Below are 57671 nucleotides of genomic sequence, written 5' to 3'. Positions count from 1 at the left end.
CCGGAGAATTTCCAATCCGTCGAGACGCTGGAGCGGATGATCGCGATCCAGCTGCAGCCGGCGACAGCGGCTTGAGCCAGGAGCGCGATCTTCGCTCGGGGTCGTCCTGGCGAAAGCCAAGACCCCCGCGCGAGCGCCTGCGCTCGTCGCGATTGCCCCAGGAGTAGTTTGGCGAAGACTGGTCGTTCGGGACTACGACCATCCACAATCGATAGCTCGCGGTATGGGTCCTGACTTTCGCCAGGACGACATCGAATTTATGGCGCGCGTGTCGTCTTCCTGACGGCACTCCCCCAACCCCCGTTCCAAAACCGCCGCAAAGCTGGCATAGCTTCTCCACGGGATTGCATATCGCGAACGGGGTGGAGCAGGCATGACGCAGGCGGTATTGGGCATCATCGGCGGCTCCGGCATCTACGACCTGCCGGGTCTCGAAGGTGCACACGAAGAGGTGATCAAGAGCCCCTGGGGCGAGCCGTCGGCGCCGTTGCGGCGCGGGACCATCGCGGGCCTGCCGATCGTGTTCCTGCCGCGCCATGACAAGGGCCACCGGCTGTCGCCCTCCGACATCAACTACCGCGCCAATATCGACGTGCTGAAGCGCGCCGGCGTCACGGATCTGGTGTCGCTGTCGGCCTGCGGCTCGTTCAAGGAGGAACTGCCGCCCGGCACCTTCGTTCTCGTCGACCAGTTCGTCGATCGCACCTACAAGCGCGAGAGCTCGTTCTTCGGCAGGGGCTGCGTCGCGCATGTGTCGATGGCGCACCCGGTCTCGCCGCGCCTGCGCATTCATCTGGCCGCCGCGGCCGAAGCCGAGGGCATCGCGATCGCCCGCAGTGGTACCTATGTCTGCATGGAGGGGCCGCAATTCTCGACCCTTGCGGAAAGCATGACCTACAAGACGCTCGGTTACTCCGTGATCGGCATGACAAACATGCCCGAGGCGAAGCTCGCCCGCGAGGCGGAGATTTGCTACGCCACGGTTGCGATGGTGACGGATTTCGATTGCTGGCATCCCGACCATGATGCCGTCACCGTGCAGGACATCATCCGCATGCTGACCTCGAACGCCGACAAGGCCAAGGCGCTGGTGGCGCGGTTGGCCAAGGAGTTTCCGCGCGAGCATGAGCCGTGCCCGATCGGCTCGGACCGCGCACTCGACACCGCGCTGATCACGGCGCCCGAGGCCCGCGATCCGGAGCTGCTCCGGAAGCTCGATGCGGTGGCGGGGCGCGTGCTGCGGGGCTGAGACGAAAGGCAGAATGCCATGAAGGTCGACGGTAAGCATTTTCGCAGCATCTGGCGCGAGCGCGACGGCTGGTCTGTCGGCGCGATCGACCAGCGCAGGCTGCCGCATGAATTCGTCATCGCACGGCTGACGTCGTGCGAGGATGCGGCGGTCGCCATCCGCGACATGCTGGTGCGCGGCGCGCCCTTGATCGGCGCCACCGCGGCCTACGGCATGGCTCTCGCCATGCGCGAGGACAGCTCCGATGCCGGCCTGAAGCGCGCCTACGAGACGCTGATCGTGGCGCGGCCGACTGCGATCAATCTGAAATGGGCGCTGGACGAGATGCGCGCGACGCTTGCGCCGATCGATCCTCTGGAACGGGCCGAGGCCGCCTATGCGCGTGCCGACGAGATCGTCGAACAGGACGTCGAGATCAACCGCGGCATCGCCGCCAACGGCCTGCAGCTGATCGAGGCGATCGCGGCGAAGAAGCCGGGCGAGACGGTCAACGTGCTGACCCATTGCAATGCCGGCTGGCTCGCGACCGTCGACTGGGGCACGGCGACCGCGCCGATCTACCTCGCGCATGAGCGCGGCATCAAGATCCATGTCTGGGTCGACGAGACCCGCCCGCGCAACCAGGGTGCCTCGCTCACCGCCTGGGAACTCGGTCATCACGGCGTGCCGCACACCGTGATCCCCGACAACACCGGTGGCCATCTGATGCAACACCGCATGGTCGACCTTGCCATCGTCGGCACCGATCGTGTCGCCGCCAATGGCGATGTCTGCAACAAGATCGGCACGTACCTCAAGGCGCTCGCCGCCCACGACAACGGCGTGCCGTTCTATGTCGCACTGCCGTCGCCGACGATCGACTTCGCCGTCAATGACGGTATCAAGGACATTCCGATCGAGCAGCGCAGCGGGGTGGAGGTCACCGACATGACCGGTCGCACCGCCGATGGCCGGCTGGAGACTGTGCGCATCGTGCCGGAGGGTTCGCCGGTTGCGAACTACGCCTTCGACGTCACGCCGGCGCGGCTCGTCACCGGTCTCATCACCGAGCGCGGCGTGCTGAAGCCGGATCGCGCCTCGCTCGCAGCCGCATTCCCGGAACGGATCGCGGCTGCGGTGGAATAGTTAATTCGTCAAAGCGATATCGCGCCACACCGTCATTGCGAGCGCAGCGAAGCAATCCAGAATCCCTCCGCCGAGACGGTCTGGATTGCTTCGCTGCGTTCGCAATGACGAGTTTTGGTGAAGCAGCGCGTGACCATCTACATCCCTCACCCTGAGGAGCCGCGCTTGCGCGGCGTCTCGAAGGGTGAGGGGTACGAGCGGGCCTTATCCTTTAGAGACGCGCGCAAGAGCGCGCTCCTCAGGATGAGGGACTGGCGGTGTCGCGCTTGTCCTGACTAGCGAAGGCTAAGCCCCGTCGCCGCCTCGAGCTCGGCGATGGCCTGCGCGCCGCTGGTGACCTTGATCGTGGTCATGCCCATCTCGCGCGCGGGCTTGAGGTTGACGCCGAGATCGTCGAGATAGACGCAAGTTTTCGGATCCACCTTCAGCGTCTCGACCATCATCCGGTAGATACGCGGGTCGGGCTTGCGCAGACCAGTCTTGGCGGACTCGATCACGTGATCGAACAGCGCCATCACCTCGGCGACATAGAGCGTGCGCCCGGTGAGGCTGCCGATCGCGTTGGCGGGCAAATTGTTGGTGATGCAGCCGGTCTTGAACGTCGCCTTGATGCGCTTCAAGGCCTCGACCATCTCGGGGCGCAGATCGCCCTGGAGCAGCGGCAGCACGTCGCGGCCGCGCACCTCGGCGCCGAGCGCGAGCGATTCCGCGGCGAACAGCTTATCGAAGGTCTCGACATCGACCTCGGCGCGCTCGAACCTGGCCCAGGCATTTTCCAGATGATTGGCGGCATTGGTGCGCCGGATGATGTCGGCGGGCAGACCCCGTTCGGTCTCGAAACGCGTGAACGCCTCGAATGGCGAGCTCGTCAACACGCCGCCAAAATCAAAGATCACCGCCCCGATCGCCACTGTCCCACCCTCGTTAATTCGTGCCAAGATAGCTGACAAGACGGCTAGCACGCGCTATCGGCAAGGGCCAGACCGAAGCCATGTCGGGCCTTCGCCGATCGACCGCCCAAATGCCATCCCACAAGACGTGTTCCCATGACAAAGTTCGCGACGTTCATTGCAGGTGCACTGCTGCTCACGACGCCCGCCCACGCCATCGTCGGCGGCGGCACACCGCAGGCCGAAGGCGTGGCGCGTGCCGTCGTCACCATCGTCGGCTCGCGCGGTAATTTCTGCACCGGCAGCCTGATCGCACCAAAACTGGTGCTGACGGTGGCGCACTGCGTGCAGCCCGGTGCCGACTACAAGGTCGTCGACTACGGCGCCGACGGTAAGCCGCAACTGATGAACGTCCGCATCGTCGCGATCCATCCGAACTTCAACATGCAGGCGATGCAGGCACATCGCGCCACCGCGGACGTTGCGTTGCTGCAACTGGAAATTCCACTCAAGGGAAAATCGACGGTGCCGGTCGGCACGCCGCAAATTCCGATCCAGGTCGGCAGCCGCTTCACGATCGCCGGTATGGGTGTCACCACGCGCGGTGACGGCAAGAGCGGCGGTGTCACGCGGGTGGCGGGCCTCGTTGCAACAGGGCAGCCGGGAACGCTCCAGATCCGGCTGGTCGATCCCGTAACCAACGGTGTTCGCGACGGAATCGGCGCTTGCACCGGTGATTCCGGCGGCCCCGTATTCGAAGACAAGCCGAACGGGCCCGTGATTGTCGGCGTCGTTAGCTGGTCGACCGGGCCGAATGGCGCCGCCGGCTGCGGTGGACTGACCGGCGTCACACCGCTCACGCTCTATCGCGACTGGCTCTTGCAGACCGCGCGGAGCTGGGGTGCGATGCTGTGATTTGATCGCGACTTGATCTATGCCATTTTGAAGCGGAAGCGCGATCGGCGACCATGCCGATCGCGGAGGAAACGCGCCGTCCGGTCAAGGACGACCCAAGAACAAAGCAAGGCATAGAAGCAACAATGAATGTCGCTGTTCGCAGTCACGCCACCACCAAACAGGCCTCAGAACATTTCGACGTGCTGATCGTCGGCGCCGGCATCTCCGGCATCGGCAGCGCCTATCACCTCACCAAGCAGCTTCCCGGCACCAGCTTCGTCATCCTGGAGACTCAGGCGACGTTCGGCGGCACCTGGACCACGCATCGCTATCCCGGCATCCGCTCCGACAGCGACCTTCACACCTTCGGCTATCGCTTCAAGCCCTGGGTCGGCCCGCCGATCGCGACCGCCGAAGAGATACTCGCCTACATGAACGAGGTGATCGAGGACAACGATCTCGCAAGACATATCCGCTACAAGCATAAGATCAATTCCGCGAGCTGGTCGAGCGAGCAAAATCTCTGGACCATCGAGGCGGTAACGACCGATACCGGCGAGCCAAGGACCTTCACTGCCAACTTCCTCTGGATGTGCCAGGGCTATTATCGCCATTCCGAAGGCTACACGCCGGAATGGAAGGGCATGGATCGCTTCAAGGGTCGCATCGTCCATCCGCAGACCTGGCCGGACGACATCGATCTCAAGGGCAAGAAAGTGGTCGTGATCGGCTCGGGTGCGACCGCGGCGACGCTGGTGCCGAACATCGCCGACGCCTGCGCGCATGTCACCATGCTGCAGCGCTCGCCGACCTATTTCCGGCTCGGCCGCAACGCCATCGAGATCGCCGAGGAGCTGCGCAGGCTTCAGGTGGACGAAGAGTGGATCCACGAGATCGTCCGCCGCAAAATCTTGTTCGAGCAGGATGCCTTTACGAAACTCTGCGTGGCCAAGCCCGATCATGTGAAGAAGGAGCTGATCGATCAGATCCGCGCGGTGCTCGGTCCCGACTACGACGTCGAGACGCACTTCACGCCATCGTATCGGCCGTGGCGGCAGCGGATCGCCTTCGTGCCCGATGCCGATCTGTTCAAGGGCATTGCCAGCGGCAAGGCATCGGTCGTCACCGATGAGATCGAATGCTTCGTCGAGAACGGCATCCAGCTCAAGTCGGGCAAGCTGCTCGAGGCCGACGTCATCGTCACCGCGACCGGCTTCAACCTTGCCGCCCTCGGCGACATCGCCTTCGAGATCGACGGCGAGCCGCTCGCCTTCGGCGACACCGTCACCTATCGCGGCATGCTGTTCACGGGCGTGCCGAACATGGTCTGGGTGTTCGGTTATTTCCGCGCGAGCTGGACGTTGCGTGTCGATCTCGTTGCCGACTTCGTCTGCCGTCTGCTCGGCCATATGAAGGACAAGGGCGCGAAGAAGGTCGAGGTTCAACTGCGGCCTGAGGATCACAACATGCCGATCCTGCCGTGGATCGATCCGGAAAATTTCAACCCCGGCTACATGATGCGCAACATGGCCCTGTTGCCCAAGCGCGGTGATAAGCCGGAATGGCAGCACAGCCAGGACTACTTGACCGAAAAGGACGAGATCCCGAAGACGGATCTGGATGACAAGGCGTTTGTCTACGGGTGAGGTGCGGTAGAGATCGCCGGGGCGACACTGGGCTATTGGGCAATCGGCTCGCGGCTCGCTCGCTGTTGTTGTAGCGCGAGCCGGCAGCCGTGCGGCTTTGAATGTCAGGCCATTCATGTGAACCCCCGTCCACATTGATGGATCTGCATATCGCGTTGCGTGCGCAGAATGGGAATTCAGCGGTGCAAGGCCGTGGCGTGGTTGCAACATGGTCATTTGAATCTGACTCGGTTGTGAGCCAAATGGAGGCATCGGATGCGGTCGGAGTTTCACACGCAGGCCTCATGACTTAAGTTCCGCCGCGAAAGCGTGGGAATGGGGAAGTCGTGTGAACGGCGGGTGGCTATCGAAGTGGCAGGGCCAGCTACGCCGATATGGCGCCGTGTCCTTCGCCGCCGCGTCCTCGGTCCTCGCAATCATGATCGGCCTCACCCTGTCGACGACGGCGGCGCAGGCTCAATGCGTCCCCGATCCGGCGTCGAGCGGTCAGACCGCCACCTGCAGCGGCACCGACGCCAACGGCTTTCAGGCCGGAGTCGGCGTCGATAGCCTCACCGTCAACGTGCTCTCCGGCGCCACCGTGCTCGACAACGGCACCGCGTCGATCGGCCTCAACGATTCCAACACTGTCACCAACAACGGGACGTTGTCGGCCGGCTCCGGCCTGATCGGCATCAGTGTGGGGAATTCCAACACCGTGACCAACAACAGCGCCATCACGGTGCTTGGCAACGGTGCGGGCATCTCCGCGCAGGATCACAACATCATCGCCAATGCCGGGACGATCACCACGGGTGATGGCGGCGCAGCGATCTCGGTCCATAACAACAACGCCGTCAGCAACGGCGGCGCGCTGTCGGTCGGAGCATCGGGCGCAGGCATCTTCACGGGCCAGAACAACACGGTGACCAACGCCGCGGGTGGCACGATCACCGGTCTCAACGACTCCAGGGGTATCTGGGTTTTTGGCAGCTCGACCGTGACGAATGCCGGCGCGATCACAGTCGGCGCCTCCTCTTCCGGGTTCACCGGCGGCATTCTCGCGATCAGCGACAATAACGCCGTCACCAATACGGCCACGGGCGATATTTCGGTCGGCCAGAACGCCACCGGCATCCTCATGCAGGGTAATCTCGAAACCGTCAGCAATTTCGGCGCTATCACAGGCAGCGATTTTGCAACGGGCATTTCAGCTCAGGGAAGCCATGCCACGATCAGCAACAACGGCACGATATCCGTTGGCGGCTCCGGCATCGCTTTTTCCGGCTCGTCGAGCACCATCACGAACAACGGCCGGATTACGGGGGGCGATGGCGCGCAAGGCATCACCGCGTTGGGCGACGACGTCGTCGTGATCAACAACGGAACGATTTCCGTCGGCGCCTCCAGCAACGGTATCTCCGCGTCCACGATTTCGACGAGCAACCAGATCGTCAATACCGGCACTATCAATGTCGGGGCCGGAAGCGTAGGCATCAGCACTCTCGGCAGCGTCAGCGTCTTCAATTCCGGAACCATCAACGCCGCCGCGGCGGGTGCGCTGGCGATCGATTTGTGCGGCTGCAGCACCAACGTGCTTACACTCGGCCCCGGCAGCGTGATCAACGGCCAGGTGCTCGCCTCCGGCACCGACACGTTCCAGCTCGGCGGTACCGGCAAGGATACGTTCAATCTCAGCCTGATAGGCGGCCAGTACACCGGCTTCTCGACCTTCAACAAGGTCGACAATTCGACCTGGACGGTGACGGGCATCGGCAACCAGGGCTGGAGCGTGCTGCGCGGAACGCTTCTGCTCGCCGGCACCATCAACGGCATTGTGAGCGTCGCCGCGGGTGGCACGTTCGGCGGTGTCGGCACGGTCGGCACGACCACCGTCAATGGTGGCGTATTGGCGCCCGGCAATCCGACGGGAACGCTGACCATCTCCGGCAATCTCTCGCTCGCGAGTGCGTCGCGCTACATGGTGCAGGTCTCCGGCGCGAGCAACGGCCTTGCGGTCGTGACCGGAACGGCGACGCTCGGCGGCGCGACCGTCGTCGTCGTTCCGACCGGCTCGATCGCGAAGCACTACGCGATCCTGAATGCGGCGACGCTTCCCGACATGTTCAACCCGGTCGTCACCGGGCTCTCGTCAAACCTGAAGGCCACTCTCAGCTACGATCCCAACAACGTCTTTCTCGATCTCGCGCTGAGCTACGGCAGAGGCCTCAACGTCAATCAGCGGAACGTCGCAAACGCGCTGACGGCCGTTTTCAACAGCACCGGCAGCCTGCCCGTCGCGCTCGCGAGCCTCACGCCCGCCGGCCTGACGCAAGCCTCGGGCGAGCCTGCGACGGGATCGCAGCAGACCACGTTCAACGCGATGAACCAGTTCCTCGGCCTGCTGACCGACGTGTTCGGCTCGGGGCGCGGCGGCCCGTCCGGCGCGACGCCGTTCGCCGAGGAGACGAGCGCGAACGCCTATGCCGCGACCGGCAGGAGCGCGCGCGATGCCCTTGCTTCGATCACTCGCAAGGCGCCGCCGGCAAATTTCGTGCAGCGCTGGGATGTGTGGGCGGCCGGCTACGGGGGCTCGCAGACCACCGACGGCAACGCGGCGCTCGGCTCGAACAACACCACCAGCAGCATCTACGGCACCGCCGTCGGCCTCGACTATCGCATCTCGCCGTCGACGCTCGCCGGCTTTGCGCTTGCCGGCGGCGGCACCGGCTTTGCCGCGAACGGGCTCGGCTGGGGACGCTCCGACCTGTTCCAGGCCGGCGCCTTCGTGCGTCACACGACCGGACCGGCTTATCTCTCGGCAGCATTGGCCTACGGCTGGCAGGACGTGACGACCAATCGCACGCTCACCGATGCCGGCTTCAACCAGCTCCGTGCGCAGTTCAATGCCAACGCCGTCTCGGGCCGCATCGAGGGCGGCTATCGCCATGCGACACAGTGGATCGGCCTCACGCCCTATGCCGCGCTTCAGGCCACCATGTTCAGCCTGCCGAACTATGCCGAGACTGCCGTGATCGGCAGCAACGCCTTTGCGCTCAACTACGCCGCCAAGAGCGTGACCGACACTCGCACCGAGCTGGGCTTTCGCGCCGACAGATCGTTCGCGGCCGCCGGCGGCCTGCTCACGCTGCGCGGCCGTGCCGCCTGGGCGCATGATTTCAATCCGGACCGCAGCGTCAGTGCAGTGTTCCAGACGCTGCCCGGATCGGCCTTCGTCGTGAACGGCGCCGCACAGGCGCGCGATTCCGCATTGACCACGACGTCGGCGCAAATGAGCTGGATGAACGGCTGGTCCGCGGCGCTGACTTTCGAGGGCGAGTTCTCGGCTGTCACCCGCTCCTACGCCGGCAAGGGCGTAGTGCGCTACGCGTGGTAGGGCGCGGCCTGGAGGGCCCTCCAGGGCAGGGTAAGTATCACCGCTTCGGCTGCGGCGGCTTGCGGGGAGGGCGCGGGGCGGGCGCACCTTGCGGATCGAACTTGCCGGTCATCTTGTTCGCGGCCTCGCTGATATCGAGCAGGGTTTTGCGGCCGTCCTCGATGAAGCTCGCCGATTTCTTCTTCATGGTATCGGCGAGCTCGCGCAATCCCTGCACCTTCTCGAACAGCTCGTCGGCCTTGCCGTCGACGAAACCGGGCACCGCGCCCTCGATTTTCGTGACCGCCTTGTCGAAGCCTGCAAAGGCGCTGTCGACCTTGGCCATGACCGAATCGATCTCGTCGCCCTTGCCCTTGAGATCGGCGGTGTAGTCCTCGAACGTGCGCAAGCCGTCCTTGATCGCAGGGGAGTTGGCAACGATCATGCGGTCGACACTGTGCAGGGTCTCAACGATGGATTCGGCGTCGCTGAGATCAGCGATCAGCACCGGGATGCCATCCGAATCCACCGGCACCGGCGGCGCCGAGGGCGCGCCGCCGATCAGCGAGATCGCGGCAACGCCCGTGAGGCCCTGGAACTCGATGCCGGCCACCGTGTCCTTGCGGATCGGCGCGTTGTTGTCGAGCATCACGAGCGCCACGATCCGGCGCGGTTTGTCCAGCTTGATCGACAGGATCTGGCCCGCGGGAACGCCGTCGAAATTGACCGGACCACCGCGGCGCAGGCCGCTGGCAGATCCGCCTTCGAACACGACGCGCAACTGGCTGCGGCTTTGGATGCTGCGCCATTTCTGCACGCCGAGCAGGCCGCCGAACGCCACGGCGATCGCCGCCAGCGTCGCCGTTCCGATTACCAGATTGCTCGCGCGTGCCATGCAGTCCGATTTTACGGTCAAACCGGGTAAGTTGGAAGGACCTCGATACCGGACGCGGTCTATTGGTCATGGAAAGTAGGGCGGGTTAGTGAAGCGTAACCCGCGACTGTTTGAGCGGCCATTGCGCGAATTGGCGGATTAATCCGCCCCACGATCCCTCACGCGACCTCAATGTCCCGCCGCGCGCTTTGCCGCGGCATTGTTCAGGACGATCAGGGCATCGACCGCAACGCCGGTCTTTGTATTGATCAGGAACGGATTGATGTCGATCGAAGCGATCCGGTCGCCGGCATCCGCGATCAGGTTGGAGAGACCGACCAGCGCCTTTACGGCCGAGGCTTCATCCAGCTTTGGCTTGCCGCGATAGCCGCGCATCTTGATGCCGGCTTTGGTGCGGCCGATCACGAGCTTCGCTTCGGCCGCGTCCAGCGGCGCACCGGCGAGCGCCACGTCCTTCATCAGCTCGATGTCGATGCCGCCGGTTCCGAATAGCACGACCGGACCCATCTCCGCATCCAGGGACGCGCCGACCACGAGCTCGAGATCGGCTTTGACCTGCTGCGCAATGAGAATACCGTCGAGCCTGGGCTTGCCCTTCAGCTTGTTCACCCGCGCGGTGATGTCGGTGAATGCCTTCTTCACCTCGGCCGCGCTGTTGAGGTTCAGCACCACGCCGCCGATGTCGGACTTGTGCAGGATCTCGGCGCTGACGACCTTGGCCACGACGGGAAAGCCGATCTGCTTGGCGATCTTCACCGCCTCCGCCGCCGTCTGCGCGATCGCCTCCTTCGAGATCGGGATGCCGTAGGCTTTCAACAGCTTCTTCGAGGCGACCTCGTCGAGCGCGGCGCCGGTTGCCGATTTCAGTGTCTTCTCCAGCACGGCGCGCGCCGAAGCCTTCGAGCTGGAGAGAATGTCAGGCACTTCCTTGCGCAGCCTGGCATAGTCGAGCAGAGACTTGATCGCGGTCACCGCACGGTCCATGCCCTGCATAACCGTGAGATGCGGCAGCGACTTGCGCAGGCCCTTGGTGAACTCGGTGAAGCCGATCGACATCGCGCTGACATAGATAACGGGCTTCGAGGCTCCGCTCGCCATCTCGTTGACGATGCGCAAATTGCGCTCGCGCAGCTCGTGCGGCGCCTTCGGCAGCTCGGAATCGATGATGACGACGTCGATATCGGGATCGTCGATCATCAGCTTGATCGACTTCATGTAGACGGAGGGATCGACCACCGCGGCAAAGCCGGCGTCGAGCGGGTTGCCAACGATCGAGCCCGGCCCGAGCATCTTCGCGAGCTCGCCGCTGACATGCGGGCTCAGCGGCGCGAAGTTCAGGCCTTCGGCATAGAAGGCGTCGATCAGCATGCCGCGCTTGCCGCCGGACAGCGTGACCGCGGCAAGCCGGTCGCCCTTGGGCATCGCGGCGTGCGCGAAGCACTCAGTGATCTCGATCAGCTCGTCGAGCCCGCTCACGCGGATCACGCCCTCGCGGGTCGCAATCGCATCGAACGTCTCGATCGAACCCGCGAGCGCGCCGGTGTGGGCCATTGCTGCCGCGCGGCCGCCCTCGGAGGCGCCGAGCTTGAGTGCGATCACCGGCTTGCTCGCGGCGCGCGCCGCCTTGCAGGCGTCGCGGAACGCCTTGGTGTTGCGCACGCCTTCGAGATAGACGACGATCACCTTGATGCTGGGATCCTCGGCGAAATAGCGCATCAGGTCCGGCGTCTCGAGTCCGGCCTCGTTGCCGGTCGTCACCATGTAGCCGACCCCGACACCGCGATCTTCCAGCGCCTGACGGATCGCCATGACGATGGCGCCGGACTGTCCGGCGATCGCCACTGCACCCTGTTCCATGGTGACGATGCGGTCGTCGATATTGGTGAAGAGGTTCTCGCCGGCGCTCAAATTGCCGAGGCAGTTCGGGCCGGTGACGGCAAGGCCGGTCTCGCGGATCGCCGCCTGCAGTTCGGCCGCGAGCCTCTGGCTCTCCTCATCCTGCAACTCACTGAAGCCCGAGGTGACGATGGTGGCCGAACGCGCGCCGGCCGCAGCCGCATCGCGGATCACCTGCACGGCGAAGCGTGCGGGCACCAGCACCAGCACGTGATCGGGCTTTTCGGGGAGACTCGCAAAATCCTTGTAGCAGGTGACGCCCCAGATGGTTTCGCGCTTGGCATTGACCGGATAGAGCCCGCCCTCAAAACCGTATTTGACGAGATTGTTCCAGATGCGCTCGGCGTAATTGCCGGGCTTGTCGGTCGCGCCCACCAGCACGATGTTGCGCGGGTGCAGCATCGCATGAATGCCCCTCACGATGTCGCTGGCGCCAGGTGACGGAGACCATGAGTACGGAGAGAAGGACGCAGCAGACACCTGGGCTTCCATGGCGCAATCCTCACTTTTTGTTTTTGTTGCGGCGCGTCGTTCTGTTCTATGGCGAGCTCTGGCGAGGCGCTCGGGATGAATGCAATGCCGCCAGACGGAATAGGCAGGACTTCATGCGAGAAGGCTAGCATCACCGGACTTTTGGCGAAAGTGCGAACGATCCGCGCGTGCTCGCGATCGTCAGCGCTGTGCTCCAGCAATTGCTGTTCTCACGCAACGCCGGCTTGCGTGCTCTCGATCCGCTACCACACCTCACGCGGCCGCGGCGGCGAGGCGAGGCCGGCAAGCAGCACGGCCAGGATTCCCGTGAGGAAGATGCCGTCGAAGGTCCCGGCGCCGCCGATCGATGCGACGGGTGCGCCTAGACCGCCAATCTTGTCGAGGTTGAGCAGGTCAGCCCCGATCAAAGTCCCCATCGAGCCGCCGATATAGGCGAGCGGCGCGGCATATTCGCGCGACAGCAGGAATGCCAGGATCGCTGTGGCGACGACAGGCACAAATACGGGCACCGCGATGCCGACCCCCTGCACGGGCGTTGCCATCATGTGGATGATGAATGCGATGGCAATGGTCGCGATCGCTGCCTTCACCCAGAGCTGATACCTCAGCACCAGATAGGTCGACATCATCGTCGGGATGATCGCGCCGCCGACATTGACCGCGAGCACCGTGCCCGGCCATTGCGTCACCAGCGGCACCACGTAGCGCATGCCGAAGAAATCGACGATCTCGCCCGAGCGCACCACCTTGGCCGGCAGAACCGTGATCGGAATGTTGAAATAGCTGCCGACCAGCGATCCGAACAGCAGCAGCAGCGCCGTGCCTGGTCCGACCCCGAGCCGCATATAGGCGTAACGCAGGATGCGGAGCTGGATCAGGATGATCAGCGCGGCAAACAACAGCACCAGGATGGTGAACAATCCCGGTGTGATCGGTAGGTACTGGACCTCGCCACGCATTGTCGGATCCGATCGCAGACGATTTCGACGGGCAGCATCCCACGGGATGGCGTGGATGACAAACCTATCCGTCGGCGCCGACCAGGGTCGCATGCAGGATGTAGCGCTCCGGACCGGACGTGACAGCGTCGAATGGCCAACAGGTCGAGAGCACCAGTTCAAAATCCTGTGTTGCTGGATCGATGCCCGAATTGTCGAAACGAACGATATCAGAGGAGTCCGTGCGATAGCGAAAGCGTTTGCCGTCGCTGCGCGTGATCTCGATCACGTCGCCGATCGCAACATTCCGCAGGAAGCGGAAATGCGTGTCGCGATGCGCGGCATAGACGGCAACGCCGCGCTCGCCGGCGTCGACCGTCTGTTCGACATGACCGGGTCCGAAGGCCAGGGCCTGGCCGCTGCTGCCTGCCAGCACGATTGTGCTGGCGCCGATTCGTTTCACCTCGATCCGCGCGACCGGCCAGGTGTCCGCCCAGGACCACGGCTTCACCGGCTGTCCGGTCGCAACGCTCCTGTCGAAGGCGCGCTCCAGCAGCACCTGCGCGAGCCACGCCTTGGCATGGATGTAAGCGCCATCGCCGAACAGGATGAGGCCGACGATGGCAAGGACGAGCGGCGAGATCAGGCGGGGCATTGCGGATATTCTCCTGTCATTGCGAGCGAAGCGAAGCAATCCGGACCGTCTCCTGTGTGGTGCTCTGGATTGCTTCGTCGCTTCGCTCCTCGCAATGACGTTGAATAAAAAGGCGCGCGCGGCCGTGTCGGTGGGAACGGGCAGCCGCGCGCGCTGAGGAAGAGGAGTACGGGGGGCTCCTCTCTCAAGCGGCGTCAGTGAGCAAGGGCTGACGCCGGTTGAACATGAACAGGATCAGGCTGAGCAGGATCAGGGTGAGGCCCGCGATCATCTTGAGATCGGCCGAGGTTGCGGTCTTGGGCAGACGGATTGCGTCGGGCGCGGCAGGCGTCGGCCGCCTCACGGCCGGCTGGCCGTTCGCATCGGCACGACGTTCGCGCAGTTGCGCCGGCACCTGCGGCCGCTCGCCAAAGACCTTTTCGAAATCCCAGCCGGCCGGCAGGTTGATCGGCAGCTCGCTGAGCTTGAGCGGCTCGCCCGCGGGGCGGCTCGGCGTCTTGTCGACCGCGACGAGGCTGGTCAGCCGCGTGACGATCTGATGATCGAGCGCCAAAGCCAGGATCGTCTTGTCGCTATCTTCCGGCGTCATCTCCCGCATCGTGCGCGCCACTTCGGCGTCGCCGATCTTGCGCTTGGCCCAGAGCTTCGACAGGCCCTTACCCTCGGCGGCATTGCGCAGCGGCAACGTCACCGACCATGGCCGGTCGCCGACACGGCCCTTGATCTCCAGCGAGCCTGCGAGCTTGTCGAGCTTCGCCGCCAGCACCAGCGGCTCGTCGCGATAGACGTCGGGGATGATCGCCGGCGTGATGTCGGCCCTGGCGTCGGAGAATTTTGCGGTGAGGCCGGTCACGGCCGGGTTCTCCAGCTTGGCGAACAGGCCGCGCATGCGCTCCTCCACCTGCTCGACCGAGCCGATATGGGTGAAGGCGCCACGGCCGAGTTCGGACGCGCGCGTCATCAGATAGGTGTTGGGAGCCGACCCGATGCCGACCATGAAGACGCGCGAGCGGCCGCGCATCGCGGTGATCGCTTCGAATAATTGCTGCTCATTGCCGATCGCGCCATCGGTGAGGAACACGACCTGGCGAACCATGCTGGTCTCGCCGAGCTTGTCGGTCAGCGCCGCGCGCATCGCAGGCACCATCTCGGTGCCGCCGCGTGCCTGCAACGCGCTCACGAACGACGTCGCCTCACCGACATGCGCCCCATCGGCCGGAACGGAAGTCGGAAACAGCACGTCCATGGTGTCGTCGAAACGGATGACGTTGAAACGGTCGGTCGGCTGCAGGCGGCCGAGAGCATAAAGAAGGCTCGCCTTGGCCTGAAGGATCGAGGTGCCACCCATCGAGCCCGAATTGTCGATCACGAACACCACTTCGCGCGGCAACGGCTTCTGCGACGCCTGGTCGACCGTGGGAGGCGTGACGAAGGCGAGGAGGTAGTCGGCGTCACCGACATGCTCGCGGAACAGCCCGACCGACGGCGCCTTTTCTGCGGCCGGCTTCCAGGTCAACTCGAAATCGCGGTCCGCGGGCTCGGGGCCGTCGGCGAGCGTGACGACGCGCGTCGCGCTGTCCGGGCTATCGATCTTGACGTTGTGGTGGTGGCTCTTCACCTCGCCGAGCGTAAAGCCGGCCTGCAGACGCACTGTGATGCTGGTCGGGTTGACCGGAGCGTTCTTGGCAGGATCCTTTACGGGCGGCGAGATGCGGTCGCGGTCCGGCACCGGGTCGGTCGTGGTCGCGCCCCAGCCGGAGCCGTCGGGCCGGAAGTCGACGCTCTGCGCGATCGGCGCCGGATTGTAACGCGGTCCGACCACCAGGGGCACGCGCAGCGAATATTCGTTGCCGGACTGGCGCACCGGCTCCTGATATTCGATCTGTACCAGCACGGTCTCGCCGGGGCCGATATTGGCGACCGAGTTGGTGAAGATGTTCGGCCGCTCCTGCTCGGTGAGCGCCGCCTTCTGGCCGGCGCGGCGCGCCTGCTCGTAGATCACGCGCGCCTGCTGCCGCTCCTTGATGTCGCCGACGATGACGCGGTCGCCGACCACCATCTTCAGCGTATCGACGGCGCCGTCGGTGGCGAGCGGATAGACATAGGACGCCTCGACCCAGTCCCTGGTCGGATTGCGGAAGACTTGCGTGACGCGGGCGCGCAGTGTCGGGCCCGACACCGTGATGTCGACATCGATGCCGAGGCGGATGGCTTCGGTATAGGCGCCGTCGTCCTTCAGCAGCAGGGTGCCGGAGCGGGCATCGCCGGGCTGGAGCAGGCTGGCCTGCTCCGTCGTCGTCGACCAGCTCGGCTCGAAGCTGACGAGCAGGACGACGAAGCCGACCAGGAGCACGGCAATGCCCTGCACCAGAAGAAACAGTCCGAGCTTGATCAGCTTGTCCAGCATGGGGTGTTCGTAGCTGTCGTCGGCGTCGTAGGTATCCATTTGGCCTGCTCCAAGGATGTTTGCTGGCCCTGACCTTCCGCCGGGATGGGCCGATTTCGCGAGCAGAATGATCGGTAATGTTCCGCCATGGCCGGCCCGGCTGTGCCACGGCGTCGGCGGCTCTGTGCGGTTTTGTGCTGGTCTGTCCGCCCTGCTAGAATGGCCTTGTGGAGCAGGGTTAACGATGCAGACGCAGGATAAACTCACCGACAAGCAGCTTTCGGACGAGCAAAGCCGCGAGATCGCCGAGACCATTCGCGAGGAGCTGGCGAAACGCCGGATCTCCCGGCAGGCGCTGGCCGAGCAGGCCAAGCTCAGCCTGTCGACCTTGGAGAAGGTGCTTGGCGGCCGCCGTCCGTTCACGCTGGCAACGACCGTGCGGCTCGAGCAGGCGCTGGGCGTGTCCCTGCGCAAGAGCGCCGTCGTGCCGGCGGCGGCGCCTCCGGCCGGCAACGACGTCGCGCCAGACAGCCTCGGCTCCTATTCGCATCGCGCGGTGACCTGGCTGGAAGACGTCTACATCACGCTGCGGCCGTCATTCGGCGCCAAGGACGCGATCTTCGCCTATCGCACCGAGATCCTGTGGGAGCCGAAAGTCTCCTCGCTCGTTTTCCGCGAGGGCGAGCGGACGGATGCAGCCTATGAGCACACCGGCGAGGTCGCGGTGCCCCACCAGTCCGGCTTCATCTATCTCGTCATCATCAAGCACGGCCAGCATCGCGTGATCACGGTGTCGCGGCCGACCGTCACCGGTGCAATGTACGGCATCATCTCGACGCTGCGCGCCGGCCCCGGCTCGCAACTGACGCCGATCGCGGCGCCGATCGCCTACGTTCCTGCGCGAAACTTCAGCGATCCCGCGGTCGGGCGGATCGCGCCCGACCATCCGAATTACGAACTTTATCGCGATCATTTGCGGCGCACGGTCGACGAATCCTTTGCGCTGTTCCTGCCCGTCTAGGCTCGTGTCGGAATCGCTTGACTAAAATGGCGGCCTTTCGGCCGCCATTTTGTTCGATCGGAGTGTGTTTCAGCCGGAGGTGGCTCCTGCTAGCCGCCGGTCTCGGCGCTGATGACGTCGCCGATCAGATCCCACTTGCCGGCCTTGAACTGAATCATCTTGAGTTGCTCAATCGGGGCGAAGTCGTTCGGCGAAGTGTTGATCTTGATGCCGGGAATCATGACGTCGGGTGTGAAGTCCTTCAGGCTTGCGGCCTGCTTCATCACGTTGTCCCGGGTCAATTCGTCCCCGCATTGCTTCAGCACCTGCACCATCGTCTGGGAAGCGGCGTAGCCGTAGACGAGATTGATGTCGGATATATTGGCGCCCGGCATGTATTTGTCGACGAAGGCCATGAACTTCTTCATGCCCGCATCGTCCTTCCATTGCGGGTCGGATGCATCCTTCAGATAGGTCGCCGACAGCACGCCTTCGGAAGCTTGCATGCCGGCAGGCTGCATCACCGCGCCGATCGAGATCGAGACGTCGGTCATCACCTGCATCGGCTTCCATTCCAGCTCGGCGATCTTCTTGATCGCCTGCGCCGCGAATTTCGGCGTGGCGATATTGACGAAGACGTTGGCGCCGGTGCCCTTCAGCTTGACGATGTGGGAATCGATCGACGGCTCGGTGGTCTCGTAGCTCTCTTCCGCGACGATCAGCGAGGACGCCTTGTCGCCGAAGATCTCCTTGATGCCGGCGACGTAATCCTTGCCGAAATCGTCATTGGCATAAAAGATTGCGACCTTGGCATCGGGCTTCGCCTGCAGGATGTACTTCGCAAAGACCCGCGCCTCGACCCGGTAGCTCGGCTGGAAGCCCATGGTCCACGGGAAGCCCTTCGGATCGTTCCACTTGCTGGCGCCGGTGGCGAGGAATAGCTGCGGCACTTTCTTGGTGTTGTGATATTTCTGCACGGAGGTCTGGGTCGGCGTGCCCAGCGCGTTGAACACCAGGAAAACCTCGTCGCTCTCGATCAGCTTGCGGATCTGCTCCACCGTCTTGGGCGGCGAATAGGCATCGTCATAGGAGATCCAGTTGATCTTGCGGCCGTTGATGCCGCCCTGCTCGTTGATCATCTTGAAATAGGCCTCTTCGGTCTTGCCGATGATGCCGTAGGCGGACGCCGGGCCGGAATAGGCCTCGACATTGCCGATCTTGATCTCGGTGTCGGAAGCGCCGGTATCGTATTTCTTCTGGGCGTAGGCGCTCTGGGCGGTGAGCAAGGTCAAAGCGGTCGCTGCGGCGAGCAGGGAGAGTTTCTTGTTGTTCATGAAAATTCCTTGGGTTCTTCTCTTGGGTTTCTTCCGGGTGGAGACAGGCACTTCAGAAAAACAACAGCGCCGGCGAAAGGGCTTTCCATCAGGAGGTGGCGATCTTGGTCTTGTCGGTTTCGGAGGTCACTGAAAACTCCTTGCGCAAGGTCGGCTTGTGGATCTTGCCGGTGGCGTTGCGCGGCAGCGCGGCGACGAAGCGCACCTGGCGCGGGCATTTGAAGCGCGCGAGGTTGGCCGAGCAATGGGCGAACAATTCGGCTTCGGTGAGCCTCTCGCCCGGCTTGACCACGACGATGGCGAGGCCCACCTCGCCCCATTGCGGATCCGGAATGCCGATTACGGCGGCTTCCGCAATCGCGGTGAGCTGATGCAGGACGTTCTCGACCTCGGCCGGGTAGACGTTCTCGCCGCCGGAAATGTACATGTCCTTCCAGCGATCGACGATGTAGTAGAAGCCTTCTTCGTCGACGCGTGTCGCATCGCCGGTATGCAGCCAGCCGTCGGTGAAGGAGGATTTGTTCGCCTCCGGCCTGTTCCAATAGCCCGGCGTGATGTTCGGCCCCTTCACCCAGAGCTCACCCAGCTCGCCGATATCCGCATCGTTGCCGTCGGGCCGCACGATCCGCACCTCCGTGTGCAGCACCGGCTTGCCTGCGGAGCCCGCTTTGCGCGCCGCATCCTCGCGGTCGAGCACCAGCACCGCCGGCGAGGTCTCGGTCATGCCGTAGCCCTGCTGCAGCGCGACGCCGCGTGCCTCCCAGACTTTCAGGAGCGGCACCGGCATCGGCGCGCCGCCGACACCGCCGACGATCAGCCGGCTGAGATCGGTGGTCGCAAAGACCGGATGCTGCGCCATGAACTGGTAGATCGCGGGCACGCCGAAGAAGACGTTGATGCCCTGTGCGGGATCGTTGATCAGGCCGAGCGCAGTGCCGGGATCGAAGGCGCGCATGATCAGCACGGTGCCGCCGGCATGCAGCACCGGATTGGTGTAGCAGTTGAGCCCGCCGGTATGGAACAGCGGCAGCACGGTGAGCAGCACCGAGGATGGCCCGATGCAGGCGGGACCGCCGAGATTGACGCAATTCCAGAAGGTCATGCCATGGGTGATGGTCGCGCCCTTCGGGTGCCCCGTCGTGCCCGACGTGTACATGATGGTCGAGACGTCATCGAGCGTGACCTCTTCGATCCGGTCGAGCGGCTTTGCGGCGGCGATGCCGGCCTCGTACGAGCCGCTTGCGCCGAGCAGCAGGTGGGAGGCGACACCGCAGAGCTTGGCGACGCTAAGCGCGGTCTCGGCGAGATCGGCGTCGTGGATCATCACCTTCGGCGCGCAATCGCCGACGATGAACTGGAGCTCGGGGACGGTGAGGCGGGTGTTGAGCGGCACGAAGATGGCGCCGAGCCGCCCGCAGGCGAATTGCACTTCCAGCGTGTCCGTCGTGTTCAGCGCCAGCACCGCGACGCGGTCGCCGCGCGAGACCTTCAGCGCATCGCGCAGGAACGAGGCGAGGCGCGAGATGCGGGCATCAAGCTGCGAATAGGTGAAGTGGCGCTCGCTCGCGAGATCGATGGCCGCGACCTTGCCAGGTGTGCGGCGAGCATGATGGACGATCCAGTCGTAATAACGAACGGCCATAACTTCCTCCCTCGACGGTCTTGTGCCGTCTGCATTTTTATTGCCGTGCACCATGCCCGGCGTGGCCCTGGGAGGCCAGCCGGAGTTTTGTGCAGCACGTCTTTTTTTGATCCGGAGTTGGTCCGCGAGGGACGAAAACTGTCTTGCGTTGAGTTGCTAGGTCGTGGCCTGCTTGGCGTCGCTCTGTCGGGGCAGCCACTCCGCGCAAGTGAGCCGCCAATGTTCCGGCCATGGTGGATGCGAAGAATCGCCATCAGCGAGGCGAAAGCGCAATGAAGAGCCCGTTCTATACCGCCGAGCATGATGCCTTCCGCGACGTGATGCGTCGTTTCGTCGAGAAGGAGATCGAGCCTTACGCCCATGAATGGGACGAGGCCGGCGAATTCCCGCGTGCGCTCTATCGCAAGGCTGCCGAGATCGGGCTGCTCGGGCTGGGATTCCCCGAGGAATTTGGCGGCATCCAGGCCGACCAGTTCATGAAGATCGTGGCCAGCCAGGAAATGGCGCGCGCTGGTGCGGGCGGCGTCAGCGCCAGCCTGATGAGCCACACCATCGGCTCGCCGCCGATCGCACGCGCGGCACGGCCCGAGATCAAGGCAAGAGTGCTGCCGCAAATTCTCGCCGGCGAGAAGATTTCCGCGCTGGCCATCACGGAGCCGAGCGGCGGCTCCGACGTCGCGAGCTTGCGCACCAAGGCGCGGCGTGACGGCGATCACTACGTCGTGAGCGGCGAGAAGACCTTCATCACGTCGGGCGTGCGCGCCGACTATCTGACCGTTGCCGTGCGTACCGGCGGCGAGGGCGCCGGCGGCGTCAGCCTGCTCCTGATCGAAGGCAACACGCCCGGCCTGTCGCGGACGAAATTGAAGAAGATGGGCTGGTGGGCCTCCGACACCGCGACGCTGCATTTCGACGACTGCCGTGTGCCGGCCGAGAACCTGATCGGCGAGGAAGGCCAGGGCTTCAAGATCATCATGCAGAACTTCAACAGCGAGCGCATGGGCATGGCGGCGAGCTGCACCGCCTTTGCGCGGGTCTGCGTCGATGAGGCGATCGCCTACGCCAGGGAGCGCAAGACTTTTGGCAAGCCGCTCGCCCAGCACCAGGTGATCCGCCACAAGATCGTCGACATGGCGCAGAAGGTCGCAGCGTCGCAAGCGATGCTGGAGCTGCTGGCCTGGCGGCTGGAGCAGGGCGAGAGCCCGGTCGCGGAAATTTGCATGATGAAGAACCAGGCGACGCAGACCATGGCGTTCTGCGCCTCGGAAGCGGTGCAGATCTTCGGCGGTGCCGGCTTCATGCGCGGCATCAAGGCCGAGCGGATCTACCGTGAGGTCAAGGTCAACGCCATCGGCGGCGGCACCGAGGAGATCATGAAGGATCTCGCGAGCAGGCAGATGGGGTTGTGACTTTCTGTCATTCCGGGGCGACGCGAAGGGTCGAACCCGGAATCCATCGGGTCGCATATGCCCGCGGAGAAATGGATTCCAGGCTCATCGCTTCGCGATGCCCGGAATGACGAGATGAACGTCGATTAAAGTTCGAGGAGACAATGCTGTTCACCGCCGACCACGACGAGATCCGCCGTAGCTTGCAGAAATTCATCGCCAACGAGATCAATCCTCATGTCGATGAATGGGAGAAGGCCGACATCTTCCCGGCGCATGAGCTGTTCAAGAAAATGGGCGGCCTCGGTTTCCTCGGGCTGAACAAGCCGGTCGAGTTCGGCGGCTCCGGCCTCGACTACTCCTACGCGCTGATGATGGCGGAGGAACTAGGGGCCATCACCTGCGGCGGCGTGCCGATGGCGATCGGGGTGCAGACCGACATGGCGACGCCCGCGCTGGCGCGGTTCGGCTCGGACGAGGTACGCCGAGAGTTTTTGGCGCCGTCGATCTCCGGCGATTACGTTGCCTGCATCGGTGTCTCCGAGCCCGGTGCAGGATCGGACGTCGCCTCGATCAAGACCAATGCACGCTCGGACGGCGACGACTACGTCATCAATGGCGGGAAGATGTGGATCACCAACGGCACGCAGGCCGACTGGATCTGCCTGCTCGCCAACACCAGCGATGGGCCCGTTCACCGCAACAAGTCGCTGATCTGCGTGCCCATGAAGAGCAAGGGCGTTACTGTCGCGCGAAAACTCGACAAGATGGGCATGCGGTCCTCGGACACGGCGCAGATCTTCTTCGACAATGTCCGGGTGCCCAAACGCAACCGGATCGGCGAGGAGGGCAAGGGCTTCACCTACCAGATGATCCAGTTCCAGGAGGAACGTCTCTGGGGCGCGGCCGCCTGCCTGAAGGCCCACGAATACATCATCAACGAGACCATCGAATACACCCGCAACCGCAAAGCCTTCGGCCAGAGCATCCTCGACAACCAGGTCGTGCACTTCAAGCTTGCGGAGATGCAGACCGAGGTCGAGCTGCTGCGCGCGCTGATCTATCGCGCCGGCGAGGCGCTGGTCGCCGGTGAGGACGTCACCAGGCTTGCCACCATGGCCAAGCTCAAGGCCGGCCGTCTCGGCCGCGAGCTCACCGACGCCTGCTTGCAATATTGGGGCGGAATGGGCTTTACCAACGAGACGCCGGTCAGCCGAGCCTATCGCGACAGCCGCCTGACCTCGATCGGCGGCGGCGCCGACGAGGTCATGCTGATGGTCCTGTGCAAGATGATGGGCACGCTGCCCGGCAGCACGAAAGGTTGAGCATGATCTTTTCGGAAAACCGCTGCACACTTTGCGCTGGCGCGGCCCTTCGGGTCCGGATCATGCTCTAGGGGGAATGCCTGATGATCACGCTCTACCACTGCGATGCTGCGCGCTCGTTCCGCCCGCTCTGGATGCTGGAGGAGATGGGGCTGCCATATGAGCTCAAGATGCTGCCGTTTCCGCCGCGTGTCTTCGCCAAGGATTATCTCGGCATCAATCCGCTTGGAACGATCCCTTATCTGATCGACGGCGAGACGCGGATGACGGAGTCCTCCGGCATCTGCCACTATCTCGGCGTCAAACACGGTCCGACGCCGCTGATGGTTGGCCCTGAGGATCCCGCCTACGGCGCGTTCCTGAACTGGATGTATTTCAGCGATGCCACGTTAACCTTCCCGCAGACGCTGGTGCTCCGGTACACCCAGCTCGAGCCCGAGGAGCGCCGCAATCCTCAAGTCGCCAGCGATTACGCAAAATGGTTCCTGGGTCGCCTGCGCGCCGTTGAGGCAGCGACCGCAAATGCCGAAACCTTGTGCGCCGGCCGCTTCACCGCCGCCGACATCGTCATCGGTTACGCGCTGCGGCTCGCGGACAACATCGGCCTCGCCAAGGATTTTGGGCCAAATGTCGCAGCCTATTGGGCCCGCCTGCAACAGCGCGACGGCTTCAAGCGCGCGGTCGCGGCGGAACAGAAGGCCGGCATCGAGCAGAACGTCGCGGCGCGGGTGAGGGCGTAAGCCCCTTCATCGTTGCCAGAGTTCCGGACGCGGCTCCTGACCGCCCCCGGAACGATGAAATGTCGCGCCTCCTGACAGCGCTATCCCGTCGTGACAGCGCCCAAATTTCCGCTAAGGTGACCTCCGTTCCGCAGCGGCCAGAGAGCCGCGCGAGGAGGACCGCCAATGGAAGACAAGGGTCGCGAATCCGACCATCTGATGCTGATCACGCCGGAGCGGGTGTTCTATGCCGGCCTGCTGGGCCGTCCCCGCAAGCGGACGCCCGGTTGCTGCCATGTCTATGTGGCGGTCAAAGGCAATCTGCATCTGACGATCGACGACGTCCTTGCCACGGGTGAATTGTTCGTCACGCTGCCGAACCAGCGGCATTCCATTGCCAGCGACTATCGCACCGCGATCAGTGTGACGCTCGAGCCGGAGAGCATGCCGGACGGCGTGATCGAGGCGTTGGCCGAGCGGCTGACCGGACCGGACAAGGCCGTCTTTGCCCGCAAGATCCTCGCCGCCTATGCGTTCCTGCGCCAGCGCCGCTATGGCGACATCACCACCGCCGAGTTCGACGAGATGTGCTTTGGCGAGGCGTTGCCGCGCCGCGTGCTCGACCCGCGTGTGACGCGCGCTGTCGCGCGCATCGAACGCTTCTCCGGCGAGCCGGTGACGGCGGATACCTGCGCCGCGGAAGCGGGCCTCTCGGCCTCGCGCTTCCTGCATCTGTTCAAGGAGGAGACCGGCATCTCCTTCCGATCATTCCGCGCCTGGAAGCGTGCGCGACACCTGCTGCACTATGCCAACCAGGACCTCAACCTCGCCCATCTCGCGCAGGACATCGGTTATCCCGATAGCACCCATTTCAGCCATTCGATCCGCCGCTTCTATGGGCTGAAGCCGCGCGCGATCTTCGTCGGCTCGCGGGATCTTGCGATCTATCGCAGCAGCGAGACGGTTAGGGAGCTTGCGGAGGCAAGCTAGCCAAATATCGCATCTTCGTAGGGTGGGCAAAGCGAAGCGTGCCCACCGCTTCCGTGAAGCGTGGAGAGACGCTGGGCCCAACGCAAAAGCGCCTTTGCCCATCCTACGACAGTGCCATTTTCCTAGCTTCTCCGCGCAAGAAGCCGCATGTCGCGCGTCACATGATCGCAAGCGTTGAATTCTCAACCTGCGAGACATCCGAGGCATGAGCGACAAGGCCGTCATCACCTGCGCGCTGAACGGCGTGCTTACCGACCCCAAGCAGCACAACGTGCCGGTCACGCCGGAAGAGATGGCGCGCGAGGCCAAGGCCGCGTTCGACGCCGGTGCCAGCATCATGCACATCCATCTGCGCCAGCAGGCGCCGAACAAGGGGCACCTGCCGTCCTGGGAGGTCGGCCTCAGCAAGGAGATCCAGCAGGCGATCCGCGAGGCCTGCCCCGGGGTGATCATCAACCATACCTCGGGTGTCTCTGGGCCGAACTACAGCGGCGCGCTCGATTGCATCCGAGAGACGAGGCCGGAGATTGCGGCCTGCAACGCCGGCTCACTGAACTATCTCAAGGTCAAGGCCGACAACACCTGGGCCTGGCCGCCGATGATGTTCGACAACGCGGTCGAGAAGGTGAAGGACTATCTCGACGTCATGAACGCGGTCGGCACCATCCCCGAGTTCGAATGCTTTGACGTCGGCATCGTCCGCTGCGTCGGCATGTACACCCAAGTCGGCATGTACGAGGGCCCGCTCGAATATAACTTCGTGATGGGCGTCGCCTCCGGCATGCCGTCCGATCCCGAGCTGCTGCCGATCCTGATCAAGCTGAAACGTCCCGAAGCACACTGGCAGGTCACGGCGATTGGCCGCGAAGAAATCTGGCCGCTGCACCAGCGCTGCGCCGAGCTCGGTGGCCACCTGCGCACGGGTCTTGAAGACACCTTCTATCTGGCCGACGGCAAGAAGGTGACGTCGAACGGCCAGCTCATCGAAGCAGTCGCCGCCTGCGCCCGCCGCGCCGGCCGCGAGATCGCGAGCCCGGCCGAGGCGCGGAAGATCTTTGGGACGAATCGGTAAGGTATCGCCTCAACCGTCATTGCGAGCGCAGCGAAGCAATCTAGAATCTCGCCGCGGAAGCAGTCTGGATTGCTTCGTCGCTTCGCTCCTCGCAATGACGAGCAGGATAGAGTTATGTCCATTCTCGAAAACACCATCTCCCCCGGCAGTGCCGCCTACCACGCCAACCGTGACGGCATGCTCGCCCTGATCGACCGCATGCGCGCGCTGGAAGAGCGTACGCGCGCGGCGTCCGCCGCCGCAAAGGATCGCTTCCATAAGCGCGGCCAGCTCTTGCCGCGCGAGCGCGTCGCGCTGGTGCTAGATCCCGGCGCGCCCTTCCTCGAGCTGTCGACGCTCGCCGGCTACATGTTCGACGTTCCGGATCCGAACAAGAGCGTGCCCGGTGGCGGGGTCATCGCCGGCATCGGCTTCGTCTCGGGCATCCGTTGCATGGTCAGCGCCAACGACGCCGGCATCGATGCCGGCGCTCTCCAGCCCTATGGCCTCGACAAGACCTTGCGCGTGCAGGAGTTGGCGCTGGAGAACAAGCTGCCTTATGTCCAGCTTGTCGAAAGTGCCGGTGCCAATCTTTTGCGCTACCGCGTTGAGGATTTCGTCCGCGGCGGCAACATTTTTCGCAATCTCGCACGTCTGTCGGCCGCAGGCCTGCCCGTCGTCACCGTCACGCACGGTTCATCAACCGCAGGCGGCGCCTATCAGACCGGACTCTCCGACTACATCGTCATGGTCCGCGGCCGTACCCGTGCGTTCCTTGCAGGGCCGCCTCTGCTGAAGGCCGCGACCGGCGAGATCGCGACCGAGGAGGAACTCGGCGGCGCTGAGATGCACACGCAGATCTCCGGCCTCGGCGACTATCTCGCCGAGGACGATCGCGACGCGCTGCGCATCGCGCGCGAGATCATGGCGGCGATGCAATGGGAGCGGCCGGGCAGGCTAGCTGCGAAATTCAAGCCGCCGCGCTACGACCAGGACGAGCTCCTCGGCATCATGCCGATGGACCACAAGCGTCCGGTCGACATGAAGCAGGTGATCGCGCGCATCGTTGACGATTCCGACTTCACCGAGATGGCGCCGAATTATGGCCCGGCCACCGTCTGCGGTCACGCCCGCATCGAGGGGCAGGCGATCGGCATCATCACCAACAACGGTCCGCTCGATCCGGCCGGCGCCAACAAGGCGACGCATTTCATCCAGGCCTGCTGCCAGACCCGCACGCCGCTGCTGTATCTGAACAACACCACCGGCTACATGGTCGGCAAGGCCTATGAGGAGGCCGGCATGATCAAGCACGGCTCGAAGATGATCCAGGCGGTGACATCAGCGACGGTGCCGCAGATCACCATCTATTGCGGCGCCTCCTTCGGCGCCGGCAATTACGGCATGTGCGGTCGCGGCTTCCATCCACGCTTCTGCTTCTCCTGGCCCAACGCCAAGACCGCGGTGATGGGCGGCGAGCAGGCTGCCGAAACCATGGCAATCGTGACCGAGGCTGCAGCCGCGCGCCGCGGCAAGCCGATCGAGAAGGACAAGTTGGAGGCCATGAAGGCGCAGATCGTCGGCGTCTTCGACGGCCAGATGGACGTATTCTCGACCAGCGCCCGCGTGCTCGACGACGGTGTGATCGATCCGCGCGACACCCGTGCGGTCCTGTCGGAGGTGCTGGCGATCTGCCGCGAGGGCGACGCGCGGAGCCCCCAGCGCATGCAATTTTCGGTGGCCCGCCCATGAGGAACGGATCAGTGCAGCACCGGCCGTTCTTCAAAGTGCTGGTCGCCAATCGAGGCGAGATCGCGCTGCGCGTGATGCGCAGTGCGCGGCGGCTCGGCCTTGGCGTCGTCGCGGTCTATTCGGACGCCGATCGCGACGCGCTGCATGTGCGGCAGGCCGATCGGGCCGTCCGCATCGGCGAAGCGCTGCCGGCGCAATCCTATCTCAACATCCCCGCGATCATCGCTGCGGCAAAGGCGAGCGGCGCGGATGCCGTGCATCCCGGTTACGGCTTCCTCGCCGAGAACGAGGAGTTCGCGCAGGCTTGCAAGGATGCCGACCTCGTCTTCATCGGCCCGTCGCCGCAGGCGATCGAGGCGATGGGGAACAAGGCCGGCGCCAAGGAAATCATGAAGAAGGCCGGCGTGCCCATCGTGCCCGGCTATCAGGGCGCTGACCAAAGCGACGAGGTGATGCTCGCCGAGGCCAGGAAGATCGGCTTCCCCGTGATGATCAAGGCGGTTGCCGGCGGTGGCGGCCGCGGCATGCGGCTCGTGACCGATGCCGCCACGTTCCCCGATGCGCTGCGCAGCGCGCGGTCGGAGGCCAAGGCGGCGTTCGGCGATCCCACAGTCATCCTTGAGCGCGCGATCCAGAACCCACGCCACATCGAAATCCAGGTCTTCGGCGACAGCCACGGCAACGCCATCCATCTCGGCGAGCGCGACTGCTCGGTGCAGCGGCGGCACCAGAAGCTGATCGAGGAGGCGCCGTCGCCGGCGGTGACGCCCGAGCTGCGCGCGAAGATGGGCGAGGTGGCGGTCGCGGCGGTAAAGGCACTGCGCTATGAGGGCGCCGGTACGCTGGAATTCCTGCTCGATGAGAGCGGCGAATTCTACTTCATGGAGATGAACACGCGTCTCCAGGTCGAGCATCCCGTGACCGAGGCGATCACCGGGCTCGATCTCGTCGAGCTGCAGCTGCGCGTCGCGCGCGGCGAGCCGCTGCCGGTGAAGCAGCAGGACATCAAATTCTCCGGCCATGCCATCGAGGTGCGGCTGTGCTCGGAGGACGCTGCGCACGACTTCATGCCGCAGTCCGGCCGCATCGCGCGCTGGCAGGTGCCGGAAGGAATCCGCGTCGAGCACGCGCTGGAATCGGGCTCGGAGATTCCGCCGTTCTATGATTCCATGATCGCCAAGGTCATCAGCCATGGCGCCACGCGCGAAGAGGCGCGCGGCCGCCTGATCCGTGGCCTGGAGCAGCTCACGGCCTTCGGCGTGACAACCAACCAGGCCTTCCTGATGTCCTGCCTGCGCCATCCCGGCTTTGCCAGGGGCGAGGCGACCACAGCCTTCATCGGTTCGCATCGCGATGAATTGCTGGCGCCGGGGAGGGACGGCGCGTTCAACCCGGCGCTCGCCGGTCTCCTGCTCTACGTCACCAACCCGCACGCGCCGTCATGGCGCGACGGGCGAAGCCTGGCGGCGACATTTCCGCTGCCGGCGAGGATCGAGATCGCCGGTCAAGCCTATGAGCTCGAAGTCACGCGCGAGCGCGACGGCAGCTACACCATTGCCAACGCCCGGCAGGACAGGTTCGAGATCGACCAGCTCGATTCCGACGCCATCCGTTTCCGCCACGATGGCGTGATGGACAACGCAAGATTCCTGCGCGACGGCGATCGGCTCTACCTTGCGCATCGCGGCGTCCCGCTCGCGGTGACGGATCTGACCCTCGCCGCGCCCAAGGCCGCCGCAGCGAACGGCGGCGACGGCAAGGTCCGCGCCGCCATGAACGGCCGCGTCGTCGCCGTGCTGGTCAAGCCGGGTGACCGCGTCGCCGCCGGTCAGCCCGTGATGACGCTGGAGGCGATGAAGATGGAGCACGTCCACAAGGCCGGCATCGACGGTGTGATTGCGGCGATCGACGTGACCGAAGGCGAGCAGGTCACGACGGGGAAGATCGTGGCGGAGATCGAGGCAGGCTAGCGCTGCGAGCACCGCAATCGTAGGGTGGGTTAGCCCTGCGACTGCGCGAGGCGCAGTTCGCTAGGCGTAACACACCTCTTTCGTTTCCGCAGAGATAGACAGTGGTGGGTTACGCCTCCCACCCTACGGTATCGCGTTGGGTCGCCCCGTCCCCTCGTTCAATAGACACGCCACCTGATGCCCCGCGCCGGCGTCCACCAGCGCCGGCCGCTCCGTCTTGCATCGCTCCATTGCAAACCGGCAGCGCGTATGGAAGGCGCAGCCCGAGGGCGGATTGACCGGGCTCGGCACGTCGCCGTCGACCAGCGGCGCGATCTTCTTGGCGTGCGGGTTCGCGATCGGCACCGAGGCGAGCAGGGCCTGTGTGTAGGGATGGCGCGGATTCCTAAACAGCTCGTCCTTGTCGGCGATCTCGACGATGCGGCCGAGATACATCACTGCGACGCGGTGGCTGATATGGGCGACCACGGCAAGGTCATGCGCGATGAAGAGGTAGGAAAAGCCGTGCTGCCGCTGCAGATCGATCAATAGGTTGATCACCTGCGCCTGGATCGAGACGTCGAGCGCCGAGACCGGCTCGTCGCAGACGATCAGGCGCGGCTCCAGCGCGAGCGCACGCGCGATGCAGATGCGCTGGCGCTGGCCGCCCGAAAATTGATGCGGGAAATTGCGCATCTGGTCGGGCCGGAGGCCTACCTGCTCGAACAGCTTTGCGACGCGCGCTTCCAGCGCCTTGCCGCTGGCGAGGCCATGCACCGCAATTGGCTCGCCGACGATGTCGCCTGCGGTCATGCGCGGATTGAGCGAAGCGAACGGGTCCTGGAACACGATCTGCATCGAGCGGCGATGCGGCCTGAGCTCGGCCTTGGAGAGATGGGTGATGTCCTCGCCCCTGAGCCGGATCTGGCCTGAGGTCGGCTCGACCAGCCGCAGCACGCTGCGTGCGACCGTCGACTTGCCGCAGCCGGACTCGCCGACCAACCCCAGCGTCTCGCCGGTGCCAAGCGCAAACGAGACGCCATCGACCGCATGCACGGTGCCGACCTGCCGGCGCAACACGCCGGCACGCACCGGGTAATGCTTCGTGAGATCGGTGACTTCGAGCAGCGCCTCGGTCATGCGACCTCCGCGACTTCTGCCGCGCGCCAGCAGGCGGCGAGATGGCCGCCGCCCCAATCGGCGAGCGGCGGATATTCCTCCTGGCAGCGCTTGATCGCGAGCTTGCAGCGCGGCGCGAAGGCGCAGCCCGTCGGCAGCCGCACCAGGGACGGCACCGTGCCGGGAATTTCGTTGAGCCGCGCCTGCGCCGGGACTCCGGACGCCGGCACCGCCGGGATCGAGGCCATCAGCCCGCGCGTGTATGGATGTTTTGGTGCGGCGAACAGCGCCTCGACGCTCGCTTCCTCGACCTTCTTCCCGGCATACATCACGATCACCCGCTGCGCAGTCTGTGCGACGACGCCGAGATCGTGCGTGATCAGCACGAGGCCGGTGCCAAGCTCCTTCTGAAGATCGAGGATCAGCGCCAGGATCTGGGCCTGGATGGTGACGTCGAGCGCGGTGGTCGGCTCGTCCGCGATCAGCAGCGCCGGCCGGCAGGCCAGCGCCATTGCGATCATCGCGCGCTGGCGCATGCCGCCCGAAAGCTGGTGCGGATATTCCCTGGCGCGGCGCGCCGGCTCGGGGATCCGCACCAGGCGCAGCATTTCGACCGCGATGTCATGGGCCTCCTTGGCCGACAAGTTCCGGTGCAGCCGCACGGCCTCGACGATCTGGTCGCCGATCCGCATCACCGGATTGAGCGAGGTCATCGGCTCCTGGAAGATCATGGAGATGCGATTGCCCCGGATCGCGCGCATGGCCGCTTCGTCCAGCGTGAGCAGGTCGGTGCCTTCGAGCGTGACCGAGCCGCCGACGATGCGGCCGGGCGGATCTGGCACGAGCCGCAGCAGCGACAGCGCGGTGACGCTCTTGCCGCAGCCGGATTCGCCGACGATCGCCAGCGTCTCGCCGCGCTTCACGGTGAAGGAGACGTCGTCCACGGCCTTGAACAGGCCGGAATTGGTGAAGAACACCGTTTTCAGGTTCTTCACATCGAGCACGATATCGGATTTTTCCGTCATCAGCCGCGTTGCCTCGGATCGAGGATGTCGCGCAGGGCGTCACCGAACAGATTGGTACCGAACACGGCGAGGCTGATCGCGATGCCCGGGAAGATCACCAGCCACGGCGCGGTGCGGACATATTCGGCCGCCGATTCCGACAGCATGCGTCCCCAGGATGGATAGGGCTCGGGAATGCCGAGGCCGAGAAAGGACAGCGAGGCTTCGGTGAGAATGGTCGAGCCGAGCTGGGCGGTGGCGAGTACGATCAGCGGTGCCAGCGTGTTGGGCAGGACGTGGCGGATCGCAATCCGCACTTCGCTCATGCCGATCGATTTGGCGGCCTCGACGAACGGCTGCTCACGCAGCGCCAGCGTGTTGGCGCGGATCACGCGGGCGACAGTCGGGATCAGCGGAATGGCGATCGCGAGGATCACGTTCGGCAGCGACGGGCCGAGCGCGGCCGTCATGACCAGCGCCAGCACGAGCAGCGGCAGCGCCTGCAGGATGTCGGAGACGCGCTGGAACACCAGATCGAACCAGCCGGCAAGATAGCCCGAGGTCAGCCCCACGATCACGCCGATTGTGCCGCCAAGCGCGGTCGAGCCGATCCCGACCGCGAGCGAGATCCGCGCGCCGTGGATGATGCGGCTGAACACGTCGCGGCCGAAGGAGTCGGTGCCCATCCAGTGCGTGGCGCTGGGACGTGCCAGCGCATGCGCCGCATCGACCGTCAGCGGATCATAGCGCGCGATGAAGTCGGCGAAGATGGCCGTGAGCACGAACACCGTCATGATGACGAGGCCGGCCGCCCCGAGGACGTGACGCCGCGCCAGGAACAGCACGCGTCGCCAGCCACCGGTCGCATTGGCGCCGGCGCGCTTGAGCTCGAGATCATAGTCGATTGTCGCCATGCGGTTACCTTCTCCCTCTCCCCGCTTGCGGGGAGAGGGTCGGGGTGAGGGGGGCTCTCCGCGGGGACGGTGCTAGAGAGACTCGCGGAAGCTCCCCCTCACCCGGATTGCATCTGCGATGCAATCCGACCTCTCCCCGTAAGCGGGGAGAGGTGAAAAGCAGCGCAGGCCTTCTGATCCAATCGGCGTTCATACGGTCAGTCCGTAAACCGGATGCGCGGGTCGAACACGGCGTAGAGCATGTCGACGGTGAAATTCGCGAACACCACGACGATCGCGATGAACATCACGAGGTTCTGCACGATCGGATAGTCGCGCCAGCGGATTGCCTCGACCAGGAAACGCGCGACGCCGGGGATGTTGAACACGGTCTCGGTGACGATGAGGCCGCCGATCAGGAAGGCTGCCTCGATGCCGATCACTGTGATGACGGGCAAGATCGCGTTCTTCAGTGCGTGGTGATAGTTCACCGCGGCGTCGGATGCGCCCTTGGCGCGCGCGGTGCGGATATAGTCCTGCCGCAGCACCTCCAGCATCGACGAGCGCGTGATGCGCATGGTCAGCGCGGCGCTGCGGAAGCCGACCGCGGCGGCCGGCACGGCGTAGGTCGCGAAAGCCTCCAGCCAGGTCTGCGGATTTGGGTTGAAGATCGGCATCTGGCCGAACATTGCGACCGACGCGGTCAGGATCAGAAGGCCCAGCCAGAACGAGGGCAGCGACAAGCCGCTGAGGCTGACCACACGCAGCGCGTAATCGAGCTTAGTTCCCTGCTTCACCGCGCTAATGACGCCAAGCGGAATGCCGATCGAGGCGGAGAACAGCAGCGCCAATCCGGCGAGCCGCGCCGTGATCGGAATGCGTGGCAAGATCTCCTGCAGAGCCGGCTTCTCCGAGACGTAGGAGTAGCCGAAATCGCCGCGCAGGAAGCCGCCGATCCAGTGCAGATATTGCACCACCAGCGGCTGATCGATGCCGAGCTCCTTTTCGAGATTGACCTTGTCGGCGGGATCGACATAGCCGGCCGCGGCAAACAGGATGTCGACGATGTTGCCGGGTACGATACGCAGCAGGAAGAAGATGACGATCGAGATCCCGAACAGGGTCACGAGCATCAGGAACAGGCGGCGCACCAGATAGGCAAACATCCCAACGCCTCCTGCCGAGCCTTTAACCGCCCGTTCGTCGCGTTACTTGTCCAGCCACAAATCCTCGTAACGATAGCCATTATAGGAGCTGTTCGTCATGATCGTCACGCCCTTGACGTAAGGCTGCCAGCAGGTGCCCATGCGGCTGTGGAAGATGATCGGACGGGCGACGTCCTCCTGCAGCTTCTTGTCGATCTCCCACACCAGCTTCTTGCGTTTGTCGATATTCGTCTCCTGCGACTGCACGTCGAACAGCTTCTCGATCTCCTTGTTGCAGTAATTGGTGTAGTTGCGTTCCGAGCCGCAGGAATAGTTCTCGTAGAAAGACTGGTCGGGATCGTCGACGGCGTTGCCGGTGAGGTTGAGCCCGATCATGTAATCCTTGCGCGCGATCTTCGGGAACCAGTTCGCGGTCTCCACCACGTCGAGCTCGCCGTCGATATAGATGCTCTTGAGCTGGTCGATCAGGATCACCGCGGGATCGCGGTAGACCGGGATGTTGCGGGTCGAGACCTTGACGGCGAGATGCTTGTCCGGTCCGTAGCCGGCCTTCTGCATCAGCTTCCCGGCCTCTTCGCGGTTGGCCTTCACGTCGGGGCCATAGCCGGGAATGGTCTCGAGCATCTCCTTGGGCATGCCCCAAAGACCATTCGGTGGCGGCAGCATGGTGCCGCCGATGTCGCCCTGGCCCTCGAACAAGATCGAGATGAAGGCCTTGCGGTCGAGCGCCAGCGCCATAGCGCGGCGGATGTCGGCATTGTCGAACGGCGCGGCCGTCGAATTGACGATGATGTTGGTCGAGACGTTGGTCGGCGCGATCTCGCATATCGCGTTCGGCGCTTGCGATTTGACGTCCTTCACCAGCGGGATCGTCACCTCGGTCGGAAAGGTCATGTCGAACTTGCCAGCCACGAAGGCGAGGATTGCGGTCGAGCGGTTCGGGATGATGGTGAACTCGATGCCGTCGAGATAGGGCCGGCCCTCCCGCCAATAGTCGGGATTGCGGGTCAGCTTGATCGATTCATTGGCCTTGAACTCGACGAATTTGAACGGACCGGTGCCGATCGGACGCGTGCGCATCTCCGCCGGAGAGACGTGGCAGGGATAGACCGGCGTGTAGCCGGAGGCGAGCAACGCCAGCAGCGAGGGTTGCGGCCGCTTCAGGTTGAAGGAGACCTCGAAATCGCCGTTGGTCGTGATGTCGTTGACCTCGTTGTACCAGGCCTTGCGCGGGTTCTGGCGGAACTTCTGCTGCGACTTGCCCATCAGCATGTCGAAGGTGCATTTGACGTCCGCCGACGTGAACGGCTTGCCGTCATGCCATTTCACGCCCTGGCGCAGCTTGAAGGTCAGGGTCTTGTTGTCGTTCACCCACGCCCAGCTCTCCGCGAGCTCCGGGACGATGCTGTCCATGCTGTTCTGCGCCACGTCCTGCTTGAAGATGACGAGGTTGTTGAAGACAGGCATGAAGGGAATGTTGACCGAATAGGTCGCGCCTTCGTGGATCGAGGCGTTGGCGGGGCTATCGCGATGATACATCCGTAAAATGCCGCCCTGTTTGGGCCCAGCGGCGAGCGTGGTCGTTGAGGTCGTCAGCACAGATAGCGCCGCCACTGCGGCGAGCGCCCACACGCTCCGCATGCTCATCCTCCCTGGACATCGGCCTTTTGTGGCCTGTTTGTCGTAACGATAGCGACGCGGGCGGAGCGAGGCAACGGCCAAGGCTCTCTGCGGCCTTGGCAATTCGGATGACGTAAAGTCGCGGGCTTCATTCTCTCACAATGTGAGAGTGCAGATGCGAACGAGCGAATGGCGGAACTAGACCTGCAGCGTATCCCCGCCCTTCAAATGCAGCATCTCGCGCGCCTCGTCGGAGGAGGCGACCTCGAGGCCGAGGCCCTCGATGATCTTGCGGGCGAGCCGCACCTGCTCGGCGTTCGAGGAGGCCATCCGGCCCGGCGCGGCCCACAGCGAGTCCTCGAGGCCGACGCGGATATTGCCGCCCATCGCGGCCGCCATCGCCGCGATCGGCAATTGATGCCGCCCGGCGCCGAGCACCGACCAGATGAACTTGTCTCCGAACAACCGCTCTGCCGTGCGCTTCATGTGCAGCACATCTTCCGGATGCGGGCCGATGCCGCCCTGGAGGCCGAACACGGTCTGGACGAACAGCGGCGGCTTCACCAGGCCCTGATCGAGGAAATATTGCAGATTGTAGAGATGCGCGGTGTCGTAGCACTCGAACTCGAAGCGGGTTCCGGTCTCCGACAGCGTCTTCAGCACGAACTCGATGTCCTGGAAGGTGTTGCGGAACACGATGTCCTTGTTCTCGACATGCTTGCGTTCCCACTCGTGCTTGAAGGTCTTGAAGCGGTTGAGCATGCCGAAGAAGCCGAAATTCATCGAACCCATGTTCAGCGAGGCGACTTCCGGCTTGTAGACCGCTGCGGGGCGCACGCGCTCGTCCACCGTCATGGTCGGCGAGCCGCCGGTGGTGAGATTGATCACAGCGTTGGAACGTTGCTTGATGATCTTCAGGAACGGCGCAAAGGCCTCCGGCGACTGATCCGGTTGGCCGGTTTCGGGGTTGCGCGCATGCAGATGCACGATTGCAGCGCCCGCTTCCGCGGCCTCCACGGCGGCGTCCGCGATCTCTTGCGGCGTCACGGGCAGCGCCGGCGACATCGACGGCGTGTGAATCGCGCCGGTGACGGCACAGGTGATGATGACTTTGCGGGCCATGGATTCGAACTCCGGGTTTTAACTCCAAGCGGGCTGTGATCTAACGTCACGCTTAGCATTTCGGATCGACTGGAGCCATCATGGATCTCGACATCAAGGGTTTGCGCGTATTGGTGACCGCGGGGGCGGGCGGCATAGGGCTTGCAATCGCCCGCCGCTTCGCCGGCGAGGGCGCGAAGGTGCATGTCTGCGATGTCGACGAGATGGCGCTCTCCGCGCTTGCCAACAGCGATCCCGCGCTGACGCGCTCGCAATGCGACGTGTCCGACCGTGCCGCGGTGAAGACGATGTTCGACGCTGCGGTTCGCGCGCTCGGGGGGCTCGACGTGCTCGTCAACAATGCCGGCATTGCCGGCCCGACCGCGAAGATCGAGGAGATGAACCCGGAGGATTGGGATCGCTGCGTCGAGGTCTGCCTCACCGGTCAGTTCAACTGCACGCGGCTCGCGGTGCCGCTGCTGCGCGAGAGCAAGAACGCCTCGATCGTCAATATCTCGTCCGCGGCGGGAAAGGTGGGCTTCGCCATGCGTACGCCCTATGCGGCGGCGAAGTGGGGCGTGATCGGCCTGACCAAGTCGCTGGCGATCGAGCTCGGCCCCGACAAGATCCGGGTCAACGCCATCCTGCCCGGTCTCGTCGCCGGCGACCGCCAGCGCCGCGTGCTGGAGGCCAAGGCGCAGCAGCGCGGCATCTCCTACGCCGAGATGGAACGCATTGCGTTCTCCTATACGTCGATCAAGGATTACGTCACGCCGGAGCAGATCGCCGACCAGATTCTGTTCATGGCAAGCCCGCGCGGCCGCACCATCTCCGGTCAGGCGATTTCGATCTGCGGCGATACGCAGATGCTGGGGTGAAACTGTTGCCGCGCCGACGCTGCGCTCCCTCTCCCCGCAGGCGGGGAGAGGCGAAGAATCACACAATCCGCGACGCCTTGTTCCCCCAATAGCGATCCCGCAGCAGCCGCTTGTACAGCTTGCCCGTTGGCAGCCGCGGCAGTTCCTTCTCGAAATCGACCGAGCGCGGCACCTTCTGCCGCGACAGCGACTGGCCGCAGAAGGCGATCAGCTCTTCGGCGAGCGCGGGGCCCGGCACGACGCCGGGCATCGGCTGCACCACCGCCTTCACCTCTTCGCCGAGATCGACATTGGGCACGCCGAACACCGCGGCGTCGGCGACCTTCGGATGGGTGATCAGCAGATTCTCGCACTCCTGCGGATAGATGTTCACGACGCCCGAGATGATCATGAAGGTCGCGCGATCGGTGAGATAGAGGAAGCGGTCGGCATCGACATAGCCGACGTCGCCGACCGTGCTCATCCTGCCGTCGGCCGAGCGCGCCTCCTTGGTCTTCTCCGGATCGTTGAAATATTCGAACGGCGATCCCGTCTTGAACCATACGGTGCCGGCGGTTCCGGTCGGGCATTCCTTCATGTTCTCGTCGAGAATGTGCAGATCGCCGAGCAGCACCTTGCCGACGGAGCCGCGATGGGCGAGCCATTCCTCACTGTTGCAGGCGGTGAAGCCGAGGCCCTCGGTCGCACCGTAATATTCGTGGATGATCGGCCCCCACCATTTGATCATGTCGTCCTTGACCAGCGCCGGGCAGGGCGCGGCGGCATGGATCGCGATCTCCAACGAGGACAGGTCGTAGCGGCTGCGCACCTCCTCCGGCAGCTTCAGCATGCGCGAGAACATCGTCGGTACCAGCTGGGTGTGGGTGATGCCCCATGTCTGGACGAGCTGGAGGTAGCGCTCGGGGTCAAAGCTCTCCATGATGATCACGGTGCCGCCCATGCGGATCGTGAGATTGACCGCGGCCTGCGGCGCCGAGTGATAGAGCGGGGCCGGCGACAAATAGACCATGCCTTCGCGATAGTGCCAGAGCCCGGTGAGGAAATCGAACAGTGGCAGATTGTGCTTCGGCGGCTCCTGCGGCAGCGGCCGCAGAATGCCCTTCGGCCGTCCCGTCGTGCCCGATGAATAGAGCATCGCCGTGCCGAGCCACTCGTCCGCGATCGGCGTCGAGGGCAGGTCGGTGGTCACCTCCGCAAGGCCGACGATACGATCGCTCTCGCCGGGACCGTCGGCAACGATGCAGAGCTTGACGTCGGGACACGACTGGATCGCCTCGCGCGCGACATCGAGCTTCGCCACCGACGTGATCAGGATTTTGGACTGGCTGTTGACGAGGAGGTAGGCGAGCTCGCCCGCCGTGAGGAACGAGTTGATGCAGGTGTAGTAGAGTCCGGAGCGCTCGCCCGCGCTGCAGGCTTCGAGATAGCGCGAATTGTTCTCCATGAAGATCGAGTAGTGATCGAGCCGCCTCGAGCCGTGCTTGCGGAACAGACGCGCGAGCCGGTTGCTGCGGGCCTCGAGCTCGCGATACGTCACGGTCTCGCCTGTAGCAGCCATGATGAAGGCGGGCTGGAGCGGGCGTAGGCGGGCATGCGTACCTGTGTACATCGATCCTCCGGCTTGGATTATGCGGCGAGAAGCAGGATTTCGCGCACCTGAGCAGGGCTATCGATCCTGCGCGGATTGCGCGGCACCCAGGGCGTGCGCATCGCCTGGGCGGCGATGGCATCGAAATGCTCCGGCAACACGTCTACCTCGGTGAGGCTGCGCGGCATGCCGAGCGAGCGGATGAAGGCGTCGAGCACGTCGGCGGCGTTCTGCCCCGGGAAGCCCATTGCGGTCGCGACGATCTGCTGGCGATCGGCGTTCTCAACAGCATTCCAGCGCATCACCGCCGGCAGCATGATGCAGGAGGTGTAGCCGTGCGGCACGTCGAAGGCCGCGCCGAGCACATAGCCGATGCCATGGCTCGCGCCCATCGGCACGCCGGCCGAAAGCGCGCCCATCGACAGCCAGGTGCCGAGCTGCGCGTCCATGCGTGCGTCGAGGTCGGCGGGATTGGCCTTCACCCGCGGCAGCGCATCGGCCAGCATGGCGAGGCCCTTGACCGATTGCGCATCGGCGTAAGGGTGGGTCTCGCGCGAGCAGATCGCCTCGACGCAATGATCGACGGCGCGGATGCCGGTCGACAGGAACAGCCATTCCGGCGTGTGCACAGTGATGGCGGGATCGAGGATGGTCACGCGCGGCACGATCAGCGGATGACGCAGCATCTGCTTCACATTTGTGCTGCGGTCGGTGACCCCTGCGATCGAACTGAACTCGCCGCCCGCGATCGTGGTCGGCACGCTGACCTGCCGCACCAATGGTGCGTTCATCTCGGGCGCGACGCCCTTGTGGACGCGGATGCGCTCGATGCCTTCGATAGCGTCGACGCCGTTGGCAAGGCAGAGCTGCACCGCCTTGGCGCCGTCGGTGATCGAGCCGCCGCCGACGGTGACGATCAGATCCGCCTTGGCGTCCCGTGCCGCGTTGGTGGCCGCGATCACCGCCTCGCGCGGCGTGTGCGCCGGCATGGCGTCGAACAGGCCCGCGCAGCGGGAGCCCAGCACCTGCTGTATTTTCTCGATTTCGTCGGTCTGCCGGTTCAGCGTGCCCGAGACCATCAGGAAGGCGCGGTTCGATCCCAAACGGTCCATCTGCGCCAGGATGGCGCCCGCGGCCGGATGGCCAAACACGACCTCCTCGATCGCGCCGAATACGACACGCCCTTGGTGCACGCCTGTCCTCCCGGACAATTCGTCTTGTTCTTGTTCAAACAATCTAGCCGAGGCCGTGACCCCCGTCATGCGCGAAGACGCTGGGCTTCTCTTCCCCCTCTCCCCACTTGCGGCAGGGCAATCGCATTTGAACGCTCGCGAGTGGTCGTCATGCCCGGGCTTGTCCCGGGCATCCACGTTCTTTGTGCCGTGGGCAAGGCGTGGATGGCCGGGACAAGCCCGGCCATGACGCTGTGGAAGCTTCAGCGCTGAAGCTCTCACGTCAAGTGCGATTACCCCCCCCGCAGGCGGCGAGCGGCGAACGAGCTGCACCCGCCGCTCCATTCATGAGCCCGACGCGTAAGTTCATTCGCATCCAGCCAGCTAATCGCGGCGTGTGTGGCCGGCTATCGCTCTGTCAACCTCTCCACTCGGCTAGCGGCGTTTTGCAAAGAATCACGTGCCTCATCGTCTTGAAGGCTTCATCATTGAAACACATCTTGTGCCGCCTGCGGGTAAATGGTTACCCTGTTTGCGACCGCAGCCACCAAGGAAGGGGGCAAGACATGAGCGAGCCGTACCTCGGACAGCAGTCAGCTCGGTGGCGGTCTGCGCCGTCTGTCTTGCCTGGCATCCTGGCGCTCGCCGTCGCCGGTCTGCTCGCCGGCTGTGAAAAGCCGGCTTCACAGGCGGCCGCGCCGCCGGCGCCCGCAGTCACCGTTGCCCAGCCGGTCAAGCGCACCGTGACCGATTGGGACGAATTCACCGGCCGCTTCGAGGCCGTGGAGGAAGTGCAGGTCCGTCCCCGCGTCGGCGGCTATGTCGACTCGGTCGAATTCCAGGACGGCGCGATCGTGCATGCCGGCGACCTCCTCTATGTGATCGATTCTCGCCCGTTCGAGGCGGTGGCCACGCAGGCGGAAGGCCAGCTGTCGGACGCGCGTGCCAAGGTGGAGCTGGCCAAGCGCGAGCTCGACCGCGGCCTGAATCTGGTCCAGACCAGCGCGGTTTCCGAACAGGTTGTCGACCAGCGCCGCCAGGCCTTGCAGGCCGCGCACGCCGCCGAGATGCAGGCCGACGGCGCATTGAAGGCTGCCAAGCTCAATATCGAGTTCACCCATGTGGTGGCGCCGATCACCGGCCGCGTCAGCCGCCATCTCGTCAGCCCCGGCAATCTCGTGCAGGGCAGCGACGCCGGCTCCTCGACGCTGCTCACCTCGATCGTCACGCTCGATCCGATCTACGTCTATTTCGACATGGATGAGGCGACGTTCATCAAATACAGCAAGCTGTGGTTCGAAGGCCGTCGCCCGAGCTCGCGCGACACGCCAAACCCGGTCCAGGTGACGCTCGCCGGCGAAACCAAGCCGTCGCACGACGGCACCATCAACTTCCTCGACAACCGCCTCGACGTCTCGACCGGCACGCTGCGCAGCCGCGCGGTTATCAAGAACACCGATCTGTCGATCCTGCCGGGCCAGTTCGGCCGCGTACGGCTGATCGGCAGCGCGCCCTATGAGGCGCTGCTGATTCCCGACGTCGCGATAGCGACCGACCAGTCGCGCAAGATCGTGTTCGTGGTCAAGCCGGACGACACCGTCGAGGCGCGTCCCGTGACGCTCGGGCCGCTCGAGGAGGGCCTGCGGGTGATCCGCGAGGGGCTCAAGGCCGAGGATCGCGTCATCGTCGACGGCATCCAGCGCGCCCGCGTCGGTGCCAAGGTCAACCCGCATGCCGCGCAAGCGCCGGCTGGTGGCAAGTCATGAATCTCGGCCGTCTCTCCATCAACCAGCCCATCCTGGCGATGGTGCTGTCGATCGTGCTCCTGATCGTCGGCGCGATCGCCTATACCACGCTGCCGGTCTCCGAATATCCGCAAGTGGTGCCGCCGACCGTCGTCGTCACCACGCAATATCCGGGCGCCTCCGCGCAAACCGTATCCGACACCGTTGCCGCTCCCATCGAGCAGGAGATCAACGGCGTCGAGGACATGCTGTATCTCTACAGCCAGGCGACCTCGAACGGCCAGCTCACCATCACCGTCACCTTCAAGCTCGGCACCGATCTCGACAAGGCCCAGGTGCTGGTGCAGAACCGCGTCGCGATCGCGCAGCCGCGCCTGCCCGAGGAAGTCCAGCGCAACGGCGTCACCACGCGCAAGAACTCGCCCGACATCCTGATGGTCGTGTTCATGCTGTCGCCCGACGACAGCTTCGACCAGCTCTACATCTCCAATTACGCGCTGCTCCAGGTCCGCGATCAGCTCTTGCGGCTCGATGGCGTCGGCGACATCCAGATCTTTGGCGCGCGCGATTATTCGATGCGGCTGTGGCTCGATCCCGACCGCATCGCCAATCTCGGCCTGACCTCGACCGAGGTGCTCGCGGCGATCCGGTCGCAGAACGTGCAGATTGCGGGCGGACAGATCGCCGAGCCGCCGATCGCGGACCGCGCCTTCCAGCCGAACCTCACCTTCACCGGGCGCTTGAAAGACCAGAAGCAATTCGAGGACATCCTGATCAAGGCCGGCTCCGACGGCCGCACCGTGCGGCTGCGCGACGTCGCCCGCATCGAGCTCGGCGCATTGTCCTATACCACCAACAGCTTCCTGTTGCGCAAATCGGCCGTCGCAATGCTGGTGACCCAGCGGCCCGGATCGAACGCGCTCGCGACCGCAAAGAGCATCTCCGACACCATGACGAAGCTCAAGGAGAGCTTCCCGAAAGGTCTCGACTACAATATCGGCTACAATCCGACCGAGTTCATCGCGCAATCCGTCCACGAGCTGATCAAGACCATCTACGAGGCCATGCTGCTCGTGGTCGTCGTCGTGCTGGTGTTCCTGCAGGGCTGGCGGCCCGCGATCATTCCGATCATCGCGATCCCGGTTTCGCTGGTCGGCACCTTCGCGGTGATGGCGGCGCTCGGGTTCTCCATCAACAATCTCACGCTGTTCGGCCTCGTGCTCGCCGTCGGCATCGTGGTCGACGATGCCATCGTGGTGGTCGAGAATGTCGAGCGCCATCTCGAGCACGGCCTGAGCCGGCGCGATGCTGCGCTGAAGACCATGGAGGAGGTTGGCGGCGCGCTGGTCTCGATCGCGCTGGTTCTGTGCGCCGTGTTCGTGCCGACGGCGTTCCTGGGCGGCATTTCAGGGCAATTCTTCCAGCAATTCGCCGTCACGATTGCGGTTGCGACCGCAATCTCCTGCTTCTGCTCGCTGACGCTGTCGCCGGCGCTGGCCTCGCAGATCCTGGTGCCGCATGAGGAGAAACGGCCGCCGGCGCGCTGGAACGTCATCGCGCGCGGTTGGGCCGCCTTCACCGGCGTCTTCAACCGCGTGTTCGACCGGCTGTCGCATGGCTATGCCGGCGTCGCCGATTTCGTGATCCGGCACTCGGTGGTGATGCTCCTGGTCTACGTCGTGCTGATCGGCAGCGCCGGCTGGCTGATCGTGACCACGCCGCAGGGCTTCATTCCGGCGCAGGACCGCGGCTACGTCATCATCTCCGTGCAATTGCCCGGTGCGGCGTCGCTGGCGCGCACCACCGAGGTCGTGCGCGAGATCGAACGGATCTCGCTGGATACGCCGGGCATCGTCCGCGTCGCAGCCTTCGCCGGCTTCTCGGGCGCTACGCGCACGCAGGCCGGCAACGCCGCGGCGCTGTTTCCGGTGTTCGACGAGCCCGAGGTGCGCCTGAAGAAAGGACTGACTGCGAACGCGATTACGGCTGAGTTGCGCAAGCGTCTCGCCGCGATCCAGGGTGCCTTCATCATCGTCATTCCGCCGCCGGCCGTGCCCGGCATCGGCACCGGCGGCGGCTTCACCATCCGCATCCAGGACCGCCAGGGCCGCGGACCGGAATTGCTTGCGGCTGCGACCGACGAGCTGGTGGCCGCCGCGCGCAAGTCGCCCAATCTGACTTCGGTGTTCTCGCCGTTCACGGCCAACACGCCGCAGCTCTTCGTCGACATCGATCGCACCAAGGCGCAGAAGCTCGGCGTTCCCATCGCGAGCATCAACGACACGATCCAGACCTATTTCGGATCGACCTACGTCAACGACTTCAACCTGTTCGGCCGCACCTATCACGTCACCGCGCAGGCCGACCTGCCGTTCCGCAAAGAGACCAGCGACCTCGCGCGGCTGCGCACACGCAACGCCTCCGGCGACATGGTGATGCTCGGCAGCGTGGTCGACTTCAAGGATGTCTCGGGCCCCGACCGTGTCGCGCGCTACAATCTCTATGCGGCCTCGGAGCTGCAGGGCGAGCCGGCGCCGGGCACGAGCTCGACCACCGCGCTCAACACCATCAAGAAGCTCGCCGACGACACCTTGCCGAGCGGCTTCTCGTTCGAATGGACGGACCTGTCCTATCAGCAGGTCACCGGCGGCAATGCCGGCCTGTTCGTGTTCCCGATCTGCGTGCTGTTCGTCTACCTCGTGCTCGCTGCGCAATATGGCAGCTGGACCCTGCCGTTCGCGGTGATCCTGATCGTGCCGATGTGTCTGCTCGCCGCCACCATCGGCGTGCGCATCATGGGCCAGGACGTCAATATCCTGACGCAGATCGGCTTCGTCGTGCTGGTTGGCCTGGCTGCAAAGAACGCGATCCTCATCGTCGAGTTTGCCCGCGACATCGAGCTCGAAGGCAAGCCGCGGCTTGAAGCCGTGATCGAGGCCTGCCGCCTGCGCCTGCGGCCGATCCTGATGACCTCCTTCGCCTTCATCCTCGGCGTGCTGCCGCTGGTGATCTCCACCGGCTCGGGCTCGGAGATGCGCCAGGCCGTCGGCGTCGCCGTCTTCTTCGGCATGATCGGCGTCACCCTGTTCGGCCTCCTCTTCACGCCAATCTTCTACGTGGTCGTGCGCAACCTGGCCGATGGGCGCGGGAAGAAGGCGGAGGTAGCGGCCTGATCAGTGCTGGTCGTGACGCTTGGCGCTTCAACATTCACGGTGTCGTCCCGGCCTTCGCCGGGACGACGGCTTTGACGCACACCCGCCATACTAACGGCTGAGGCCGAAATGGATGGGCAGGGGCGGGGTTCTTCACTAGTATCCGCGCGATTTCAAAACAGAAAACTGCTGGGAGTTCGCAAGATGAAGTCACCACTTTTGGCCGCCGTCGCAACCACTGCCCTGTTGCTGGCCGTGCCGGCCTCGGCACAGGGCGTCAAGATCGGCATCCTCAACGACCAGTCCGGCGTCTATGCCGATTATGGCGGCAAATGGTCGGTCGAAGCCGCAAAGATGGCGATCGAGGATTTCGGCGGCGAAGTCTTGGGCCAGAAGATCGAGCTCGTCACCGCCGATCACCAGAACAAGCCGGACCTTGCGACCTCGATCGCGCGGCGCTGGTACGACGTCGAGAACGTCGACATGATCACGGAGCTGACGACATCCTCCGTCGCGCTCGCGATCCACGAACTCTCGAAGGAAAAGAAGAAGATCGACATCGTCGTGGGTGCTGCGACATCGCGCCTCACGGGCGACGCCTGCCAGCCTTACGGCTTCCACTGGGCCTATGATACCCGCGCGCTTGCGGTTGGCACCGGCGGCGCGCTGACCAAAGCCGGCGGCGACACCTGGTTCTTCCTTACCGCCGACTACGCCTTCGGCTACGCGCTGGAGAAGGACACCAGCGAGATCGTCGCTGCCAATGGCGGCAAGGTGGTCGGGCAGGTCCGCGTGCCCCTCAACTCGTCTGACTTCTCCTCCTTCCTGCTCCAGGCGCAGAGCTCGAAGGCCAAGATTGTCGGGCTCGCCAATGCCGGCCTCGATACCACCAACTCGATCAAGCAGGCGGCCGAGTTCGGCATCGTCACCGGCGGCCAGAAGCTCGCCGGCCTCCTGATGACGCTCGCCGAGGTCAACGGCCTCGGCCTGCAGGCCGCGCAAGGCCTCGTGCTCACCGAGGGCTATTACTGGGATCTCAACGACAAGACGCGCGATCTCGGCGAACGCTTCTTCAAGCGCACCGGGCGGATGCCGAGCATGATCCACGCCGGCACCTATTCGGCGACGCTGAGCTATCTGAAGGCGGTCAAGGCGGCCGGCACCAAGGATCCGGACGCGGTCGCGAAGAAGTTGAAGGAGCTTCCTGTCAACGACGACTTCGCGCAGGGCGGCAAGGTGCTAGAGAACGGCCGCATGGTCCACGACATGTATCTGTTCGAGGTCAAGAAGCCTTCGGAGTCGAAGAAGCCCTGGGACTATTACAAGCTGCTCGCCACCGTCCCCGGCGACAAGGCGTTCTTCACCGCCAAGGAAAGCGGTTGCCCGCTGACGAAGTGAGGACTGCCTCGATCACACGCGAAATGCCGCGCTGACGCGCGGCATTTTTGTGTGGCCGCAGTGCCCCTCATGCCAACCGCAACACCACGGCACCCAGCGCACCGGCCCACAGCGCAATGCTGGCGATACCCTGGATTGCAAAGCCTGGGCTGCGCTTGGCGGCCGCCTTCGAATAGCCGATGAAGTAGACGATGCGGCCGTCGATCCAGACCGCGCCGATCGCCGCTGCGATGGCGTCGCTGATATAGATCGCGAACAGCCAGAGCGATGGGAGGAAGATCGGCATCCATTCCAGCGTATTCATCTGGATGCGGAACGCACGTTCGAAATCCGGATGACCCGACATCGCCGGCACCTTGACGCCTGTATCGCCACCAGCGTGATGAGGGCGGTGAAGTGATACATCGCTGATTCCTTTGCAGAAGCCGCGGTTCAATACCCGGTCAGCTCGAGATAGCCAACGCCCTTGTGGGTGCCGGCAAAGCTGATCGGGCCTTCCCAATAGGAAAAGCCGGTCCCCATCCAGCTCCGCGGGTTGAGCGCTGTGGTCTCAATGGCAAGGCCGCGGCCGGGAAGGTTCACACGCCACGAGGTCGGCAGCTTGCGGCCGTCGATCTCGGTCGTCGCGAGCGGCGTGAGGCTGTTGCCGGGCGCCGCGATCTCCACCGAGCGGCCGTCGGGCGTGATCCAATTGCCGAAGAGATTTTCGCGGCCGTCCTTCTGGCGCAGCCGATACAGCATCAGCTTCTCATCATCAGGCAGATGCAGCGAGAACCAGTCCCAGCCGCTCTGATCGGGGCTGAGCGGCTGACTGCTCCATTCGCGGTCCATCCAGGCCTGGCCCGAGACGTTGACGGGCTTGTCGTCGATGGCGAGTGTGCCGCGGGCGCGGAAGAACGGCTGGCTGTAGTAGTACGAGGCCTGGCCGCGCTCGGATTTGCGGCTGTAGCCGGCATCGCCCTGCAACACCACGGGACGATCAGCTTCGAGCGTCAGCGCATAACTGAAATCGGTGCCCGAGGCTCTCAGCGTCAGCGGCGCCAAAGTGCGATCGTCGGTGCGCTCGGATCCCCTCATCTCCCAATCGTCGATCCAGGCGATGAACGGCTTTGCCTCGACGCCGGCCTGCCCGACACCACCGCGTGCAAACAGCTCGCTGAAGCGATGGGTGTCGGTGCGCGTCACCGCGGCGTGCCCCATCCACACCTGCTGGTTGGCCCAACCTTCGCCTTGCGGTCCCGGCTGCGTCGCCTGGCGGAACAGCGTCCATTGCAGGCCGCAAGCCGCGCCGCTGGTGTCGGTGAGGTTCGCCGTGAGATACCACCATTCGATGCGAAACTCGGGATGTGGTCCGTGATCCCCCGGAAAAGCGAATACCTTTCCGGGTGTGACCGGCGCAAAACCGTCGGCGGTGTCGCCGAGACCCGCATAGCCCTGCGCGCCCGCGCGGCGCGCGAAGGCGAATGCGGCGATACCGCCGGCAAAAGTACGCCGCGAGATCCGCTCAGCGCTCATTGGCAAACACCTTGACGAGATCGGTCGGCTGCATCCGCGCGAGCCGTGCAACCGGCAGCAGCGCAGCGAGCAGCGCGGCGAGCAGCGCGACCGCCACCAGCTCGATCAGTTGCAGCGGAAACACGTGGAACGGCAGCCGCCAGCCGAACGCCTTCACATTCACGATCGCGATCAGGCACCACGCCACCACGAGCCCGAGCGGCAGCGCCAGCAGTGCCGTGAACAACGAGACCGACAGCGTCTTGGTCAGCTCGATCGCGGCGAGTCGCGGCCGCGTGATGCCGATCGCCCAGAGCGGCGCGAGCTGCGGCAGGCGTGAGTTCGCCAATGTCAGGAGGCTGGTCAGCAGCGCGATCCCGGCGACGCCGAGCGTGAACGCGTTCAGGGCGGACGTAACCGCAAAGGTGCGGTTGAAGATGCGGATCGATTCCGCCTTCACCGTCGCCTGATCGGCGACGCTGCGGTCGTCGAGCGAGAACTGCTTTTGCAATGCCGCGATCAGTCCGGGGATTTTTTCGCGCGGGACGATGAGCCCGATCCGCGTCTGCGGCGTTTGCGGAAACTGCCGGATCAGCGCCGCGACATTGACGGCGAGCTGTCCCTTGGGATTGCCGTAATCGGCATAGATGCCAACGATGTCGAGCTCCCAGTGGCCGCCCGGCGCCGGCACCTCGACGACATCGCCGACCCCGACATTCAGGCGGCGGCTCAATTGTTCGCTGATGAAGGCGGCATTGCCCGGCACGAGCCGGGTCCATGCGCGCGGTGCGGCTTCCAGCAGCGGCCAGCGCTCGCGATAGAGCGCGTGATCGGGCAGCCCGAACAATTCCACCGGCTGGCCCTGAACTTGCGTCTCGGCGCGTCCGCCCGACAGGATCGCCTGAACTTCGCCGCGGTCCTTCAGCCAGTTTCGGATCGCAATGGCTTGCGCATTGTCGGACGCGCTGATGTAGACGTCGGCGGCGAGCCGCCCATTGAGCCAGCCGATGAAGGTGCGGCTGAAAGTTTCCACCATGGTGGAGACGCCGACATTGACGGCGAGCGCGAGCAGGAGCGCCATCAGCGCGAGCGATAGTCCGGAGAGCTGTTGCCGGCTGTCGGCCCAGAACCACAACGCGACCGGCCCGCGCGCGCGGCGCTGGCCTGCGAGCAGGATGATCTCCAGGAATGCCGGCAGGATCAGCGCCGCACCGAGCATCAGCGCGGCGAGCACGCCGAACCCTGCGATCAGCGATTCGCCATAGCGAAGCAAGAACAGCGCGACCGCGAACACGGCACAGGCGGCTGCGCTTTGCAGGATCAGCCAGCGGTGCTGTGCCTGCTGCCAGGCGCGCGGCTGCGCGGTCGCCAGCACCGGCATCCGGATCGCCTTGATCAGGCTGGTCGCCGCCGCCACCACCGCGCCCGCAATGCTGATGCCGATGCCGGCGAACCACCATTCGGCATGCAGCGTGAGCTGTCCCGGAATCTGCGCGCCGTAGAGTCCGCGCAGCGATGCCACGACATCCGGCAGCAGCGCGGCCGCGATGAAGTAGCCGCAGACGAGCCCGATCAGGCCGGCGATGAGCGCGAGCACCACGAGCTCGACCACCAGCACCGTGTTGACCATGCGCGCAGAAGCGCCGCACGCCCGCAGCGTACGCAGCATCGGCAGCCGCTGCTCGAAGGCGAGGCCCACGGCCGAGTTGACGATGAAGAGACCGACGAAGAACGACAACAGCCCGAACGCCGTGAGATTGAGATGGAAGCTGTCGGTGAGACGTTCGAGCTCGGTCTCCGCAGTCGGCTCGACGCGCTGCAACTGGTCGCCGACGACGCTTTGAAGCGGCGCGGGCCTGCCGTTCGGCTTGCCGATCAGGAGCCGCGACACTTGCCCGGGCTTGTTGAGAAGCCGCTGTGCCACGCCGATATCGACGACCAGCACGTCGGGCACGAGTTGCGGCAGCACATGCAGCGGCGGCAGTTTTGCGCCGCTGCTGATCGGCGGCGCCGTGCCTTCGGCCTCCTGCAAATCGGTCAGCGTCTCCTGCGCGACCAGCGTCTGCCCCGGCGGCGCGACGAAGCGCGTCAAATCCGCAGCGCCGAGGCGAGGCGCGTTGCCGACGTCGGCCGGCAGCGTCACCGGCTCGATGCCGAGCAGGCGCATCGAATGCCCGTTGAGCTGGACGCGGCCTTCGAGCACCGGCGAGACCGGCCAGCCCGCGCGCCGGAGCTTGACGAACAGGTCTTGCGAGAACGTCGCCGCGTTCGGCGCGACCAGCATCGCCGTGCGCACGCCGCCAAAGGTTGCCGCGGCGCGATCATAGGCGTTGCGGGCCTGCTGGTTGATGGCCTGCACCCCGCTCCACAAGGCGGTCGCCGCGATCAGCCCGATCAGCAATGTCGCGAACTGCATCTTGTGCCGTCGCCAATGGCTCAGGAGCACGGCGAGGACCCACAGCGCGCGTCTCATGTGATCCGCCCCGCATGCAGGGTGACATGGCGGTCGAGCTTGGCGGCAAGATGCAGGCTGTGCGTCACCATCAGGAAGCCGCAGCCGGTCCGTGCGACGAGATCGCGCGTCAGCGCCAGCACGTCGTCCGCTGTCGCCTCGTCCAGATTGCCGGTCGGCTCGTCCGCCAGGAGCAGCGAAGGCTTTGTCGCCAGCGCGCGGCCGATCGCGACGCGCTGCTGCTGTCCCCCTGACAATTGCTCGGGATAGCGCCTGAGCAGGCTGCCGAGCCCGAGCCGCTCGATCAACTCCTTGCTCCAGGCCGCGTCATGTCGGCCGGCGATCCGCGCCTGGAAGGCGAGATTGTTCTCGACCGACAGGCTCGGGATCAGATTGAACTGCTGGAAGACGAGGCCGATCCGATTCCGCCGCAGGCTCGCGCGCCCCGCGTCCGACAGGGCGGTGACCTCCGTCTCCTCGAGCCGGATCGAGCCGCTGTCGGCGGCATCGAGTCCCGCGATCAGGTGCAGCAGCGTGCTCTTGCCGCTGCCGGATTCGCCGGTCAGCGCGACGCGTTCGCCGGCCCTGAGGTCGAGATCGACGCCGCGCAGCACACTGACCGGCTCGCCGGCCGAGGAGAAGCTCTTGGAGAGATTTTTGATGCTGAGCACGATGAATGGCGCCGGACGGAATTAACCGGGATGCTGCGTAGCACACTTGATGGGGAAATGCCGGGGTTGCGTTGGCTTCAAAGCCGTTGTTAGCTCCAAAACGGCCAAATCAAAAAAGTGCTAAAAGGGACAGCGGGGAGAACGATGAGCGCTCAGGGATCGCCAATGGCGGCGGGCAAGACGACAGGGACGTCGAGAGAAGCCGGCAAGGAGACGCCGAAGGGCGCCTGGACGGTGACATTCCTCCTGTTTCTGTTCATGCTGGTCAACTTCGCCGACAAGATCGTCGTGGGTCTTGCCGGCGTGCCGATCATGACCGACCTGAAGCTCGATGCCGAGCAATTCGGCCTGCTCGGTTCGTCGTTCTTCTTCCTGTTCTCGATCTCGGCCATCGTGGTCGGCTTCATCGTCAACAAGGTGCAGACGCGCTGGGTGCTGCTGACGCTTGCGGTGATCTGGGCGCTGGCGCAGTTTCCGATGGTCGGCACCGTCAGCTTCACCACGCTGCTGATCTGCCGCATCGTGCTGGGCGCGGGCGAAGGCCCGGCCTTTTCGGTCGCCGCGCACGCCATCTACAAGTGGTTCCCCGATGAGAAGCGCACGCTGCCGACCGCGATCCTGTCGCAGGGCTCTGCCTTCGGCGTGATCCTCGCGGTGCCGGCGCTGAACTGGATCATCGTCAATCATTCCTGGCACTATGCCTTTGGCGCGCTCGGCGTCACCGGCCTGATCTGGGTCGCGGCCTGGCTCGCGCTCGGCAGGGAAGGCCCGCTGGAGGATACGCAAGCCCTGGCGGCCACCGAACCGAAGATCCCCTATCTCCAGCTCCTCACCTCGCGCACCTTTGTCGGCTGCGTGGCCGCGACCTTCGGTGCGTACTGGGCGCTGTCGCTCGGGCTCACCTGGTTCACGCCCTTCATCATCAAGGGGCTCGGCTTCTCGCAAAGCGATGCAGGCTGGATCTCGACGCTGCCCTGGGTGTTCGGCGCCACCATCGTGATCCTGACGGGCTGGATCTCGCAGGTGATGATGGCGCGCGGCGCCACCACCCGCATCGCGCGCGGCGTGCTCGGCTCCGTGCCGCTGGTGATCGGCGGCGTGATCCTGGCGATGATGCCGCATGTCGCGGGCGCCGGCCTTCAGCTCACGCTGCTCGTGGTCGGAACGGGCCTGTGCGGCGCGATCTACGTGGTTTGCCCGCCCATGCTCGGCGAGTTCACGCCGGTGTCGCAGCGCGGCGCGGTCCTCGCGATCTACGGCGCGCTCTACACGCTCGCCGGCATCATCGCGCCGAGCGTGATGGGCACGGTGATCCAGCGCGCCGGCAGCATGCTCGACGGCTACATGACCGGCTTCACCATCAACGCCGCGGTCATGGTCGGCTCCGGCCTGCTCGGCCTGCTGCTGCTCTGGCCGAACACCGAGCGCGCCAGGCTGACCCGCAGCGCCGCCCCGCAGCCGAACGCGCTGAAGGGCGTGGTGTCGCCGACGTAAGGTTGGCGTGCTGTCCGATCTGACCCTCCTCTGGAGGGGGAGGGTCGCTACGCATGTAGCGAAGCGGAATGCGTAGCGGGGTGGGGTGACGGTCCCTCCGCGTCGAACGCTGCCCGTGCCGAGAGATCACCCACCCCGTCTCATTTTTCGCTACGCTCAATGTGAGCCGACCCTCCCCCTCCAGGGGAGGGCGCAATCGTCTTGCTAGTTCACAGCCTGCGCGCCGCGAATCAGCTTTCCCGGCCGGCGTCCGGTCGCCTCGCCATGCCGCCGTGTCACCACACCCGACACGATCGTGGCCTCATAGCCGTCGACGTCCTGCAGCAGCCTTCGTCCGCCGACCGGCAGATCGTAATGCACCTTCGGCGGGTGCAGATGCAATCGGTCATAGTCGATCACGTTGACGTCAGCCTTATAGCCGGGAGCAATGAGGCCGCGGTCGGTGAGACCGACCGAGAGTGCGGTCTTGCGCGACTGCGCCGCGACGACGAAGGGGATCGACAGCTTTTCGCCGCGCTTGCGGTCGCGCGTCCAGTGCGTCAGCAGGTAGGTCGGAAAGCTCGCATCGCAGATGATGCCGCAATGCGCGCCGCCGTCGGAGAGGCCGGGTACCGATTGCGGATCGATCAGCATTTCGCGCGTCGCGTCCAGATTGCCGTCGGAATAGTTGAGGAAGGGCACGTAGAGCATGCCGCGGCCGTCGTCCGTCAGCATCGCGTCATAGGCGAGCTCCTCCGGCTGGCGGCCCTGCTTGCGCGCCTGCGGGCCCAGCGCGTTCTCCGGCGGCTGCTCGTAGTCCGGGGGATCGCCGAGCAGGAACATCTTGTCGTAGTCGGGACGGAAGAACAGCGGATCGTCGGTGGCGGTTGCTGTTTCACTCAGGATCGCCTTGCGTACGTCCGGCTGGCGCAGCCGCGCCAGCCGCTCCCCTGGCGGCAGATGCGCGATCGCCTTGTAGCTCGGATGGGTCTGGAACGGATTGCGCGACAGCTCGAGCCCGAGCAGGAGGCCGACGGGGCGTGCCGCAATCTGCGCGGTGATGGAGAGGCCGCGCTTCGCCGCCGCGTTGATCTCGTCAAGCGTCTGCCGCCAGCGCCGCGGCGACTTGTCGTTCTGCGTGATCGAGAACGAGATCGGGCATTTGGTGTTGTCTGCGACCCGCAGCATCATCGGCAGGTCTTCGTGGATGGTGGAGAGATCGAGCACGAATTGCAGCACGCTGCGGCCCTCGCGGTGCATCGCGCCGGCGATCGCGGTGAGCTCGTCCTCGCCCGCCTTCAGCGTCGGCGTGAAATCGCCGGTCGAGGTGCGATGGTTGAGCGTGCGCGAGGTCGAGAAGCCGAGCGCGCCCGAACGCACGGCCTCGCCCGCGAGCTTTGCCATCGCCGCATTGTCCTCCGCCGTCGACGGATCGCGGCGCGCGCCGCGCTCGCCCATGACATAGACACGCAGCGCCGCATGCGGCAGCTGCGCGCCGACGTCGATGTCGAAGTCGCGCTTCGACAGCCAGTTCATGTAGTCCGGAAAGCTCTCCCAGGCCCAGGGAATGCCGGCGCTCAGCACCGGCTCGGGAATGTCCTCGACGCCTTCCATGAGCTGGATCAGGCGGATGTGATCGTCCGGCTTGCACGGCGCGAAGCCGACTCCGCAATTGCCCATGATCGCGGTGGTGACGCCGTTCTGCGAGGACGGCGTGATGTCCTGGCTCCAGGTGACCTGGCCGTCATAATGCGTGTGGACGTCGACGAAGCCCGGCGTCACCAGCTTGCCGCGCGCATCGATCTCTTCTCGTCCCTTTGCCGCAACCTTCCCGACCTCGCTGATGCTGCCGCCGGTGATGGCGACATCAGCCTCGAACAGCTCGCCGCCGCGGCCATCTGCGATGGTGCCGCCGCGGATCACGAGATCAAGATTGGTCATGGTGTTTCTTCCCAATGGTTGTTGTTACTTCTCTCCAGCGTCGTCCCGGACAAGCGCAGCGAAGCGGAGCGCAGATCCGGGACCCATAACCACAGGGAGTGGTTTGGCGAAGACTCGTGGCTGCCAATCTCACGCCGCAACTACTCCCTGGGGTTATGGATCCCGGGCTCGCGACTTCGCGCCCCGGGACGACAGTCGAGTTTGTGGCTGAGCCGGTGGGCTCACGAAGCGTTTTGCGGCTTCCGCTCGGTGAACGGCGACAGCACCACCGTCGCCACCATGAAGATCACGGAGGCGCCGAACACCCAGTGTGGCGCGCTCTGGTCCATGATCCAGCCGAACAGCAGCGGGCTGATGACGCCGCCGAGATTGAAGCCGGTGGAGACGATGCCGAAGGCGCGGCCGGCGGCGCCCGGGGGCGCGGCATTGCGCACCAGCATGTCACGGGAGGGCGCGATCACGCCGGAAAGGAAGCCCGCGGCCGTCATCGCGACGGTGAGGGCCCAGCCCGGCATCGTGACGAGCGCGATCAGCAGCACGATCGCCGCATTTACGGCAAAGCAGGCCGCTGCGACCTGGCCGTGACGCTCAGTGCGATCGGCGAGAAAGCCGCCCGCGAGCACGCCGATGGCGCTGGCTGCGAGGAATGCGGTCAGCACAACGTTGGCCGTGGAATAGGAGGCCCCATAGCCGCTCATCAGCGCGACCACGCCGAAATTATTGATGCCGGCGACCGACAGGCTCAGCAGCATGAAGAGCGCGGTCAGCATGATCAGCGCCGGGGTGATGACGGCCTGCTTCGGCGCATTGGCGCTGCCCGGCTTCTTCTTGTGCGCGCCGGCGTCGGGAATGTTCATGGCAACCAGCAGCAGCGCCACCGCGCCGCCGATCGCGCCCGATGCGATCAGCGCGCCGACGCCACCGGACACGGTGACGAGCGCCGCGACGATCGCCGGCGCGACCGCGCCGCCGAGAAAGCCGGCAAAGGTGTGGATCGAGAAGGCGCGGCCCATCCGCGCCTCATCCATGTGTTCGGCAAGGATCGCGTAGTCGGCGGGATGATAGACGCTGTTGGCGAGCCCAAGCAGCACGGCGCAGGCGATCAGCGAGGCGTAGCTGAGGTGCAGGCCGAGCAGGATCAGCGCGAAGCCGCCGAGGACGAGCCCGGCCAGCAGGATCTTGCGCGCGCCAAAATGGTCGACGAGATAGCCGGTCGGCGCCTGAGTCAGGCCGGACACCACCGCGAACACGGTCAGCGCGAAGCCGAGTTCGATATAGCCGACGCCAAGCTGGTTCTTCAGGAACGGGAACAGCATCGGCAGGACCAGCATATGGAAATGGCTGACCCAATGCGCGATCGAGATTCCGGTCAGCGTCAGCGCGCTGTCCGCCTTGCCTTGCTGCGGTGCGGCGAGAACGTCGACCATTGCAGTTCCGTTTTGCGTCCTTGGGGCGCAAACTATCGGGCAGAGCGGTTATTTGTCCATGAACGGCGGCGCATGGCAGGTAGTTCGGGGCGGGTCGTGTGGGAGGGCTCGCCCCCTTCGTCGTCCTGACGGAAGCCAGCAAGGCCGGCAAGGCTTCACCCACGTCGTCCTGGACAAGCGAGCAGAGCGAGCGCTGACCCTGGACCCATTACCACAGGGAGTTGTTTGGCGAAGACTCGTGGTCAGCAGGTCGCGCCACGGCTCCTCCCTGGGGGAATGGGTCGTGCTTTCGCCAGGACGACAGTTGAGAGCGTGGTCAGGGTCCCCCTCACAACGGCTCGTCATCATTGCCGTAGCGATCGCGCTTCGGCGTGGCGATGTCGCCGTCCTCGTAATCGTCGTCGCCGTCGCGCGGAGGCTGTGGCTTCTTCGCCTTGTCGTCGGCCTTCTTGGGTGGCGCGCTGGTCTTGCCGGTCTTGGCCATGACTGTTCCCGGATGGTGATGCTGCATCCGCTTCTATCCGGAAATATGGGCGGTTCCTGACTTATCTCAAGCGGCCGAGGCGTCAGCCCTGCACCACCGGACCGCCAGCCTTCTTCCAGGCGTCGATGCCGCCGGCGATATGGGCGGTGTTGGAAAGGCCGGCTTCTTTCGCCGCGGTCACCGCCATCGCCGAGCGCTCGCCGAAGGCGCAGAAGAACACGACGCGGCGGCCGGTGGCGGCCGCGACCTCGCGCAGCATGCCGCCGGGCTTCAGGCTCTCCTCGATCGACGGATAGGGCGCATGTAGTGCGCCCTCGAGCATGCCGTGTTTGGCGCGCTCGTTGGTTTCGCGCAAATCGACCAGCAGAATGTCGGGCCGGCCCAGCGAGCGGATCGCGTCGACGGCGCTCAGCGCGCGGCCCTCCTTCTCCAATTCCTCCTGATGCAGGCCGACATGCATGTTGGCCGGCACCGCCACGTCCATCATCTTCGGATTGGGCAGCTTCAGATTGGCCATCAGCTCGATATATTCGTCGACCGAGCGTACCTGGAGCCGCGGGTTGTAGCGCTTCTCCTCGCCGATGGTGGAAACGGTATCGCCCTTGTAGTCATGCGCCGGGAAGACCAGCGTCTCGTCCGGCAGCTTGAGCAGGCGATTGAAGATCGAATCGTATTGCGCGCGCGAAGAGCCGTTCTGGAAATCGGTGCGGCCGGTGCCGCGGATCAGCAGCGTGTCGCCGGTGAAAACGCGGTCGCCCATCAGATAGGAATAGGAATCGTCGGTGTGGCCGGGCGTGTACATCACGTCGAGCGACAGGCCCTCGATCGTCACCTTGTCACCATCGGAGACGCGCATCGCCACCACGTCGGCCTTGCTCTGGTCGCCCATGATGGTCATGCAATGGGTGCGGTCGCGCAGCTCGCCGAGTCCAGTGACATGGTCGGCATGAAGATGAGTGTCGACCGCCTTGACCAGCTTGAGGTCGAGTTCGCGCAGCAATTGGCAGTAGCGATCGACCTTCTCCAGCACGGGATCGAGGATCAGCGCCTCGCCGCCGGGGCGACTGGCAAGGACGTAGCTGTAGGTGCCCGAAACGCTGTCGAAGAGCTGGCGAAAGATCATGGCAGGCCCCGGCGTGAATTGATTCCGGTTCCTACTACGCCACGGGTAAAAAAGAGAAGCAAGTCACTGTATGGGGAGGGAAATGGGGAATATTTTGCTCTATGGGGCTGTAGCAATGACCATTTTACCTACAGTCATTCCGGGTTCGACTCTGCGAGCCGCGCCGGAATGACGACGGAGGTCAGGGCCTTACCAG

43 protein-coding genes and 1 pseudogene (2 of these 44 only partly in view) are annotated in these 57671 nt (G+C 64.7%); 19 read left to right on the top strand and 25 right to left on the bottom strand.

All coding sequences use genetic code 11. From position 1 onward, the window contains the following. The 3 genes from K289_RS0101840 to mtnA all read left to right on the top strand — a co-directional run. A protein-coding gene (locus K289_RS0101840) for a phosphopantetheine-binding protein (protein ID WP_027549892.1) crosses the window boundary here: on the top strand, positions 1 to 75 show its 3' end. Its footprint begins 198 nt before the window's first position; the window shows 75 of its 273 coding nt (coding positions 199–273); its start codon lies beyond the left edge, outside the window; it ends in the stop codon at positions 73 to 75. A 298-nt stretch (positions 76 to 373) separates the two neighbouring features. Continuing rightward, positions 374 to 1249 (top strand): S-methyl-5'-thioadenosine phosphorylase, encoded by an 876-nt coding sequence (locus tag K289_RS0101835; protein ID WP_027549891.1) that lies wholly within the window; start codon positions 374 to 376, stop codon positions 1247 to 1249. An 18-nt stretch (positions 1250 to 1267) separates the two neighbouring features. After that, positions 1268 to 2374, top strand: coding sequence for an S-methyl-5-thioribose-1-phosphate isomerase (mtnA, locus tag K289_RS0101830; RefSeq protein WP_027549890.1), 1107 nt, complete (start codon positions 1268 to 1270; stop codon positions 2372 to 2374). A gap of 275 nt (positions 2375 to 2649) precedes the next feature. On the opposite strand, the gene K289_RS0101820 is transcribed toward mtnA, so the two are convergent. Further along, positions 2650 to 3285, bottom strand: coding sequence for an HAD-IA family hydrolase (locus tag K289_RS0101820; RefSeq protein ID WP_027549889.1), 636 nt, complete (start codon positions 3283 to 3285; stop codon positions 2650 to 2652). A 135-nt stretch (positions 3286 to 3420) separates the two neighbouring features. Here K289_RS0101820 and K289_RS0101815 point away from each other — a divergent pair, with 135 nt between their 5' ends. From K289_RS0101815 to K289_RS0101805, 3 genes are all read left to right on the top strand, one after another. Continuing rightward, the gene (locus tag K289_RS0101815) at positions 3421 to 4179 is read left to right on the top strand and encodes a trypsin-like serine protease (RefSeq protein WP_027549888.1); all 759 of its coding nucleotides are present in this window, start codon (positions 3421 to 3423) and stop codon (positions 4177 to 4179) included. A gap of 125 nt (positions 4180 to 4304) precedes the next feature. Next, positions 4305 to 5807, top strand: a complete 1503-nt coding sequence (locus K289_RS0101810) for an NAD(P)/FAD-dependent oxidoreductase (RefSeq protein WP_027549887.1) — start codon at positions 4305 to 4307, stop codon at positions 5805 to 5807. A gap of 418 nt (positions 5808 to 6225) precedes the next feature. Continuing rightward, positions 6226 to 9183, top strand: coding sequence for an autotransporter domain-containing protein (locus tag K289_RS0101805; RefSeq protein WP_156917767.1), 2958 nt, complete (start codon positions 6226 to 6228; stop codon positions 9181 to 9183). A gap of 37 nt (positions 9184 to 9220) precedes the next feature. On the opposite strand, the gene K289_RS0101800 is transcribed toward K289_RS0101805, so the two are convergent. From K289_RS0101800 to K289_RS0101780, 5 genes are all read right to left on the bottom strand, one after another. Then, complete coding sequence (locus K289_RS0101800; protein WP_027549885.1) at positions 9221 to 10057, bottom strand: MlaD family protein; 837 nt, start codon at positions 10055 to 10057, stop codon at positions 9221 to 9223. Positions 10058 to 10225: 168 nt separating this feature from the next. Continuing rightward, entirely contained in the window at positions 10226 to 12445 is a 2220-nt protein-coding gene (locus K289_RS0101795) for an acetate--CoA ligase family protein (RefSeq protein ID WP_027549884.1), read from the bottom strand. Between the two features lie 242 nt (positions 12446 to 12687). Further along, positions 12688 to 13404: a DUF1614 domain-containing protein gene (locus K289_RS0101790; protein ID WP_027549883.1), complete on the bottom strand. Its 717-nt coding sequence runs from the start codon at positions 13402 to 13404 to the stop codon at positions 12688 to 12690. Between the two features lie 64 nt (positions 13405 to 13468). Further along, the gene (locus K289_RS0101785; protein WP_027549882.1) at positions 13469 to 14038 is read right to left on the bottom strand and encodes a class GN sortase; all 570 of its coding nucleotides are present in this window, start codon (positions 14036 to 14038) and stop codon (positions 13469 to 13471) included. A 184-nt stretch (positions 14039 to 14222) separates the two neighbouring features. Further along, on the bottom strand, positions 14223 to 16484 hold the full coding sequence (locus K289_RS0101780) for a marine proteobacterial sortase target protein (protein ID WP_027549881.1): 2262 nt from the start codon (positions 16482 to 16484) through the stop codon (positions 14223 to 14225). A 184-nt stretch (positions 16485 to 16668) separates the two neighbouring features. On the opposite strand from K289_RS0101780, the gene K289_RS0101775 reads away from it, so the two are divergent. Further along, positions 16669 to 17445: a helix-turn-helix transcriptional regulator gene (locus K289_RS0101775; protein WP_027549880.1), complete on the top strand. Its 777-nt coding sequence runs from the start codon at positions 16669 to 16671 to the stop codon at positions 17443 to 17445. Between the two features lie 89 nt (positions 17446 to 17534). On the opposite strand, the gene K289_RS0101770 is transcribed toward K289_RS0101775, so the two are convergent. Both K289_RS0101770 and K289_RS0101765 read right to left on the bottom strand, forming a co-directional pair. Further along, entirely contained in the window at positions 17535 to 18758 is a 1224-nt protein-coding gene (locus K289_RS0101770; RefSeq protein WP_027549879.1) for an ABC transporter substrate-binding protein, read from the bottom strand. An 88-nt stretch (positions 18759 to 18846) separates the two neighbouring features. Continuing rightward, the gene (locus K289_RS0101765; protein ID WP_027549878.1) at positions 18847 to 20400 is read right to left on the bottom strand and encodes a long-chain fatty acid--CoA ligase; all 1554 of its coding nucleotides are present in this window, start codon (positions 20398 to 20400) and stop codon (positions 18847 to 18849) included. A 272-nt stretch (positions 20401 to 20672) separates the two neighbouring features. On the opposite strand from K289_RS0101765, the gene K289_RS0101760 reads away from it, so the two are divergent. The 7 genes from K289_RS0101760 to K289_RS0101730 all read left to right on the top strand — a co-directional run bounded on the left by K289_RS0101760 (position 20673) and on the right by K289_RS0101730 (position 29595). Continuing rightward, positions 20673 to 21809 carry an acyl-CoA dehydrogenase family protein gene (locus K289_RS0101760; protein ID WP_027549877.1) on the top strand — a complete coding sequence of 379 codons (1137 nt, stop codon included), beginning with the start codon at positions 20673 to 20675 and terminating at the stop codon, positions 21807 to 21809. A gap of 143 nt (positions 21810 to 21952) precedes the next feature. Next, positions 21953 to 23113 (top strand): acyl-CoA dehydrogenase family protein, encoded by a 1161-nt coding sequence (locus tag K289_RS0101755; RefSeq protein ID WP_027549876.1) that lies wholly within the window; start codon positions 21953 to 21955, stop codon positions 23111 to 23113. 83 nt (positions 23114 to 23196) lie between these two features. Further along, positions 23197 to 23853 carry a glutathione S-transferase family protein gene (locus K289_RS0101750; protein ID WP_027549875.1) on the top strand — a complete coding sequence of 219 codons (657 nt, stop codon included), beginning with the start codon at positions 23197 to 23199 and terminating at the stop codon, positions 23851 to 23853. Between the two features lie 165 nt (positions 23854 to 24018). Next, positions 24019 to 24822, top strand: coding sequence for an AraC family transcriptional regulator (locus tag K289_RS0101745; protein WP_027549874.1), 804 nt, complete (start codon positions 24019 to 24021; stop codon positions 24820 to 24822). 205 nt (positions 24823 to 25027) lie between these two features. After that, the gene (locus K289_RS0101740; RefSeq protein ID WP_027549873.1) at positions 25028 to 25894 is read left to right on the top strand and encodes a 3-keto-5-aminohexanoate cleavage protein; all 867 of its coding nucleotides are present in this window, start codon (positions 25028 to 25030) and stop codon (positions 25892 to 25894) included. Between the two features lie 114 nt (positions 25895 to 26008). Then, positions 26009 to 27625, top strand: coding sequence for an acyl-CoA carboxylase subunit beta (locus tag K289_RS0101735; RefSeq protein WP_027549872.1), 1617 nt, complete (start codon positions 26009 to 26011; stop codon positions 27623 to 27625). Further along, positions 27622 to 29595 (top strand): acetyl-CoA carboxylase biotin carboxylase subunit, encoded by a 1974-nt coding sequence (locus K289_RS0101730; protein ID WP_027549871.1) that lies wholly within the window; start codon positions 27622 to 27624, stop codon positions 29593 to 29595. Before K289_RS0101735 ends, K289_RS0101730 begins: the two co-directional genes overlap by 4 nt. A 123-nt stretch (positions 29596 to 29718) precedes the next feature. On the opposite strand, the gene K289_RS0101725 is transcribed toward K289_RS0101730, so the two are convergent. The 6 genes from K289_RS0101725 to K289_RS0101700 form a co-directional block, all read right to left on the bottom strand. Continuing rightward, positions 29719 to 30714, bottom strand: a complete 996-nt coding sequence (locus K289_RS0101725; RefSeq protein ID WP_027549870.1) for an ABC transporter ATP-binding protein — start codon at positions 30712 to 30714, stop codon at positions 29719 to 29721. Beyond that, the gene (locus K289_RS0101720; protein ID WP_027549869.1) at positions 30711 to 31718 is read right to left on the bottom strand and encodes an ABC transporter ATP-binding protein; all 1008 of its coding nucleotides are present in this window, start codon (positions 31716 to 31718) and stop codon (positions 30711 to 30713) included. The genes K289_RS0101725 and K289_RS0101720 overlap by 4 nt, the downstream gene beginning before the upstream one ends. Further along, positions 31718 to 32611, bottom strand: coding sequence for an ABC transporter permease (locus tag K289_RS0101715; protein WP_027549868.1), 894 nt, complete (start codon positions 32609 to 32611; stop codon positions 31718 to 31720). The genes K289_RS0101720 and K289_RS0101715 overlap by 1 nt, the downstream gene beginning before the upstream one ends. 197 nt (positions 32612 to 32808) lie before the next feature. Further along, complete coding sequence (locus K289_RS0101710; protein ID WP_027549867.1) at positions 32809 to 33756, bottom strand: ABC transporter permease; 948 nt, start codon at positions 33754 to 33756, stop codon at positions 32809 to 32811. A 42-nt stretch (positions 33757 to 33798) separates the two neighbouring features. Next, positions 33799 to 35397 (bottom strand): ABC transporter substrate-binding protein, encoded by a 1599-nt coding sequence (locus K289_RS0101705; RefSeq protein ID WP_027549866.1) that lies wholly within the window; start codon positions 35395 to 35397, stop codon positions 33799 to 33801. A gap of 177 nt (positions 35398 to 35574) precedes the next feature. Next, entirely contained in the window at positions 35575 to 36498 is a 924-nt protein-coding gene (locus K289_RS0101700) for a 3-keto-5-aminohexanoate cleavage protein (RefSeq protein ID WP_027549865.1), read from the bottom strand. A gap of 80 nt (positions 36499 to 36578) precedes the next feature. Between K289_RS0101700 and K289_RS0101695 the strand changes: the two genes are divergently transcribed. Next, a complete protein-coding gene (locus K289_RS0101695; protein ID WP_027549864.1) occupies positions 36579 to 37355 on the top strand; it encodes an SDR family oxidoreductase in 777 nt (258 codons plus the stop codon). Between the two features lie 58 nt (positions 37356 to 37413). On the opposite strand, the gene K289_RS0101690 is transcribed toward K289_RS0101695, so the two are convergent. After that, on the bottom strand, positions 37414 to 38964 hold the full coding sequence (locus K289_RS0101690) for an AMP-binding protein (protein WP_027549863.1): 1551 nt from the start codon (positions 38962 to 38964) through the stop codon (positions 37414 to 37416). Positions 38965 to 38981: 17 nt separating this feature from the next. Next, positions 38982 to 40136: an iron-containing alcohol dehydrogenase gene (locus K289_RS0101685; protein ID WP_027549862.1), complete on the bottom strand. Its 1155-nt coding sequence runs from the start codon at positions 40134 to 40136 to the stop codon at positions 38982 to 38984. Positions 40137 to 40681: 545 nt separating this feature from the next. Here K289_RS0101685 and K289_RS0101680 point away from each other — a divergent pair. The 3 genes from K289_RS0101680 to K289_RS0101670 all read left to right on the top strand — a co-directional run bounded on the left by K289_RS0101680 (position 40682) and on the right by K289_RS0101670 (position 46410). Next, positions 40682 to 41881, top strand: coding sequence for an efflux RND transporter periplasmic adaptor subunit (locus K289_RS0101680; RefSeq protein WP_027549861.1), 1200 nt, complete (start codon positions 40682 to 40684; stop codon positions 41879 to 41881). Further along, positions 41878 to 45033, top strand: a complete 3156-nt coding sequence (locus tag K289_RS0101675) for an efflux RND transporter permease subunit (RefSeq protein ID WP_027549860.1) — start codon at positions 41878 to 41880, stop codon at positions 45031 to 45033. Before K289_RS0101680 ends, K289_RS0101675 begins: the two co-directional genes overlap by 4 nt. Before the next feature lie 183 nt (positions 45034 to 45216). Continuing rightward, positions 45217 to 46410 (top strand): ABC transporter substrate-binding protein, encoded by a 1194-nt coding sequence (locus K289_RS0101670; RefSeq protein ID WP_027549859.1) that lies wholly within the window; start codon positions 45217 to 45219, stop codon positions 46408 to 46410. A gap of 67 nt (positions 46411 to 46477) precedes the next feature. Here K289_RS0101670 and K289_RS43785 read toward each other — a convergent pair. The 4 genes and pseudogenes from K289_RS43785 to K289_RS0101650 all read right to left on the bottom strand — a co-directional run bounded on the left by K289_RS43785 (position 46478) and on the right by K289_RS0101650 (position 51027). Next, positions 46478 to 46815: pseudogene (locus tag K289_RS43785) on the bottom strand (MAPEG family protein). 27 nt (positions 46816 to 46842) lie between these two features. Next, a complete protein-coding gene (locus K289_RS0101660) occupies positions 46843 to 47925 on the bottom strand; it encodes a lipocalin-like domain-containing protein (protein ID WP_027549858.1) in 1083 nt (360 codons plus the stop codon). Beyond that, positions 47915 to 50377 (bottom strand): ABC transporter permease, encoded by a 2463-nt coding sequence (locus tag K289_RS0101655; RefSeq protein ID WP_027549857.1) that lies wholly within the window; start codon positions 50375 to 50377, stop codon positions 47915 to 47917. Before K289_RS0101655 ends, K289_RS0101660 begins: the two co-directional genes overlap by 11 nt. Next, positions 50374 to 51027, bottom strand: coding sequence for an ABC transporter ATP-binding protein (locus K289_RS0101650; protein WP_027549856.1), 654 nt, complete (start codon positions 51025 to 51027; stop codon positions 50374 to 50376). Before K289_RS0101650 ends, K289_RS0101655 begins: the two co-directional genes overlap by 4 nt. A 144-nt stretch (positions 51028 to 51171) precedes the next feature. On the opposite strand from K289_RS0101650, the gene K289_RS0101645 reads away from it, so the two are divergent. After that, positions 51172 to 52521, top strand: coding sequence for an MFS transporter (locus K289_RS0101645; RefSeq protein ID WP_027549855.1), 1350 nt, complete (start codon positions 51172 to 51174; stop codon positions 52519 to 52521). A gap of 204 nt (positions 52522 to 52725) precedes the next feature. Here the strand turns inward: K289_RS0101645 and K289_RS0101640 are convergent, their stop codons facing one another. The 5 genes from K289_RS0101640 to K289_RS0101620 form a co-directional block, all read right to left on the bottom strand. After that, positions 52726 to 54441, bottom strand: a complete 1716-nt coding sequence (locus K289_RS0101640) for an amidohydrolase family protein (protein WP_027549854.1) — start codon at positions 54439 to 54441, stop codon at positions 52726 to 52728. 221 nt (positions 54442 to 54662) lie between these two features. Further along, complete coding sequence (locus K289_RS0101635; RefSeq protein WP_027549853.1) at positions 54663 to 55868, bottom strand: MFS transporter; 1206 nt, start codon at positions 55866 to 55868, stop codon at positions 54663 to 54665. 328 nt (positions 55869 to 56196) lie between these two features. After that, positions 56197 to 56352: a hypothetical protein gene (locus K289_RS50145; protein WP_198024649.1), complete on the bottom strand. Its 156-nt coding sequence runs from the start codon at positions 56350 to 56352 to the stop codon at positions 56197 to 56199. Positions 56353 to 56434: 82 nt separating this feature from the next. Beyond that, positions 56435 to 57475 carry an MBL fold metallo-hydrolase gene (locus K289_RS0101625; protein WP_027549852.1) on the bottom strand — a complete coding sequence of 347 codons (1041 nt, stop codon included), beginning with the start codon at positions 57473 to 57475 and terminating at the stop codon, positions 56435 to 56437. Positions 57476 to 57656: 181 nt separating this feature from the next. Beyond that, on the bottom strand, positions 57657 to 57671 hold the final stretch of the coding sequence (locus tag K289_RS0101620; protein ID WP_027549851.1) for a hypothetical protein. The gene runs 441 nt beyond the window's last position; the window shows 15 of its 456 coding nt (coding positions 442–456); the start codon falls outside the window, past its right edge; the stop codon is at positions 57657 to 57659.

The organism is Bradyrhizobium sp. Cp5.3 (assembly GCF_000426265.1).
Classification (GTDB): Bacteria; Pseudomonadota; Alphaproteobacteria; order Rhizobiales; family Xanthobacteraceae; genus Bradyrhizobium; species Bradyrhizobium neotropicale.
Note: the sequence above shows the minus strand (reverse complement) of the source record. Positions and strands in the feature narration are given on the sequence as shown.

Coding starts and splice junctions, on each gene's coding strand:
- K289_RS0101835 (WP_027549891.1), top strand. CDS start 374: ATGACGCAGGCGGTATTGGGCATCATCGGCGGCTCCGGCATCTACGAC.
- K289_RS0101810 (WP_027549887.1), top strand. CDS start 4,305: ATGAATGTCGCTGTTCGCAGTCACGCCACCACCAAACAGGCCTCAGAA.
- K289_RS0101785 (WP_027549882.1), bottom strand. CDS start 14,038: ATGCCCCGCCTGATCTCGCCGCTCGTCCTTGCCATCGTCGGCCTCATC.
- K289_RS0101720 (WP_027549869.1), bottom strand. CDS start 31,718: ATGACGGAAAAATCCGATATCGTGCTCGATGTGAAGAACCTGAAAACG.
- K289_RS0101770 (WP_027549879.1), bottom strand. CDS start 18,758: ATGAACAACAAGAAACTCTCCCTGCTCGCCGCAGCGACCGCTTTGACC.
- K289_RS0101815 (WP_027549888.1), top strand. CDS start 3,421: ATGACAAAGTTCGCGACGTTCATTGCAGGTGCACTGCTGCTCACGACG.
- K289_RS0101625 (WP_027549852.1), bottom strand. CDS start 57,475: ATGATCTTTCGCCAGCTCTTCGACAGCGTTTCGGGCACCTACAGCTAC.
- K289_RS50145 (WP_198024649.1), bottom strand. CDS start 56,352: ATGGCCAAGACCGGCAAGACCAGCGCGCCACCCAAGAAGGCCGACGAC.
- mtnA (WP_027549890.1), top strand. CDS start 1,268: ATGAAGGTCGACGGTAAGCATTTTCGCAGCATCTGGCGCGAGCGCGAC.
- K289_RS0101655 (WP_027549857.1), bottom strand. CDS start 50,377: ATGAGACGCGCGCTGTGGGTCCTCGCCGTGCTCCTGAGCCATTGGCGA.
- K289_RS0101705 (WP_027549866.1), bottom strand. CDS start 35,397: ATGCGGAGCGTGTGGGCGCTCGCCGCAGTGGCGGCGCTATCTGTGCTG.
- K289_RS0101790 (WP_027549883.1), bottom strand. CDS start 13,404: ATGCGTGGCGAGGTCCAGTACCTACCGATCACACCGGGATTGTTCACC.
- K289_RS0101725 (WP_027549870.1), bottom strand. CDS start 30,714: ATGACCGAGGCGCTGCTCGAAGTCACCGATCTCACGAAGCATTACCCG.
- K289_RS0101660 (WP_027549858.1), bottom strand. CDS start 47,925: ATGAGCGCTGAGCGGATCTCGCGGCGTACTTTTGCCGGCGGTATCGCC.
- K289_RS0101735 (WP_027549872.1), top strand. CDS start 26,009: ATGTCCATTCTCGAAAACACCATCTCCCCCGGCAGTGCCGCCTACCAC.
- K289_RS0101670 (WP_027549859.1), top strand. CDS start 45,217: ATGAAGTCACCACTTTTGGCCGCCGTCGCAACCACTGCCCTGTTGCTG.
- K289_RS0101710 (WP_027549867.1), bottom strand. CDS start 33,756: ATGTTTGCCTATCTGGTGCGCCGCCTGTTCCTGATGCTCGTGACCCTG.
- K289_RS0101645 (WP_027549855.1), top strand. CDS start 51,172: ATGAGCGCTCAGGGATCGCCAATGGCGGCGGGCAAGACGACAGGGACG.
- K289_RS0101640 (WP_027549854.1), bottom strand. CDS start 54,441: ATGACCAATCTTGATCTCGTGATCCGCGGCGGCACCATCGCAGATGGC.
- K289_RS0101740 (WP_027549873.1), top strand. CDS start 25,028: ATGAGCGACAAGGCCGTCATCACCTGCGCGCTGAACGGCGTGCTTACC.
- K289_RS0101765 (WP_027549878.1), bottom strand. CDS start 20,400: ATGGCCGTTCGTTATTACGACTGGATCGTCCATCATGCTCGCCGCACA.
- K289_RS0101700 (WP_027549865.1), bottom strand. CDS start 36,498: ATGGCCCGCAAAGTCATCATCACCTGTGCCGTCACCGGCGCGATTCAC.
- K289_RS0101755 (WP_027549876.1), top strand. CDS start 21,953: ATGCTGTTCACCGCCGACCACGACGAGATCCGCCGTAGCTTGCAGAAA.
- K289_RS0101695 (WP_027549864.1), top strand. CDS start 36,579: ATGGATCTCGACATCAAGGGTTTGCGCGTATTGGTGACCGCGGGGGCG.
- K289_RS0101800 (WP_027549885.1), bottom strand. CDS start 10,057: ATGGCACGCGCGAGCAATCTGGTAATCGGAACGGCGACGCTGGCGGCG.
- K289_RS0101680 (WP_027549861.1), top strand. CDS start 40,682: ATGAGCGAGCCGTACCTCGGACAGCAGTCAGCTCGGTGGCGGTCTGCG.
- K289_RS0101760 (WP_027549877.1), top strand. CDS start 20,673: ATGAAGAGCCCGTTCTATACCGCCGAGCATGATGCCTTCCGCGACGTG.
- K289_RS0101715 (WP_027549868.1), bottom strand. CDS start 32,611: ATGGCGACAATCGACTATGATCTCGAGCTCAAGCGCGCCGGCGCCAAT.
- K289_RS0101635 (WP_027549853.1), bottom strand. CDS start 55,868: ATGGTCGACGTTCTCGCCGCACCGCAGCAAGGCAAGGCGGACAGCGCG.
- K289_RS0101795 (WP_027549884.1), bottom strand. CDS start 12,445: ATGGAAGCCCAGGTGTCTGCTGCGTCCTTCTCTCCGTACTCATGGTCT.
- K289_RS0101675 (WP_027549860.1), top strand. CDS start 41,878: ATGAATCTCGGCCGTCTCTCCATCAACCAGCCCATCCTGGCGATGGTG.
- K289_RS0101805 (WP_156917767.1), top strand. CDS start 6,226: ATGATCGGCCTCACCCTGTCGACGACGGCGGCGCAGGCTCAATGCGTC.
- K289_RS0101730 (WP_027549871.1), top strand. CDS start 27,622: ATGAGGAACGGATCAGTGCAGCACCGGCCGTTCTTCAAAGTGCTGGTC.
- K289_RS0101750 (WP_027549875.1), top strand. CDS start 23,197: ATGATCACGCTCTACCACTGCGATGCTGCGCGCTCGTTCCGCCCGCTC.
- K289_RS0101690 (WP_027549863.1), bottom strand. CDS start 38,964: ATGTACACAGGTACGCATGCCCGCCTACGCCCGCTCCAGCCCGCCTTC.
- K289_RS0101775 (WP_027549880.1), top strand. CDS start 16,669: ATGCAGACGCAGGATAAACTCACCGACAAGCAGCTTTCGGACGAGCAA.
- K289_RS0101745 (WP_027549874.1), top strand. CDS start 24,019: ATGGAAGACAAGGGTCGCGAATCCGACCATCTGATGCTGATCACGCCG.
- K289_RS0101780 (WP_027549881.1), bottom strand. CDS start 16,484: ATGGATACCTACGACGCCGACGACAGCTACGAACACCCCATGCTGGAC.